This is a genomic window from Microtetraspora fusca (genome assembly GCF_001570365.1).
In the GTDB taxonomy this organism is placed as follows: domain Bacteria; phylum Actinomycetota; class Actinomycetes; order Streptosporangiales; family Streptosporangiaceae; genus Microtetraspora; species Microtetraspora fusca.
This window is the reverse complement of sequence record NZ_BBYK01000061.1, coordinates 57,672-115,342: the sequence shown is the minus strand read 5'-3', so window position 1 is coordinate 115,342 and position 57,671 is coordinate 57,672. Positions and strand designations below refer to the sequence as shown.

General features: G+C 71.0%; 44 protein-coding genes, 1 tRNA gene and 3 pseudogenes (1 of these 48 only partly in view). 27 read left to right on the top strand and 21 right to left on the bottom strand.

Going from position 1 to position 57,671, the window contains the following annotated elements; all coding sequences use genetic code 11:
* Positions 1-218 precede the first annotated feature (218 nt).
* Positions 219-1,655, bottom strand: coding sequence for an aldehyde dehydrogenase (locus tag AWQ68_RS28930; RefSeq protein WP_066946061.1), 1,437 nt, complete (start codon positions 1,653-1,655; stop codon positions 219-221).
* Between the two features lie 254 nt (positions 1,656-1,909).
* On the opposite strand from AWQ68_RS28930, the gene AWQ68_RS28925 reads away from it, so the two are divergent.
* Positions 1,910-2,794, top strand: coding sequence for a coiled-coil domain-containing protein (locus tag AWQ68_RS28925; RefSeq protein ID WP_157545855.1), 885 nt, complete (start codon positions 1,910-1,912; stop codon positions 2,792-2,794).
* 87 nt (positions 2,795-2,881) lie between these two features.
* On the opposite strand, the gene AWQ68_RS28920 is transcribed toward AWQ68_RS28925, so the two are convergent.
* A complete protein-coding gene (locus tag AWQ68_RS28920; RefSeq protein ID WP_066946058.1) occupies positions 2,882-4,162 on the bottom strand; it encodes a GH1 family beta-glucosidase in 1,281 nt (426 codons plus the stop codon).
* A 70-nt stretch (positions 4,163-4,232) separates the two neighbouring features.
* On the opposite strand from AWQ68_RS28920, the gene AWQ68_RS28915 reads away from it, so the two are divergent.
* A complete protein-coding gene (locus AWQ68_RS28915; RefSeq protein ID WP_066946055.1) occupies positions 4,233-4,934 on the top strand; it encodes a TetR/AcrR family transcriptional regulator in 702 nt (233 codons plus the stop codon).
* A gap of 140 nt (positions 4,935-5,074) precedes the next feature.
* On the opposite strand, the gene AWQ68_RS28910 is transcribed toward AWQ68_RS28915, so the two are convergent.
* Positions 5,075-5,986, bottom strand: coding sequence for an aldo/keto reductase (locus AWQ68_RS28910; RefSeq protein WP_066946052.1), 912 nt, complete (start codon positions 5,984-5,986; stop codon positions 5,075-5,077).
* Positions 5,987-6,213: 227 nt separating this feature from the next.
* Here AWQ68_RS28910 and AWQ68_RS28905 point away from each other — a divergent pair, with 227 nt between their 5' ends.
* Positions 6,214-6,618 carry a MerR family transcriptional regulator gene (locus AWQ68_RS28905; protein ID WP_066946145.1) on the top strand — a complete coding sequence of 135 codons (405 nt, stop codon included), beginning with the start codon at positions 6,214-6,216 and terminating at the stop codon, positions 6,616-6,618.
* A gap of 117 nt (positions 6,619-6,735) precedes the next feature.
* On the opposite strand, the gene AWQ68_RS28900 is transcribed toward AWQ68_RS28905, so the two are convergent.
* Positions 6,736-8,547 (bottom strand): ABC transporter ATP-binding protein, encoded by a 1,812-nt coding sequence (locus tag AWQ68_RS28900; protein ID WP_245656177.1) that lies wholly within the window; start codon positions 8,545-8,547, stop codon positions 6,736-6,738.
* 545 nt (positions 8,548-9,092) lie between these two features.
* Between AWQ68_RS28900 and AWQ68_RS28895 the strand changes: the two genes are divergently transcribed.
* The 3 genes from AWQ68_RS28895 (at position 9,093) to AWQ68_RS28885 (ending at position 12,321) form a co-directional block, all read left to right on the top strand.
* Positions 9,093-10,379, top strand: coding sequence for an ABC transporter substrate-binding protein (locus AWQ68_RS28895; protein WP_066946048.1), 1,287 nt, complete (start codon positions 9,093-9,095; stop codon positions 10,377-10,379).
* A gap of 138 nt (positions 10,380-10,517) precedes the next feature.
* Complete coding sequence (locus AWQ68_RS28890) at positions 10,518-11,396, top strand: carbohydrate ABC transporter permease (RefSeq protein ID WP_245656176.1); 879 nt, start codon at positions 10,518-10,520, stop codon at positions 11,394-11,396.
* A 34-nt stretch (positions 11,397-11,430) separates the two neighbouring features.
* Entirely contained in the window at positions 11,431-12,321 is an 891-nt protein-coding gene (locus tag AWQ68_RS28885) for a carbohydrate ABC transporter permease (RefSeq protein WP_066946042.1), read from the top strand.
* A gap of 15 nt (positions 12,322-12,336) precedes the next feature.
* Here AWQ68_RS28885 and AWQ68_RS28880 read toward each other — a convergent pair whose 3' ends face one another.
* The gene (locus AWQ68_RS28880) at positions 12,337-13,380 is read right to left on the bottom strand and encodes a LacI family DNA-binding transcriptional regulator (RefSeq protein ID WP_373281551.1); all 1,044 of its coding nucleotides are present in this window, start codon (positions 13,378-13,380) and stop codon (positions 12,337-12,339) included.
* 69 nt (positions 13,381-13,449) lie between these two features.
* The gene (locus AWQ68_RS28875; protein ID WP_066946037.1) at positions 13,450-14,439 is read right to left on the bottom strand and encodes a zinc-binding dehydrogenase; all 990 of its coding nucleotides are present in this window, start codon (positions 14,437-14,439) and stop codon (positions 13,450-13,452) included.
* Positions 14,440-14,576: 137 nt separating this feature from the next.
* Between AWQ68_RS28875 and AWQ68_RS28870 the strand changes: the two genes are divergently transcribed.
* Positions 14,577-15,761: an RNA-guided endonuclease InsQ/TnpB family protein gene (locus AWQ68_RS28870; RefSeq protein ID WP_245656174.1), complete on the top strand. Its 1,185-nt coding sequence runs from the start codon at positions 14,577-14,579 to the stop codon at positions 15,759-15,761.
* 47 nt (positions 15,762-15,808) lie between these two features.
* On the opposite strand, the gene AWQ68_RS28865 is transcribed toward AWQ68_RS28870, so the two are convergent.
* The 6 genes from AWQ68_RS28865 to AWQ68_RS28840 form a co-directional block, all read right to left on the bottom strand.
* On the bottom strand, positions 15,809-17,176 hold the full coding sequence (locus tag AWQ68_RS28865) for an MFS transporter (RefSeq protein WP_066946031.1): 1,368 nt from the start codon (positions 17,174-17,176) through the stop codon (positions 15,809-15,811).
* A 48-nt stretch (positions 17,177-17,224) separates the two neighbouring features.
* Positions 17,225-18,010, bottom strand: coding sequence for an acetoacetate decarboxylase family protein (locus tag AWQ68_RS28860; RefSeq protein ID WP_066946028.1), 786 nt, complete (start codon positions 18,008-18,010; stop codon positions 17,225-17,227).
* Complete coding sequence (locus tag AWQ68_RS28855; RefSeq protein WP_066946026.1) at positions 18,007-19,038, bottom strand: alpha-ketoacid dehydrogenase subunit beta; 1,032 nt, start codon at positions 19,036-19,038, stop codon at positions 18,007-18,009. Before AWQ68_RS28855 ends, AWQ68_RS28860 begins: the two co-directional genes overlap by 4 nt.
* Positions 19,031-19,990 (bottom strand): thiamine pyrophosphate-dependent dehydrogenase E1 component subunit alpha, encoded by a 960-nt coding sequence (locus AWQ68_RS28850; protein ID WP_066946023.1) that lies wholly within the window; start codon positions 19,988-19,990, stop codon positions 19,031-19,033. The genes AWQ68_RS28855 and AWQ68_RS28850 overlap by 8 nt, the downstream gene beginning before the upstream one ends.
* A 74-nt stretch (positions 19,991-20,064) precedes the next feature.
* On the bottom strand, positions 20,065-21,342 hold the full coding sequence (locus tag AWQ68_RS28845) for a M20 family metallopeptidase (protein WP_066946020.1): 1,278 nt from the start codon (positions 21,340-21,342) through the stop codon (positions 20,065-20,067).
* A 77-nt stretch (positions 21,343-21,419) separates the two neighbouring features.
* A complete protein-coding gene (locus tag AWQ68_RS28840) occupies positions 21,420-22,247 on the bottom strand; it encodes an IclR family transcriptional regulator (RefSeq protein ID WP_066946017.1) in 828 nt (275 codons plus the stop codon).
* A 135-nt stretch (positions 22,248-22,382) separates the two neighbouring features.
* On the opposite strand from AWQ68_RS28840, the gene AWQ68_RS28835 reads away from it, so the two are divergent.
* From AWQ68_RS28835 to AWQ68_RS28810, 6 genes are read left to right on the top strand one after another with little or no spacing between them, the layout of a single operon-like run.
* The gene (locus AWQ68_RS28835; protein WP_066946014.1) at positions 22,383-23,684 is read left to right on the top strand and encodes an aspartate aminotransferase family protein; all 1,302 of its coding nucleotides are present in this window, start codon (positions 22,383-22,385) and stop codon (positions 23,682-23,684) included.
* The gene (locus tag AWQ68_RS28830; protein ID WP_084464504.1) at positions 23,681-24,136 is read left to right on the top strand and encodes a RidA family protein; all 456 of its coding nucleotides are present in this window, start codon (positions 23,681-23,683) and stop codon (positions 24,134-24,136) included. Before AWQ68_RS28835 ends, AWQ68_RS28830 begins: the two co-directional genes overlap by 4 nt.
* Complete coding sequence (locus AWQ68_RS28825) at positions 24,133-25,269, top strand: aminotransferase class V-fold PLP-dependent enzyme (protein ID WP_066946011.1); 1,137 nt, start codon at positions 24,133-24,135, stop codon at positions 25,267-25,269. Before AWQ68_RS28830 ends, AWQ68_RS28825 begins: the two co-directional genes overlap by 4 nt.
* Positions 25,270-25,295: 26 nt before the next feature.
* A complete protein-coding gene (locus AWQ68_RS28820; protein ID WP_066946008.1) occupies positions 25,296-26,906 on the top strand; it encodes a thiamine pyrophosphate-dependent enzyme in 1,611 nt (536 codons plus the stop codon).
* 10 nt (positions 26,907-26,916) lie between these two features.
* Positions 26,917-28,377: a benzaldehyde dehydrogenase gene (locus AWQ68_RS28815; protein WP_066946005.1), complete on the top strand. Its 1,461-nt coding sequence runs from the start codon at positions 26,917-26,919 to the stop codon at positions 28,375-28,377.
* A gap of 10 nt (positions 28,378-28,387) precedes the next feature.
* On the top strand, positions 28,388-29,602 hold the full coding sequence (locus tag AWQ68_RS28810) for an MFS transporter (RefSeq protein ID WP_066946136.1): 1,215 nt from the start codon (positions 28,388-28,390) through the stop codon (positions 29,600-29,602).
* Here the strand turns inward: AWQ68_RS28810 and AWQ68_RS28805 are convergent.
* From AWQ68_RS28805 to AWQ68_RS28795, 3 genes are all read right to left on the bottom strand, one after another.
* On the bottom strand, positions 29,566-30,105 hold the full coding sequence (locus AWQ68_RS28805) for a cysteine dioxygenase (protein WP_066946003.1): 540 nt from the start codon (positions 30,103-30,105) through the stop codon (positions 29,566-29,568). The two genes, AWQ68_RS28810 and AWQ68_RS28805, sit on opposite strands and share 37 nt — an antisense overlap.
* Entirely contained in the window at positions 30,102-31,106 is a 1,005-nt protein-coding gene (locus tag AWQ68_RS28800; protein WP_157545851.1) for an amidohydrolase family protein, read from the bottom strand. Before AWQ68_RS28800 ends, AWQ68_RS28805 begins: the two co-directional genes overlap by 4 nt.
* 181 nt (positions 31,107-31,287) lie before the next feature.
* On the bottom strand, positions 31,288-31,662 hold the full coding sequence (locus AWQ68_RS28795) for a phage holin family protein (RefSeq protein ID WP_066946001.1): 375 nt from the start codon (positions 31,660-31,662) through the stop codon (positions 31,288-31,290).
* A gap of 213 nt (positions 31,663-31,875) precedes the next feature.
* Here AWQ68_RS28795 and AWQ68_RS28790 point away from each other — a divergent pair, with 213 nt between their 5' ends.
* The 5 genes from AWQ68_RS28790 to AWQ68_RS28770 all read left to right on the top strand — a co-directional run bounded on the left by AWQ68_RS28790 (position 31,876) and on the right by AWQ68_RS28770 (position 36,193).
* Complete coding sequence (locus AWQ68_RS28790) at positions 31,876-32,151, top strand: hypothetical protein (protein ID WP_066945998.1); 276 nt, start codon at positions 31,876-31,878, stop codon at positions 32,149-32,151.
* 39 nt (positions 32,152-32,190) lie between these two features.
* A complete protein-coding gene (locus AWQ68_RS28785; RefSeq protein ID WP_066945995.1) occupies positions 32,191-32,871 on the top strand; it encodes a response regulator transcription factor in 681 nt (226 codons plus the stop codon).
* Positions 32,868-33,992, top strand: a complete 1,125-nt coding sequence (locus AWQ68_RS28780; RefSeq protein WP_066945992.1) for a HAMP domain-containing sensor histidine kinase — start codon at positions 32,868-32,870, stop codon at positions 33,990-33,992. The genes AWQ68_RS28785 and AWQ68_RS28780 overlap by 4 nt, the downstream gene beginning before the upstream one ends.
* A 1,407-nt stretch (positions 33,993-35,399) precedes the next feature.
* Positions 35,400-36,002, top strand: coding sequence for a hypothetical protein (locus AWQ68_RS28775; protein WP_066945990.1), 603 nt, complete (start codon positions 35,400-35,402; stop codon positions 36,000-36,002).
* Positions 36,003-36,119: 117 nt separating this feature from the next.
* A tRNA-Lys gene (locus AWQ68_RS28770) sits at positions 36,120-36,193 on the top strand.
* 142 nt (positions 36,194-36,335) lie between these two features.
* Here the strand turns inward: AWQ68_RS28770 and AWQ68_RS46460 are convergent.
* The 3 genes and pseudogenes from AWQ68_RS46460 to AWQ68_RS28760 all read right to left on the bottom strand — a co-directional run bounded on the left by AWQ68_RS46460 (position 36,336) and on the right by AWQ68_RS28760 (position 38,297).
* Positions 36,336-36,536, bottom strand: a complete 201-nt coding sequence (locus AWQ68_RS46460; RefSeq protein ID WP_505782075.1) for a carbohydrate-binding protein — start codon at positions 36,534-36,536, stop codon at positions 36,336-36,338.
* A 36-nt stretch (positions 36,537-36,572) separates the two neighbouring features.
* Positions 36,573-37,079 (bottom strand): annotated as a pseudogene (locus AWQ68_RS28765) (lytic polysaccharide monooxygenase auxiliary activity family 9 protein); the annotation flags it as partial.
* A gap of 201 nt (positions 37,080-37,280) precedes the next feature.
* Positions 37,281-38,297: a YeiH family protein gene (locus AWQ68_RS28760; protein ID WP_066945985.1), complete on the bottom strand. Its 1,017-nt coding sequence runs from the start codon at positions 38,295-38,297 to the stop codon at positions 37,281-37,283.
* A gap of 91 nt (positions 38,298-38,388) precedes the next feature.
* Between AWQ68_RS28760 and AWQ68_RS28755 the strand changes: the two genes are divergently transcribed.
* The 4 genes and pseudogenes from AWQ68_RS28755 to AWQ68_RS28740 all read left to right on the top strand — a co-directional run bounded on the left by AWQ68_RS28755 (position 38,389) and on the right by AWQ68_RS28740 (position 45,605).
* Entirely contained in the window at positions 38,389-39,315 is a 927-nt protein-coding gene (locus AWQ68_RS28755) for a LysR family transcriptional regulator (RefSeq protein ID WP_066945982.1), read from the top strand.
* 447 nt (positions 39,316-39,762) lie between these two features.
* On the top strand, positions 39,763-41,634 hold the full coding sequence (locus AWQ68_RS28750) for an APC family permease (RefSeq protein WP_066945979.1): 1,872 nt from the start codon (positions 39,763-39,765) through the stop codon (positions 41,632-41,634).
* A 243-nt stretch (positions 41,635-41,877) separates the two neighbouring features.
* Positions 41,878-44,403 (top strand): annotated as a pseudogene (locus AWQ68_RS28745) (DUF4118 domain-containing protein); the annotation flags it as partial.
* A 533-nt stretch (positions 44,404-44,936) separates the two neighbouring features.
* Positions 44,937-45,605 (top strand): response regulator, encoded by a 669-nt coding sequence (locus tag AWQ68_RS28740; RefSeq protein WP_066945976.1) that lies wholly within the window; start codon positions 44,937-44,939, stop codon positions 45,603-45,605.
* Between the two features lie 334 nt (positions 45,606-45,939).
* On the opposite strand, the gene AWQ68_RS28735 is transcribed toward AWQ68_RS28740, so the two are convergent.
* The gene (locus tag AWQ68_RS28735; protein WP_066945973.1) at positions 45,940-46,671 is read right to left on the bottom strand and encodes a PP2C family protein-serine/threonine phosphatase; all 732 of its coding nucleotides are present in this window, start codon (positions 46,669-46,671) and stop codon (positions 45,940-45,942) included.
* Positions 46,672-46,728: 57 nt separating this feature from the next.
* Between AWQ68_RS28735 and AWQ68_RS45310 the strand changes: the two genes are divergently transcribed.
* Both AWQ68_RS45310 and AWQ68_RS28725 read left to right on the top strand, forming a co-directional pair.
* Complete coding sequence (locus AWQ68_RS45310) at positions 46,729-49,113, top strand: N-6 DNA methylase (protein WP_066945970.1); 2,385 nt, start codon at positions 46,729-46,731, stop codon at positions 49,111-49,113.
* A gap of 38 nt (positions 49,114-49,151) precedes the next feature.
* Positions 49,152-50,042, top strand: coding sequence for a serine/threonine-protein kinase (locus AWQ68_RS28725; protein WP_066945967.1), 891 nt, complete (start codon positions 49,152-49,154; stop codon positions 50,040-50,042).
* Positions 50,043-50,381: 339 nt separating this feature from the next.
* Here AWQ68_RS28725 and AWQ68_RS45305 read toward each other — a convergent pair whose 3' ends face one another.
* On the bottom strand, positions 50,382-50,831 hold the full coding sequence (locus AWQ68_RS45305; protein ID WP_245656172.1) for an HNH endonuclease signature motif containing protein: 450 nt from the start codon (positions 50,829-50,831) through the stop codon (positions 50,382-50,384).
* Between the two features lie 885 nt (positions 50,832-51,716).
* Positions 51,717-52,352, bottom strand: a pseudogene (locus AWQ68_RS46255) (DUF222 domain-containing protein); the annotation flags it as partial.
* A 1,448-nt stretch (positions 52,353-53,800) separates the two neighbouring features.
* Here AWQ68_RS46255 and AWQ68_RS28705 point away from each other — a divergent pair.
* The 3 genes from AWQ68_RS28705 to AWQ68_RS28695 form a co-directional block, all read left to right on the top strand.
* A complete protein-coding gene (locus tag AWQ68_RS28705; protein WP_066945956.1) occupies positions 53,801-54,361 on the top strand; it encodes a hypothetical protein in 561 nt (186 codons plus the stop codon).
* Between the two features lie 14 nt (positions 54,362-54,375).
* On the top strand, positions 54,376-56,511 hold the full coding sequence (locus AWQ68_RS28700; RefSeq protein WP_066945953.1) for a flotillin family protein: 2,136 nt from the start codon (positions 54,376-54,378) through the stop codon (positions 56,509-56,511).
* Positions 56,512-56,583: 72 nt separating this feature from the next.
* A protein-coding gene (locus AWQ68_RS28695) for a DNA repair ATPase (protein WP_084464501.1) crosses the window boundary here: on the top strand, positions 56,584-57,671 show its beginning. 4,216 nt of this gene lie beyond the right edge of the window; only the first 1,088 of its 5,304 coding nucleotides appear in the window; its start codon is at positions 56,584-56,586; its stop codon lies beyond the right edge, outside the window.

Here is a 57,671-nt window from a genome sequence, read left to right as displayed (position 1 = left end):
TCAGTTGTGCGGATCAAACCCCTCGGGAGTGGTCCAATCCACCGATTAGGGGTGATCGGTGCGCACCATTGTGTAGTCATGGTGTGGCCCAGCGTCGCGGGGGCGCGCTGGGCGGCCTCCCGGTCCCGTACGGGCCGCGCGAGGCGCGAGGGAACCGCCTCGCGCGCCGCGTCGCCGTGCGGGACCGGTGGGGTGTTTCCCGGGCCCGGAAGGCCGGTTCAGCCGAGACGGGCGATCGACTTGTACTCCAGGTAGGCCGACAGGCCCTCGGGGCCGAGCTCCCGGCCGAGGCCGCTCGCCTTGTAGCCGCCGAAGGGCGAGGACGGCTCCAGCGTGTTCATCATGTTGACGCCGTAGGTGCCGGTGCGCACCTGGCGGGCGACGTCCATGCCGCGCTCGACGTCCGCCGTCCAGACCGAGCCGGACAGGCCGTAGTCGCTGTCGTTGGCGATCCGGATCGCGTCCGCCTCGCCGTCGTACGGGATCACCGCCAGGACCGGGCCGAAGATCTCCTCGCGGGCGATGCGCATGTCGTTGGTGACCCCGGCGAACACGGTCGGGGCGACGTACCAGCCGCGGTCGAACGGCCGGTCGAGGCCGCCGACGACGGCCTTGGCACCCTCGTCGAGGCCGGCCCTGATGTATCCCTCGACCCGCTCCTGCTGCCGCTTGGCCACCAGCGGACCGATGCCGGTGGCGGGGTCGGCCGGGTCGCCGACCGGCTGGCCGGAGACCATGTCGGCCACCGCCTGGACGACCTCGTCGTACCGGTTGCGTGAGGCGAGGATGCGGGTCTGCGCGACGCACGCCTGGCCGTTGTTCATGAGCGAGGCGATCGACAGGAAGCCCATCGCGGAGGGCAGGTCGCAGTCGTCCAGGATGATGGCGGCGGACTTGCCGCCCAGTTCCAGGCTGCACCGCTTGAGCTGCTCGCCGCAGATGGCGCCGATGCGGCGGCCCGCCCCGGTGGAGCCGGTGAAGGCGACCTTGTCCACGCCGGGGTGGGAGACCAGGTGCTCGCCCGCCTCGCGTCCGGCGGCCACGATGTTGACGACGCCGTCCGGGATCCCGGCCTCCTTGACCATCTCGGCGAGGAGGTAGGAGTCGAGCGGTGTCTCGGGGGCGGGCTTGATGACGATCGTGCAGCCCGCGACGAGCGCGGGGGCGAGCTTGGTCATGATGACGAACTGCGGGACGTTCCACGGCACGACGGCGGCGACGACGCCGACCGGCTCGCGGCGCACCGTGACGGGCCCGAACATGCCGGGCCGCTCGTCCTCGACGGCGTAGGTCGCGCCCAGCTCGGCGAAGTACTGGAGCATCCCGAGCGGCTGCGGGGCCTGGGCGAGCTGGGAGAAGGTGATCGGCGACCCCATCTCCAGGGTGATCACATCGGCGATCTCGTTCTGCCGCGCCGCGTAGACCTCGGCCAGCCTCGCGACGACCGCGGCGCGCTCGGCCATGCTCATGCGAGGCCACGGCCCGCTGTCGAACGCCTCCCGCGCGGCGGCGACGGCCCGGTCCATGTCGGCCGCGGTGCCGTCGGGGACCCGCCCGACCACCTCCTCGGTGTGCGGGGACACGACGTCGATGGTCCCGGTGCCCGCGGGGGCCACCCAGTCGCCCCCGATGAAGAGTTTGTCGTGCTGAAGCATGGTGGTCCGCCTCCCGGTCGGGCGTGCCTCATTTGAGCGAATGCTTGGTTGGTACACAGTGTGTGTGCCGTGGCGTCACGGGACAAGTACCCGGCCGCCATTGGGACCGAATCATGTTCTGTCGGAGCTGGCAAGCCGCTCCATATCCGGTCAAATCCGGCAAACGCCGTAAAAGCCGGACAGGATCCCCCGTTCAGGTGGCAACCATCTTGATCACCTTCTATAGTTTCGGACCGTCTGCAGGGGAGGATCACGTGCAACCGGGGCGCTGGGTCGGCCTGGCGGTGGTGTTCACCGCGCTCCTCGGCACGCTCGCCACCCCCGGCGCGCAGGCCGCGCCGGACGAGCAGGCCAAGCTCAAGAAGCTCCGCGAGGAGGCCGCCGAGCTCACCAAGGCATACCGCGGCGAGATCATCAGCCTTGAGGACACCAAGAAGCTCGCGGAGAACTCCTCCGGCCGGGTGAGGCAGCTCAAGCGCTCTCTGGCCGCCGCCGAGCGCAAGCTGACGATGTTCGCCCAGACCGCGTACATGGGTGGAGTGCTCGACGACTCCCAGTTGCTGATGCCGCAGGCCGACCTCGGCGCCTACTCGATCGTCTCGTACCTCTCCAGCGAGAAGACCGAGCGGGTCACCTCGATCAAGACGCTGATCGCCGAGCAGAAGAAGGCGGCGAAGGACGCCGACGGGAAGATCGCCCAGCTGGAAAAGCACATCAAGGAGCTGAAGGCCAAGCAGGGCGAGGTCGAGCAGAAGCTGGCCAAGTTCGGCTTCCAGACCCCCGGCTCGTCGTCCGGCCTCACCCAGCGCCTGATCGACGTGCGAGCCGCGGTCATGCAGAACTTCCCGATGCCGTTCGGCGTGGGGTGCCTGCGCGTCGGCGACCCGGGGGAGCACGGCAAGGGCCGGGCCTGCGACTTCATGATGAGCAACGGCCGGATGCCCGACCCCGCGGCCAAGGCGCGCGGCGACGCCCTGGCGGCATGGTGCATCGCCAATGCCGACAAGTACGGGATCATGTACATCATCTGGCAGCAGCGCTTCTACGACATGCGTACCGGCGCGGGCTGGCGGATGATGTCCGACCGCGGGGGCATCACCGCCAACCACTACGACCACGTCCACGTCTCCGTGCTCTGACCCCGCGTACGGCCCGTGCCGTGCGGGCGGGCCCGCCGAGCATCCGAGGACGGCCACGTGGAAGCGCGGCTTCGGACGCCGTGCGGGTCACCCGGCGATCAGCCGCTTCAGCCAGTGGTAGCTGGCCTTCGGGGTGCGCTCCTGGGTGGCGAAGTCGACGTGAACCAGGCCGAACCGCTGGTGGTATCCCTCGGCCCACTCGAAGTTGTCGAGCAGGGACCAGACGAAGTAGCCGCGGACGTCAACACCCTCGGCCTGGGCCTGCCTGACCGCCGCGATGTGGCCGTCGAGGTAGTCGATCCGCTCCTGGTCGTCGATGCCCTCGTACGAGCAGCCGTTCTCGGTGATGTAGACGGGCGGGAGGGCCGCGCCGTACCTCGTCTTGAGGGAGACGAGCAGTTCGCGCAGGCTGTCGGGGACGACCGGCCAGCCGAACGCCGTGGTCGGGTAGCCGGTGATGCCGGCGTCGTCGAACGGCAGCGCGTCGGTGGAGGGGGCGGAGATGCGGGTGGGGTTGTAGTAGTTGATCCCCAGACCGTCGAGCGGCTGCCCGATCGTCTCCAGGTCCCCGTCGCGGACGAAATCCAGCTCTTCCACCCCGAACGCCGAAAAATCGGGATATGAGCCGACGAAGAGCGGGTCGTTGAACAGGCGGTTGTGCAGGGCGTCGTACGCCTCGGCGGCGGCGAGGTCCTCGGGGGCGTCCGAGGCGGGCCACACCGGCGTGCAGTTGTTCGTGATCAGCACCTGCTCCGCGCCGTTCGCCCGCAGCGCGGACACGGCGAGGCCGTGGCCGAGGAGCTGGTGATGCGCCACGGGGAGGGCGTCGAGGAACAGCGTCCGGCCCGGCGCGTGGGCGCCGAGGGCATACCCGAACGTCATGTGGACGAACGGTTCGTTGAGCGTGATCCACATCGGAACCCGGTCGGCCAACCGCTCCGCCACGATGGCCGCGTAATCCGCGAAATATCGGGGTGTGTCGCGGTTGAGCCAGCCGCCCTCGTCCTCCAGCGCCTGGGGGAGGTCCCAGTGGAACAGCGTCAGCGCGGGGGTGATCCCCTTCTCGCACAGGCCGTCCACCAGCCGGTCGTAGAAGTCGAGCCCGGCCTGGTTGACCGCGCCGCGCCCGGCGGGCTGGATCCGCGGCCACGCGACGGAGAAGCGGTACGCGTTGAGCCCCGCGTCGGCCATCAGCGCGACGTCCTCGGGCCAGCGATGGTAGTGGTCGCAGGCCACGTCGCCGGTGTGCCCGTCCCGGACCCGGCCGGGTTCGTGAGAGAACGTGTCCCAGATCGAGACGCCGCGTCCGTCCTCGGAGACCGCGCCCTCGATCTGATAGGAGGCGGTAGCCGTACCCCAGAGGAACATTGTCACCCTTTCGGATATGAGTGACGCTCAGGTTAACGCGCAGGACATCCGGGCGGTAGAGAATGGGCGAATGACGAACGCCGCGGGTGGAACGCTGCGCCGCCGCCCCTCCCAGCGCCGCAGCCTCGAACGGGTCGAGCGGATGCTGGACGAGTGCGCCCTGTTGCTCGACGAGGTCGGCTACGAGCAGCTCACGACCAAGGAGGTCGCCCGCCGGGCAGAGGTGCCCATCGGGACCTTCTACCAGTTCTTCCCTGACAAGCAGGGACTTGTCCGGGCACTCGCCCTGCGCAACCTCGACGCCTTCCTCGACCGGTTGGCCGCCAGGGTGGCGGGGGTCGCCCTGCGGGACTGGACCGAGGCCGTGGATCTGTTCATCGACGAGTTCGTCGAGATGAAACGGACGACGCCGGGCTTCGCCGTGGTCGACTTCGGCGAGATACTGACGACGCCCGGCGGCCCCCCGCTGCCCGAAACGCGGCGGATGCTCGACCGGGCGCTGGAGAACAACGTCATCGTGGCCGACCGGCTGCGCTCGCTCACCATCGAACTGCTCGGCGCCCCCAGGAGCGAGGGGCTCGGCCGGGTGTTCATCGTCGCGGTCGAGGCGGCCGACGCCGTGCTCAAGCTCGCTTTCCGCGCCCACCCGCAGGGCGACCCGGACCTGATCGCCGAGTGCAAGCGCCTGGTCCGCCGCTACCTGTCCGAGCACCTCTCCGGGTCGGCCGAGCCCGCGCCCGCCGACCGCGAGTCCGAGGCCGAGCCGTCCTAGGGCAGGACCCGCGAGCCATGGGCGGTAGTCGCCACGCGTTGCCGACCCGGACGAGGGCTGACCGGGGTCGGCCGTACGTGCCGGGCGGGGGGCTGACCGCGTGCCGACCGCCCGGCGTTCGCCACGCTGCCGCGCGGAGGTCAGGCGGCCTCGTCCAGCCGGGCGCGCAACGCCGGGTCCAGGTCCACCTCGACCAGCAGCTCGTCGAGCTGGGCCACCGAGCTGGCCCCCACGATCGGCAGGATGCCCTGGGCACGCAGCCAGGCCAGGACGACCTGGTTGCGGGTCGCACCCAGCTCGCGCGCCACGCCGTCCAGCGCGGCGAGCCGCCGGGCCGTCCCGGGGTGGTCGTACGGCTCCGGCAGCGGCTTGGCGGCGTACGCGCCCGAGAGCAGCGACGAGTAGACCCAGAGCGTCAGGTCCGGCTCCGAGCGCACGTAGTCCAGGGTCTCCTCGGTCACCTGGACGTGGCCGCCTTCCGGCAGTCGAACGCCCGGACGCGGGCGCAGGTAGGAATGGCGCAGTTGGAGGCAGGTGTACGGCGTTTGGCCGAGGTCGGCGGCGATCCGCCGGGCCCGCTCGACCCGCCAGACGAAATGGTTGCTCGCGCCGAGCATGCCGACCTTGCCCGATGCCGCCAGCTCGCCGAACGCCTCGACGGTCTCCTCCAACGGGACGGAACGGTCCTCGATGTGCGCCCAGTAGACGCCGAGGCGGTCGAGGCCGAGCCGGCGCAGGCTGCCCTCGGCCGCCTCGCGGATGACGGCCGCGGAGAGGCCCTCGGCTGAGTCGAGCGTCATGTCGCCGGGGACGGTGGGACGCGCCCCGCACTTGGTGCTCACCGTGATCCGGTCGCGTAGGCGGCGCGAGGCGAGCCACCGGCCGACCGTGCGCTCGCTCTCGTCCCCGGTCGCTCCCGGGATCCAGAAGGGGTAGTTGTTCGAGGTGTCCACGATCGTGCCGCCGCTCTCGGCGAACCGGTCCAGGATCGCGAACGAGGTGGCCTCGTCCACGGTGGTGCCGAACGGGATGGTGCCCAACGCGAGTTTCATGGCGTACACGCTGCACGGTGGAGTGCACTCCAGCGCAACCTGCCACCGTCGGTGTACAGGTCGCCGGCCGCCGAACCGACACTCGGCGGCCACCCTCCACGGCGCCGCGCCCCGGCCGGAGCATGGCAACGATGGACGGGAAACCCGCGACGGAAGGCGTTACGCGGATCGTGACGCCGCCCGGTCGGCTTGACCTGGAGCACGCTCCACGTGTCACGATCGGAGGCGTGACCGCCTACACACCGGGACAGGCCGCCGAGGAGACCGGATTCAGCCTGGACACGCTCCGCTATTACGAGCGCATCGGGCTGCTGGAGCCGATCGAGCGCAACGCCGCGGGGCAGCGCCGCTTCAGCGACGGCGACATCGGCTGGCTCGGCATGGTCCGCTGCCTGCGGGACACCGGGATGCCGATCGCCGAGATGCTGCGCTTCGCCGAGCTCACCCGCGCGGGCGAGCACACGATCAGCGACCGGATCGCCCTGCTTGAGGCGCACGACCAGGCCGTCGAGGACAAGATCGCCGACCTGCGACGGCAGCAGGGGGCGATCAAGCGCAAGGTCCAGTTCTACAAGGACGTGCTGGCCATCCCCGACGGGCTCTGCGAGCGCGAGGGCGAGCACGTCTCCTGACCGGCCCCCGACAGGCCCTGCTGTCGGGACGATCCGATGGCGACTTGATCACCAGGACGCCCGGCCCGGGGACGGCGTCCGCCGTCCCCGGGCCGGGCCTTGTCTCGGTCTACATGGTCAGGCGGTGGTGGTCACGCGGTACGCCTCGGCTTGGAGGTTGTACAGCTCGGCGTAGATGCCGGAGAGCGTCATGAGCTCGTCGTGCGTGCCGTGCTCGGCGACCTGCCCGTGGTCGAGCACGTAGATCCGGTCGGCGTAGCGGACGCTCGCCAGCCGGTGCGTGATGAGGAGCACCGTGCGCCCGTCGGCGTGCTGCCTGATCCGTTCGAAGAGCGCGTGCTCGGCGCGCGCGTCGAGCGCGGCCGTGGGCTCGTCGCAGATCAGCAGCGGCGCGTCCCGGTAGAAGCCGCGCGCGACCGCGATCCGCTGCCACTGGCCCCCCGACAGCTCCTGGCCGTCCTTGAACCGCTTGTCGAGCAGCGTTTGGTAGCCCTGCGGCAGCTCGGCGATGACCTCGTCGGCCCCGGCCACCTCTGCCGCCCGGCGTAGTGCCTCCTCGCCCTTCTCGGTGCCCATCGTGATGTTGTGCCGCGCGTTGAGCGGCCAGTGGCTGTGGTCCTGGGCGATCACCGCGATCCGCCCGCGCAGCAGGTGCGGGTCCACGCGGCTCAGGTCGGTGTCGTCCCACAGGACCCGGCCCCCCTCCGGGAGGTACAGGCCGGCCAGGATCCGGGACAGGGTGGTCTTGCCCGAGCCGTTCTCGCCGACGAGCGCGACGACCTCGCCGCGGTCGATCCGGATCGACACGCCGCGCAGGGCCGGCTTCTCCGCCCCGGGATAGCGGAACGTGGCGTCCTCGACGGTGATCCGCTCGAATGTCTCCGGCGGCGCCTCCTGCCGCTCCGGCGCCTGCTCCGTCTCGGCCGCCGCGCAGAAGTCGATGAAGTCGGTGAAGTAGAGCCCGTTCTCGTAGAGCCGGTTCACCGCGTACAGCAGGTTCGCGAGCGAGTTCTGCCCCGACCGGATCGTCAGTACGGCGGTGCCGGCCACGGCGAGCGGCACCGCGCCGAACGCGAGGAGCAGCCCGAGCGCGATGTAGATCAGGGCGGTGCCGAGGCCGCCCAGCGCCTCGCCGAAGAGGCGGGCGAACGTCTGCCGCCGGGCCAGCGCGACCAGGACCGCCTGCTCGGCCCGGGCCACCCGGTCGTAGACCCGGAGCAGGAAGCCCCGCATGGTGAAGGAGCGGACCTCCGCCGCGGTGTGCCGCACGGCGAGCAACTCGCTGACGATCCACTTGCGGCGGTAGGTGGGGACGAGCGACAGCATGGTGGTGTAGCGCATCCGGGCGGAGCGGATCGCCGACCACGCGTCGGGCAGGACGGCGAGGACGAGCAGCGGCAGCAGCGCCGGGTGGAGGACACCGAGGACGCCGACCGCCGCACCGAGGCCGATCGTCGCGGTGAGCACGTCGATCGCCGAGTCGACGACCGCGTCGGAGGAGTCGACGCCGCGGGCGCGGGCCCGCTGCAGGCTGTCGTGGAAGTCGGAGTCGTCGAAGCGGACCAGCGGGACGTCGCTGGTCACGCCGTAGAGACGTTTCTCGGCGATGCGGCTGACCTGGGGTTCGAGGCGGCTCTGCGCCCAGTTGGCCCCCGCCTGAAGGCTGGTGCGTATCGTGGCCGCCGCGCCGACGGCGAGCAGCGCGGGCAGCGCCGCGCGCACCCGCTCGGGCGTCGGCCCGGCGGCCAGGAGTGCCTGGAGCACGCCGGTGGTGGCCAGCAGCCCGAACGCGGTGAAGACGCCGGCGAGGAGGCTGAGGCCGATGGTGGCGACCGTGTCCCGGCGGCTCGCCTCCCAGGCCATGCGTACGGCCTGGACGATCAGCGCGGGCAACCTGCGGGCGATGGTGAAGAAGCCGATGTTCCGCATCGTTTCGTCGTGCGCGTGCCAGATATTGGCGCTGAGATCGGAGAAGTCCGGAAGGTCGTCCGGCTCCGGCTGCCCGTCCGGCCCCGTGTCCGGTGCTTTCCCGTCGGGCTCCGCGTCCGCTGTCTCGGTTGCTTCGGCGCTGTGTGGCGTGTCGGCCGTTCTCCCTCCGTGCTCTGTCTCCTCGGACCGGGCGCGCGGCGGCGCTTCGGCCGACCGCTCGCCGGGCTCCGAGGAGGACCCTGATCCTGATGTGGGGCGTGTCTCCGGGCTCGCCCCTGCGCCCGCCCCCCGCGGCGTCACAGACATGGCAGTCAGTGTGACGTGCATCACTGACATTTCCCATCGGCGGTGAGTCGCCAGGAACACGACCCCGGAGACAGGCGATTCCCTCCGTCGCGCTGTATACGGAGACGTTATCCGCGCGTAGCCGCCGATCCCTTGACGCCCGACGGTGCGAGATGGGTTGATAAAGGTTCTTGCTGACAACGTTGTCAGTGCTCGGGGGTAAGGATTTTCGACGACCACACACCCCGAAGGGATGTGCGATGAGGCGACGGTGGTTGGCGGCCGTGGCGGTCTCGATGGCGGGTCTGCTCACCCTCACGGCCTGTGGAGGCGGTGACGACAAGGCGGCCGGTGACGGGAAGTCCGGGCAGAAGAAGGTCGAGGTCTTCTCCTGGTGGACCGGCCCCGGCGAGGCCGACGGGCTGAAGGCCATGCGGGAGATCTTCGAGAAGGACAATTCCGGCTTCACGTTCTATGACGCCGCCGTCGCGGGCGGTTCCGGTGACCAGGCCCGCGCGCTGCTGGCCAGCAAGCTGCAGGCCAACCAGCCCCCGGACACCTTCCAGGGCCACGCCGGCGCCGAGCTGCAGGGATACATCAAGGCGGGCAAGCTGGAGCCGCTGAACTTCCTCTATGACGAGCTCAAGCTGAAGGACGTGCTGCCGCAGGAGCTGATCGACCAGATCTCGGTCCAGGGGCAGGTCTACTCGGTGCCGGTGAACATCCACCGGTCCAACATCCTCTGGCTCAACCCGTCGGTCCTCAAGGAGGCCGGGGTCTCCGCGGCGCCCGCGACGATCGACGAGTTCATCGCCGATCTGGACAAGGTGAAGAAGACCGGCAAGATCCCGCTCTCCATCGGCTCCCAGTGGACCGCCGTCCACCTGCTGGAGAGCGTCCTGCTCGGCTCGCTCGGCACCGACGCGTACAACCAGTTGTGGACGGCGAACGCCGACTGGTCCGGCGCGAACGTGACGAAGGCGCTGGAGAACTTCAAGACGATCCTGTCGTACGCCGGGACGCCCCAGGAGGACTGGCAGCCGGCGGCCAAGCAGGTCGCCGACGGCGCGGCCGCGTTCAACATCATGGGCGACTGGGCCTACGGCTACTTCCACAACCCGGCCCCCGGCGGCCTCGGCAAGACGTCCAAGACCGACTTCGACTGGGCCGCCTCTCCCGGCACGGACGGCACCTTCATGTGGCTGTCGGACAGCTTCACCCTGCCCAAGGGCGCTCCCAACCGGGACGGCGCGGTGGCGTGGCTGAAGGTCGCCGCCAGCAAGGAGGGCCAGGACGCCTTCAACCCCAAGAAGGGCTCGATCCCGGCCCGCAAGGACGCCGACAAGTCGCTCTACCAGGACTATCTCGCCTGGGACCTGGAGCAGTGGTCGAACGACAAGCTGGCCGGCTCCATCCAGCACGGCGTCGTCGCGAACGACGCCTGGCGCGCCGCGATCAACGACGCCGTCGGCCTCTTCCAGCAGGACCACGACGTCGCCAAGTTCCAGCAGGCGCTGGCCGCCGCCGCCAAGAACAGCGGGCAGTGACCTGACCTCCGTACGGCGCGCGCCGACTCCGGCCCCGGACCGGCGCGCGCCGCGGTCTCGTCGCTCGCGGAGCACATCGGACGCGCCGCGGCCCCCGGGCGGGCGCGTCCTCGACGTTGAGAGGTGCAATTGAGACGGGTGCGCAGGTGGCTGCCCGGCCTGCTCCTGGTGTCGCCGTCGATCGTCGCCATCGCGGTCTTCGTGTACGGCCTGCTCGGCTGGAACTTCAAGGTCGCGATGAGCGACCGGCACGACGAGATCTCGGAGGGGAGCTTCGTCGGGCTGGAGAACTTCACCGGCATCTGGGACCAGGAGCGGTGGGGGATCTCGGTCCGGCACGCGATCGTCTTCACGGTCGTCTTCGTCGGCGGGGCGCTCGTCCTCGGCTGGTTCCTGGCCTTCCTGATGGAGAAGGGCATCCGCGGGGAGGGCGGGTTCCGGGCGATCTACCTGTTCCCCATGGCCATCTCGTTCATCGCCACCGGCGTGGTCTGGCGGTGGCTGATGAACAGCGGCACGGGGGAGCAGGCGGTCGGGCTGAACAGCCTGTTCAGCCATCTCGGGCTGGACTTCCTGCAGTGGCAGTGGTTCCGCGACCCGGACTGGGGGATGGCCGCTATGGCGGTCCCCGCGATCTGGCAGATGTCCGGATATGTCATGGCATTGTTCTTGGCGGGCTTCCGGGGCGTGCCGGACGAGCTGCGCGAGTCCGCCCGGGTGGACGGATGCGGCGAGTGGCAGGTCTACCGGTACATCGTGCTGCCGATGCTGCGCCCGGTGACCCTGTCGGCCCTGATCATCCTCGGGCACATCTCGCTGAAGGTCTTCGACCTGATCGTGGCGGTGTCCGGCAAGCAGATCATCACCGACGTGCCGGCGGTCTTCATGTGGACGGCCGTCTTCGACTCGCACGACCCGGCCAAGGGGGCCACGATCGCGGCGTACATCGTGCTCTCGGTCGCCGTCTTCGTCATTCCGTATCTGGTGTGGAACGCGCGCAAGGGAAACAGGTCATGAGCGAGCGACTCGACGCACCGCGTGGGGAGGAGCCATGAGCGTCGCGCAGGAGGCCGTACGGCGGGCGGACCCGGTGGCGCGGGCCCAGCGGCGGGCGGCGCTCGCCCGGTGGGTGCGGCCGGCGCTGCTGCTGGTCTTCGTCGTGGTGTTCCTGATCCCGGTCTACGTGCTGGTGGTGACCAGCTTCAAGCCGCTCTCGGAGGCCGACCCCTCCCAGGCGTGGAACCTGCCGAAGGTCTGGACGACCGAGGCGTGGAGCGTGGCGTGGGAGAAGCTCCAGCCCGGCATCGTCAACAGCGTGCTGCTCGCCGTGCCGGGGTCGGTGATCTCCGCCGTCCTCGGCTCGATGAACGGGTACGTGCTGTCGAAGTGGCGGTTCCCCGGCGCCGACCTGGTGTTCACCCTGTTCCTGTTCGGCATGTTCATCCCGTACCAGGGCGTGATGATCCCGCTGGTCCAGCTCATGGTGAATCTCGGCGACGCGCTCGGCGTCCAGCTCTACGGCGGGATCCCCGGGCTGACGCTCGCCCACGTGGTGTACGGCATCCCGATCTGCACGCTGATCTTCCGGAACTACTACGTGACGATCCCGGACGAGCTGGTCGAGGCGTCCAGGGTGGACGGCGCGGGCATGCTCCGGACGTTCCGGTCGATCATCCTGCCGGTCTCCGGCCCGGCGTTCGCCGTCGTGGTGATCTGGCAGTTCACGTCGATGTGGAACGACTTCCTGTTCGCCGTCTTCCTCACCGCGCCCAGCTCGTGGCCGACGACGGTCATGCTCAACAACATCGCGGGCGCCCAGACCGTGCCGTACAGCCAGCAGATGGCCGCCGCCATCCTGGCGTCGATCCCCACCATGGTCGTGTACGTGCTGCTCGGCCGGTTCTTCATGCGCGGCCTCATGGCGGGCGCGCTGAAGGGCTGAACTCTCGGGCCGGGGTCAGGCCGGGGGCCGCTCGCCCGATCCGCGTACGACGAGGCGGGTGGGCAGCTCCAGCCGCTGCGGCGGGCCGCTCTCGCCGGACAGGCGGCGGAAGAGCAGCTCCGCCGCGGCCCGGCCCATGCCGGCCGGGTCCTGCGCGATCACGGTGATGCCGAGCAGGTCGGCCGGCTCGAAGTCGTCGAAGCCGATGATGGCGACCGGCCCGGACGACGGCGCCTGGCGGACGGGCGCGGGCCCCGCGGTCCCGGCGAGGGCGCGCAGGGTGGCGACCGTGATCTGGCCGTTGCCGGTGAACAGCGCGGTCGGAGGGTCGGCGAGCCGGAGCAGGCGCCGCAGGTCGGCCAGCACCCGCGCCTGGTCGGGCCGGCCCATCGCGACCAGCCCCTCGTCGTACGGCAGGCCGGCCGTGGCGAGGGCCTCCCGGTAGCCGCGCAGTCGCTCTGCCGCCGTGAAGATCGACGGCGCGTCGGCGAGGAACGCGATGCGGCGGTGCCCGTGGGCGAGCAGATGCTCGGTGCCGGCGCGGGCGCCGCCCGCGTTGTCGCAGACGACCGTGTCCGCGTCCGGGCCCGCGCCGGGCGGCCGGTCGGCGAACACCGCCGCGATGCCGGCCTCGACCTCGGGGGTGAGGTAGTCGTGGTCGGTGCCCGCGGGCACGATGATCAGCCCGTCCACCCGCCGGGCGCAGAAGGCGAGCACCAGCTCGCGCTCGCGTGCCGGGTCCTCACCGGACGAACCGGTGAAGACCAGACAGCCCTCGGCGAGCGCGATGTCCTCGACCGCCCTGCTCAGGCCGGAGTAGAACGGGTCGGCGACGTCCTCGATCACCAGGCCGATGCTCGCGGTGCGGCCGCGGCGCAGCGTCCTGGCGCCGTCGTTGCGCCGGTAGCCGAGGCTCTCGATGGCGGCGTGGACCCGCTCCGCGGTGGAGGCGTTCACGCCGGGCTCGTTGTTGACGACCCTCGACACGGTCTTGAGCGCCACCCCCGCGGCGGCGGCGACGTCGTTCATGGTCGGGCGACCGCGTCTCGTCTCTGGCACATCCCGGATCATCCCGCATTTCAGAGGTGATGACAACGTTGTCAAACGCGCCGTGACAGTGGAGGGCGCTCAGTCCGAGATCCGGATGACGGACTTCCCGAAGTGGCCGCTCTCCCGCAGGTCGTGCAGGGCCTCGACGGCCTCGCCGAGCGGTCGTACGTCGTGAACCACCGGCCGCAGGTCGTGGCGCCGTACGAAGGCCATGGCCTGGGCGAACTCCTCGGAGCTGCCCACCGAGGTGCCGATGACGCTGATCTGCCGGAAGAACAGCTCCCGCAATGACACAGACACGTCGGGACCGGTCGTCGCGCCGAGGGTCACCAGCCGCCCGCCGGAGCGCAGGGCCGCCAGATGCGAGGAGAAGTACGCCGCCCCCACGGAGTCGATCACCAGATCGACGGGGGTGTCCGGCGCGGCGTAGCCGCCGTCGCCCCCGACGATCACCTCGTGGACGCCCAGGGCTCGCGCCGCCTCGGCCTTCGCGGCGCTCCGGGTGACGGCGGTCACCCGGGCTCCCGCCGCGAGGGCCATCCGCACGCACATCGTGCCCACCCCGCTGGACACGGCCGGAATGAGCACGTGCTGTCCGGAACGCAGCGCGCCCCGGGTGAAGAGGGCGCGGAACGACGTGACCGCCACGAGCGGCATGGCCGCCGCCTCCGCCCAGTCCAGCCCCTCGGGCCGGGCATGGACGTTCGCCGCCGGAACCGCGACGTACTCGGCGAGGGTCCCGTCCGGAGGGCCGCCGAGCAGGCCCGGAACGACGGGCACATCGTCGGCGGTCGGCCAGCCGAGGGTGGGATCGATGACGACCTCGTCGCCCACCGCGACTCCGCCGGCGCCGGGACCCAGCGCGACCACCTCGCCGGCGCCGTCCGAGCCCATCACCAGCGGGGGCTCGGTGCCGTCGCGCCCCAACGCCACGAACAGGTCGTGCCGGTTCAGGGCCGCGTAGCGGAGCCGTACCAGCACCTGGCCGGGACCGGGCTCCGGCCGGGGGAGCGCCGCCAGCCGGAACCCGGCGACGCCGGGCGCTCCCGCGTGGACCACGGCGCGCATCGTCGGTCGATCCATCAGGTCCGCGCGGAGGGGACCGCCTGCTTCAGCTGGCGGGGGAATCCGCGCTCCCTCCCTTCGGGTTTTGTCGGTGGCTGCCGATAGCGTGGCGATCTCGTTACTGAGCGTGGGAGGTGGGGGTGCGCAGGTCGTACAGGTTCTTGCTGCGCCCTACCGGCAAGCAGGCCGCCACGCTCGCGCAGTGCCTGGAAGATCACCGGGTGTTGTACAACGCGGCGTTGGAGCACCGCCGTACCGCCTACCGCAAGGCGGGCGTGACCGTGCGCTACGGCGACCAGTCCGGCGAGCTGAAGCACATCCGCTCCGATGACCCCGCAGGTCAGGGCCGGTGGTCGTTCTCCTCCCAGCAGGCCACCCTGCGCCGCCTGGACAAGGCGTTCGCCGCGTTCTTCCGCCGTGTCAAAGTCGGGCAGAAGCCGGGCTTCCCGCGCTTCAAAGGACGCGGCTGGTTCGACACCGTCGAGTGGCCCAAGGACGGCGACGGCTGCCGGTGGGACTCCCAGCCCGAACACCCCACCGCCACGTTCGTCCGTTTGCAGGGCATCGGGCATGTGCGTGTGCACCAGCACCGCTCGATACGCGGCCGGGTGAAGACGATCAGTATCAAGCGGGAGGGCAACCGCTGGTATGTGGTTCTTTCCTGCGATGACGTGTCCGTGCACGCCCTGCCTGCGACCGGTGCGGTCGTCGGCCTGGACATGGGCGTGGCCTCGCTCGTCACCACCAGCGACGGGGAACACCTGGCCAACCCGCGCCACCTGGCCGCGTCCGCCGGACGTCTCGCGGCGGCACAGCAGGCTCTCGCCCGCAAGAGGCGGGGCTCCAAGCGCCGCCGCAAGGCGGCCGCGCGTGTCGCTGCCCTGCACGCCAAGGTCCGCCGCCGGCGCCTGGACGGCGCGCACAAGGCCGCGCTCGCGTTGGTCCGCGACTACGACGTGATCGTGCATGAGGACCTGCGGATCGCGAACATGACCCGCTCGGCGTCCGGCACGATCGAAGCCCCTGGCCGGAACGTCGCACAGAAGTCCGGGTTGAACCGGAGCATCGTGGACGCGGGTTGGGGGGTGTTCCTGACGGTCCTCGCGCACAAGGCTGAAAGCGCCGGTCGAGAGCTGATCGCAGTGAACCCCGCCAATACCTCTCGTACGTGCGCCCGCTGCGGGCACTGCGCGAAGGAGAACCGCGTCACCCAGGCCGAGTTCATCTGTATGGCGTGCGGGCATACCGCGCACGCCGACGTGAACGCGGCGCTCAACATCCTCAGGGCAGGGCTTGCCCTTCGTGAGGCTGCGGAAGCGGCTTAGCGAGAAGCCGCTCCCTTCAGGGAGCGGAGGAGTCACGGACTTCTTCCTCAGGCTTCCGCGATCTCGTGCACCGACAGGTTCGCCGGGTCGTTTCCTCGCCGGCCGATGAGGCCGGTCACGCCGTCGCGCAGCGACGTGCGCAGCGTCTCGGGCGTCATCGTCGCGGCGATCAGGCTGAGCGTCGCGCCGCCCATGAGGTACCACCCGGGGGCGTAGGTGGACGCGGTGACCTCGACGAGCGTGCCGGCGATGTACGGCCCGGCACCGCCGAAGAGGATCACGCCGAGGTTGTATCCGATGCTCACCCCGCTGGTGCGGCGGCTGGTCGGGAACAGCTCGCAGAACAGGGCCGGTTGCGGGGCCAGCATCATGACGTCGCCGATGAGCGTGAGGATCAGCCCGGCCACGACCAGGTACCAGCGGCCCGTGTGCATCAGGGAGAGCGTCAGCAGGGACGAGACCGCCACCCAGATCGCGCCGGCGATCAGGAACGGCCGGCGGCCGAAGCGGTCGCTGAGCATCGACGCGGGGACGACCGCGACGGCCATGAAGGCGAAGCCCGCGACGCCGGCGAGGCGGGCCTGCTGCGGGTCCATCCCCAGGTCGGTCATCAGGAACGTCGGGCCGTAGACGAGCAGGACGTAGGTGCACATGGTCGGCGCGGCGGTGAGCCCGGCGATCAGCAGGATCGAGCGCCAGTCGCGGCTGAGCGTCGCGCGCAGCGGCCGCCTCTCGGCCTCGCCGGGATCGACCTTCTCGAACTCCGGGCTCTCCCCGAGGCGCAGCCGCAGGTAGAGGCCGACCAGTCCCAGCGGGAGGCTGACCAGGAATGGCACCCGCCACCCCCACGACGCGGCGGCCTCGGCGCCCATCGACAGCGAGACGGCGACGGCCGACAGGGCGGCCGTCAGCATGCCGAGGGCGATCGTGCTCGTCTGCCAGCTCCCCGCGAAGGCCCGGCGTCCGGGCGGCGCGTGCTCGACGACGTACGACGCGGAGCTGGCCCACTCGCCGCCGGCCGAGATCCCCTGGACGCAGCGGAGCGCGAAGATCAGGATCGGCGCGGCGATGCCGATCGCGTCGTAACCCGGCACGAAGGCCATGGCCGCGGAGGCGACCGAGATGAGGATGACGATCAGCGACAGGCTGGCCCGCCGGCCGATCCTGTCGCCCATGTAACCGAAGACCAGCCCGCCGAGGGGCCGGACGACGAAGCTCATGCCGAAGACGGCGAACGTCAGCAGCAGCGAGGCGCGCGCGTCGCCGGAGGGGAAGAAGGTGTCCGCTATGGCTTTGGCGAAGAAGCCGTAGAGGGCGAAGTCGTACCACTCGATGAAGTTGCCGATGGCGGCGGCGGCGACGGCCTTCCGGAACGGCCTGGGGGCGGCGTCCGGCGGCTGGGGGTGTCCGCTCATGTCATGTCCTTCCTGACCGGGGCATTGCCGGGGGCTTGTCGAGGGGCCCTACCACGAGGGCCGCCCGAGGACGGGGAACCGGTCGCAGTGTTCGAGGTAGGTGCCGTAGCGGATGGCGAGGTGGACCGAGCCCCAGGAGAGCCTCGGCGTCGAGACGGGCCGTAGCAGGTGCACGGGATCGGAATCCCGGGGGTGGAAGGTGAGTTCCGCCTCCCCGCGACTCGCCGGGGAGAGGGGCGTGACCTCGAACGGGATGCGTACCAGCCGGCTGATGTCGTAGCCGGGGCCGTCCGCGCGGGGGACGAGCTTGAGGGTGAAGTGCGGCGAGATCCAGGACGGCACGGCCGACCCGGGCTCCGGATCTCCGACCCGTCCGGCCACGTCGAGCAGCGGCGCGCCGTCGGCCATGACGACGCCCGCCGTCACCGCGTCGCCGTCGCGCTCGACGAGGACCTGTCGCACCTGCTTCTTCGGCAGCCCGAACGCCTCCCGCCCGAAGATCCCGTAGTTCAGGCCCGGGATGAACGTCTCGACCGCGTACGCGCCGAGCTCGCCGTGGTGCTCGCAGGTCACGCACACCCCGGCCTGGGTGTACGACGGGCGCCGCTCGCTCGTGCCGTCGGCGCGCGAGAAGGTGGGGTCCTTGAACCGGGCGAACCACAACATCACCGCCGGGCTCGCCGGTGCCCGCAGCGGCGGGGGCAGGACGCCGCCGACGATCTCGGGCGAGGTCGCGTACTCCACTGTCAGCCAGTCGAGGGTCACCTGCTCCTCGCCCGCTCCGTAGAGCGGCGCGAAGGCGGGCATCCCCCAGGTGACGTCGGGCCCGGTCATCGGAGCGCTCCGGCGTCGCCGGCCTTCTCCCCGCGGACGAGGCGGCGCAGGCCGTCCGCGATCTTCTCCCGGGTGGGGAGGATGCCCGGCACCAGAGAGAGGGCCGAGGGGATGCGGGCCGGGGCGGCGCCGATGCGCAGCGGCGGGGCGAGCAGGTCGGCCCCGGACTCCGCGACGAGGCCGACCACCTCGGCCCCGAAACCGCCGAAGGTGTGCGCCTCGTGGACGACCGCCAGCCGCCGCGTCCTGCCCACGGCGTCCCGGACGGCGGCCAGGTCGAGGGGGTTCAGCCAGCGCAGGTCGAGAACCTCGGCCTCGATGCCTTCGGCGGCCAACTCCTCGGCCGCCTCAAGCACGAGGTTCTGCACGGCTCCCCAGGTCACCACCGTCACGTCGGAGCCGCCGCGCCGGACCCGCGCGCCGCCGATCGGCTCGACCTCGCCGCCGAGACGGACATCGGACTTGGCGCCGTGGTAGAGCGTCCGGTTCTCGATGACGATGACCGGGTCGTCGCACCAGACGGCGCTCAGCAGCATGTCGTACGCGTCCTGGGCGGTGCTCGGCATGCCGACCCGCAGGCCGGGGACGTGGGCGAAGAAGGCTTCGAGGTTCTGGGAGTGCTGCGCGCACGCCCCCGGGCCGTTTCCCGCCTGGGTGCGGACGGTGATGGGCGCGGTGACGGCGCCGCGCGAGACGTACCGCACGTTGGGGGCCTGGTTGACGAGCTGGTCCAGCGCCACGAGCGAGAAGTCGATCCACATGATCTCGGCGATCGGGCGGCGCCCGAACATGGCCGCGCCGATGGCCCCGCCGAGGATCGCCGACTCCGAGATGGGGGTGTCGAAGACGCGGTCGCCGAACTCGCGGTGCAGGCCCTTCGTGACGCCGAACACACCGCCGGGCTTGGCCACGTCCTCTCCGAAGAGCAGGGTCTCCGGGCGCTCGTACAGGGCGCGGCGCAGGGCGTGGTTGACGGCCTCGGCGTAGCTCAGCCGCTTCGTCTCAGTGGAAAGGGTGATTTCAGGCATAGAGGTGCTCCAGTGCGGTCGCCGGGTCGGCCGGCGGTGAGTCGAGGGCGAGGCGGGACGCGGCCTGGACCCGGTCGGCGACGCGCGCCCGGATCGCGTCGAGCTCGTCGGCCGCGACCCCTTCGGCGGTCAGGCGCTCGGCGAGCCGCCCGATGGGCTCGGCGGCGACGGCCCGGTCCAGCTCCCCGGCGGGCCGGTAGTGCTGCGCGTCGCCGATGTAGTGGCCGACGATGCGCTGCGTCATGCACTCCAGCAGCGCCGGACCGCCGCCGCCGCGGGCGCGCTCAACGCACGTCTCCATCGCCCGCGCCACCGCGTCGGGGTCGTTGCCGTCCACCCGCCCGCCGGGCATCCCGTACGCCGAGGCGCGGCGGAACAGCTCGGGGTTGCGGGTCATGTCGGCGATCGGGGTGAGCTCGGAGTAGGCGTTGTTCTCGACGACGAAGACGACCGGGAGGCCGCGGACGGCGGCGAAGTTCATCGCCTCGTGGACCGCGCCCTGGTTGAGCGCTCCGTCGCCGAAGGCGGCGACGGCGACGCGGCCGCTGCCGTCGAAGGAGGCCGCGAGGGCCGCTCCGGCGGCGATCGGGGCGCCTGCCCCGACGATCGAGTTCTCTCCGTACATGCCGTACTCGGGCGCGGTGAAGTAGGCGGATCCGCCTCTGCCGCCGTTGATGCCGGCGACGCGGCCGAGGATCTCGGCGAACAGGGCCTCGGGCGGCACGCCGCAGGCGAGCGCCCAGCCGTGGCCGCGGTACGTCGGGAAGACCGCGTCCCGGCTCAGGTCGAGGGCGGCGACGGCTCCCACGTACACGGCCTCCTGGCCGCTGCACAGGTGGATCGAGCCGACCATGTCGCCGGCCGTGCGCAGCCGGGCGATCTCGTCCTCGACGCCGCGGATGAGCAGCATCCTTTCGAAGTGGCCGAGCAGTGTCGGGGTGTCGGAGCGCATGCGAAGGAGACCTCCTGGCGTTCGGTGGTTCCAGAGGGATGGAAAAGATCGGGACGGGGGCGCCCCGCCGGAGGTCAGGCCGCGGTGGCCCGCCGGGCGTAGTCCGCCAGCGCCACGGCGAGCACCGCGGCGCATTCGACGACGTCGGCCTCGATGACGTGCTCGTCGTCGGCGTGGGCCAGCGCCGTACGGCCGGGGCCGTAGATCACGGTGGGGACGCCGCGCCCGCCGTAGTACGCGGCGTCGGAGCCGGCCGTGAAGGCGAGCGGCTCGCGGGCGGCCGCGCCGATTTCCTCCTGGCCCGCCGCGAGCGACGCGACCAGGGGGTGCTCGCGCGGCGTCTCCCAGCCGAGGAGTTCGTGCCCCCACTCGACCTCGACGGGATGCTCGGCGAGCCACGGGTCCCCGGCGGAGACGCGGGCGACGGCGGCCTCGAACTCGTCCCGCACCCGCTGCGCGGACTCTCCGGGGGCGAGCCCGATCCGTCCGGCCATCGTGGCCAGGTCCGGTACGGCGGCCCGCCACGCGCCCGCGGAGACGGTGCCGATCGCGAACGGGATGGCGGAGGGCAGATGGGCGAACAGCGGATGCCGGTAGGCGGCCGTCCGCTTCTCGGCCAGCTCGATCCACGCCTGGCGCACGCGCATCAGGCGCTCGAAGGCGTCCTCTCCGGCCCACGGCGCGGAGGTGTGGGCGGTCCGGCCGTGCACCGTGACCGAGAAGAAGAGCAGTCCGGAGGAGATCGGCACGATCCGGCTCTCCGTGGGTTCGAGGACGACCACCGCGTCGGGGACGGGGCCCTCGCGCAGCGCCACCCGCGTCCCGATGCCGGTGGTCTCCTCGCCGACGACCAGGTGCCAGACCAGGTCGAGCGGCGGCCGGATCCCGGCCCGGTCGAGCGCCGCGACGGCCAGCAGCCCGGCCGCGATGCCGCCCTTCATGTCGCAGGCGCCCCGGCCGTGGACCTTGCCGTCCATGCGCCGGCCGGCGAACGGGGGATGGGTCCAGGCGTCCGCGTTCGCGACCGGAACCACGTCCATGTGGCCGTTGAGCGCCACGCGCGGGCCGGAGGCCCCGGGCCGGGAGGCGATGACGTTGAAGCGCTCGCCCGGCCGGGCGTCGGCGTCCCGCACCTCGTCGTCGATCATGGACTGGCGTCGGACGTCCCAGCCGCGGTCGCGCAGATACTCCTCGTAGAGGGACGCCACCCGGTCCTCGTGGCCGCCCGAGGTGTCGCGGCGCAGGGATTCGGCCAGCAGTTCCAGGTGCTCGTCGGCGAGATCCTCGACCGCCTGGCGCACCGAGTCGGCGAGCCGCGACGAGAGCGTGGCCGGTCCGTGAGTGTCGTTCACGGGTACCTCCTAGGTCTTAGCCGAGGAGTATGGGCGGCCATGCCCCATTTGCCGCGCCGTCACTGGCGGGTTTTCGACTATTTGAAATCTGGAGCCGAGTCGGGGGGAAGGGTGAGCCGTCCCTCCCGCAGCAGGGTGCCCGCCGTCTGGGCGGCCAGGATGACCTCGCGGATGAACGTCTGCTCGTTCCGGGCGAACCGCTCCGCGGGGACGGAGATCGTGAATGCGCCCGCGGGCAGCCCGTCCCTGTCGGCGAACGCCGCCGCGACGCACTTGATCCCCCGGGCGAACTCTTCATCGTCCAGGGCGTAGCCCGATCGGCGTACGCGCCCGAGCTCGACGTGGAACGCCTCCGGATCGGTGATGGTGTTCGGGGTGAGCGGCTCGAACGGGAGCCGGTCCACGATCTCGGCGCAGCGCTCCTTGGGCAGGTGTGCCAGCACCGCCTTGGCCGAGGCCCGCGCGTGCAGGGACTGCCGGAACCCGACCTCCAGCCTGCCGACCGTGATGGCCTGGGGGCCGGCCAGATAGTGCAGGAGGGTCAGCTCCCCCCTCCGCCAGCCCGAGACGTAGGCGGTTTCCCTGGTCCGGCTGTGCAGCCTCTTCAGGATGATCGACAGTTCCGGCTCCGGGCCTGAGCGCCGCTGCACGTGCCAGCTCAGCACGGCCGCCCGCGTCCCGACGTCGTACCGGCCGCCGGGGCGGCGAACGAGGTACTCCTCGGCGATCAACGTCCGGAGCAGGTGGTAGGTCGTGCCCAGGCTCAGGCCGACGCGCTCGCTGATGTCGCGGGCGTTCAGCTCTCCGCCCTGTTCGGAGACCAGCGCGAAGACGGCCAGTCCCCTCGTCAGTGTGGACAGGGTGCTGGGGGACTTCTCGCCGAGCTGATCGGACGAACGGGACATCACGGACTTTGATTATCTGAAATCCCGCCCGACGGCAAGGATGCCGGGCGACGCGGCCACCTACGCTCCACCGGACAGCACCTTTCCTTCCGTTCCTCCCGATTTCCTCCCGTTCCCGCAGAAGGAGGCTGCCCGATGGGCACACGACCACTCCTCGAACGCCACCGCGCGGTGATGCCGTCCTGGATGAACCTCTACTACGAGGACCCCATCGAGCTCGTACGCGGAGAGGGGCGCCACGTCTTCGACAGCGAGGGGCGGCGCTACCTCGACTTCTTCGGCGGCCTGCTCGCCACGATGGTGGGGCACGACATCCCCGAGATCACGGAGGCGATCCGGGAGCAGGCCGGCCGCATCCTGCACACCTCGACGCTCTACCTCGTGCGGCGGCAGGTGGAACTCGCGGAGCGGATCGCGGCGGCGAGCGGCATCCCGGACGCGAAGGTCTTCTTCGTCAACTCCGGCACGGAGGCGGTCGAGACCGCCCTGCTGCTCGCCACGCAGTACCGCCGCTCGAACCAGGTCCTCGCCCTGCGCGGCAGCTACCACGGCCGTTCCTTCGGCACCGTCGCCGCGACCGGAATCAGGGGCTGGTCGGCCACCTCGCTGAGCCCGCTGAACGTCACGTACGTGCACAGCGGCTACCGGCTGCGCAGCCCGTTCCGCGGCCTGGACGACGCCGCGTACGTCGCCGCGTGCAAGGAGGAGCTGCGCACGATCATCGAGACCGCCACGGCCGGCGACGTGGCCTGTCTCATCGCCGAGCCCGTGCAGGGCGCCGGTGGTTTCGCCACGCCGCCGCCGAGCTTCTTCGCCGAGATGAAGTCGGTGCTCGACGAGTACGGGATCCTGTTCGTGTCGGACGAGGTCCAGACCGGCTTCGGACGGACGGGCGCGGCCTACTTCGGCATCCAGGCGTTCGGCGTGCGGCCGGACGCGATGGCCTTCGCCAAGGGCATCGCCAACGGCGTGGCGATGGGCGGCGTGGTCGCCAGGGGCGACCTCATGGACTGCCTGGGCGCCAACTCCATCTCCACGGCCGGGGGCAATCCTCTGGCCTGCGCGGCCGCCGTGGCCACGCTCGACGTCATCAGGGACCGCGACCTCCAGGCGAACGCCGACCACGTCGGCGCCCGGCTGCGGGCCGGCCTGGACCGCATCGCGGCGGACCACGCCTGCGTCGCCGAGGTCCGCGGCATGGGATTGATGATCGGGGTCGAGATCGTCACACCCGGCACGACTCGGCCGGACACGGCTCTCGTGACGCGCATCCTTGAGGAGTGCCGTTCCCGCGGCCTGCTCATCGGCCGCGGCGGGCTGCTCGGCAACGTCCTGCGGGTCACGCCGCCGATGACGGTGACCGAGGAGGAGGCCGACGAGGCGTTGCGTATCTTGACCGACGTCATGGACAAGGTCGCCGCCGGGGCGGCGGCATGAGCGGAAGCGAGCGAGTCGTGGAGGAAGCCGTGGGAAAGCCGGTGCTGGTCGAGCGGCGCAGTACGGACAGGGTCGCCCCGCCCCTCGGCGCGTACAGCCACGCGGCGCGCGTTTCGGCGGACGGCGCCGTCCTGCACATCGCCGGGCAGGTCGGCAACGCCCCCGACGGAACGGTCGCGCCCGACGCGTACGGGCAGACGGTCCAGGCGCTGCGCAACATCGCCGCCGTCATCGAGGACGCCGGAGGGACCCCGGCGGAGGGGTTGGCCTCGCTGTTCACGATGGTCGCGAGCCGGGAGGCGCTTCCCGGCGTGCGCCGCGGCATCGGCGAGGTCTTCGCCGAGTGGTTCCCGGCGGGGGACTATCCGATCAACTCCCTGTGCGTGGTGGCCGGGCTGGCCCGCGAGGACCTGCTGGTCGAGATCGCCTCGGTGGCGGTGGTGCCGGGATGACGCCGGAGGACTTCCGCGCGCTCTTCCCCGCTCTGCGTCAGGTCATCTGGGCCGACACCCCCGGCGCCGCGCTCGGCTGCCTCCCGGTGGTACGCAGCCTGTCGGCGGCGCTGGACTCCTGGCTGGACGGCTCGTTCGACTGGACCGCCTGGGACGCGGCGGCCGGGCTGGCCCGCGAGCGGTTCGCCGACTGGCTGGGGATCGACCCCGGCGGCGTGGCCACCCTGGGATCCGCGTCGGAGGCCGTCGCCACGGTGGCGGCCTCGCTGCCGCGGGGCCGGGTGGTGGTGTCCGCCGAGGACTTCCGCAGCACCCGTTATCCCTGGGCCCCGTTCCACGACGTGGTCGAGGTGGCGCACGGGTCCGACGGCCTGCGGGTGGACGATCTGCTCGCCGCGATCACTCCGGGCACGACCGCCGTCTCGGTCAGCCATGTGACCAGCCACGAGGGGCTGCGGCTGCCGTTGCCGGCCCTGCGTGACCGTTGCGACGAGGTCGGCGCCCTGCTGCTGGTCAACGCCACCCAGAGTCTCGGCGTCCTCGACCTGGAACCGGCCCGAAGCCGGCCGGACTTCCTCGTCGCGCACGCCTACAAGTGGATGCTCGCGCCGCGCGGCTCGGCGTTCCTCGCGGTCCGGCCCGATCGCCTCGACCTGGTCCGGCCGCTGGTGGAGAGCTGGCGCACCACCGGCGCGCCGCTGGGGTATTTCGGCGGCGACCTCGTGCCCGCCGCCGACGCGAGCCGGCTGGACACCTCGCCGGCCTGGCTGACCTGGATGGGCACCCTGGCCGCCCTCGACGTGCTGGCCCGGCTCGACCCCGCGACGGTCGATCGGCACGCCACGGGGCTCGCGGCGCGACTGCGCGAGCGGGTGGGCACGGCCGGTTACCGGCCCTTCGCCGCCGACGGGCCCTCGCACATCGCCGTGCTGCGTCCCCCCGCGGGGGTCGATCCGCGGGCGCTGTTGGAGCGGCTCCGGAGCCGGGGCGTACGGGCCACCGCGGGGGCCGACCGGATCCGCTTCGGCTTCCACTACTACAACACCGCCGATGAGGTCGACGCGATCTCTTGCTTCTTGATCGAGGAGGCCGGGATAGTTCCTGTGTCGGGCGATCGGCCGGTGTATGGGTAGACCCACCGGGCAAGAGGTGAAATGTCATGACAACAGGCACCGTGCGGGACGCGACCTTCGACGTGCTCCGCCGTACAGGCATGACGACGATCTTCAGTAACCCCGGGTCCACCGAGGTCCCGCTGCTGGCCGGGTTGCCGGAGGACCTGGAGTTCGTGCTCGCCCTGCACGAGGGGTCCGTCGTCGGCATGGCGACCGGCTGGGCGCTGGCGCGGGAGCGTCCGGCGCTCGCGCTGCTGCACACCACCGCCGGGCTGGGCAACGCGGTCGGTGCGATCGCGACCGCCCGGGTGAACCGCGCGCCGGTCGTGGTCGTGGTGGGCCAGCAGGACCGCAGGCACCTCGCCCTCGAACCCTTTCTGACCGGGCGGCTGCACGGCCTGGCGGGGGACTACCCGGTCTGGGTGGACCAGCCGGCCCGTGCCCAGGACGTGCCGGGCGCGATCGCCCGGGCGGCGCACGAGGCGGTCACCGGGCGCGGCCCCGCGCTGGTCGTCGTGCCGATGGACGACTGGACGGCCGACTGGGACGGCACGGTCGTGGCGGCGCCCCAGGTCGTGGCGCGGCCGACGGCGGTGGACGACGCCGACCTCGCGCCGCTCGTCGCCCTGATCGAGGCCGCCGAGTCGCCGGTCATCGTCTCGGGCGCGGGCGCGGACTCGCCGCGAACCTGGGAGGGGTTGGTCGCGCTCGCCGAGCGGCTCGGCTGTCCGGTGTGGCAGGAGTCGTTCGGAGCCAGGGCGGGCTTCCCTCAGGACCACCCGCTGTTCGCCGGGATCCTGCCCGCCGGACGGGCCGGGCTGCGCGCCGCGCTCCGGCGGCACGACGCCGTCCTCGCGGTCGGAGCTCCCGTCTTCCGCCAGTACCCGTACGAGCCGGGGCCGCTGGTCGAGCCCGGCACCCGCGTCGCGATCGTCAGCGACGACCCGGCCGAGGTCCACCGCAGCCCCGCCGAGCTGGCCTTCCTGGCCGACCCCGGCGTGGTCGCGGCCCGGCTCGCCGCGCTGCTGCCGGCCCGGCCCCACCCGCCGGAGGGCGTCGTACGGGCGGTCGCGGCGCCGTCCCGGCCGACGGCGGGGGAGCCGCTCCGGGCGGCCCACGTCATGCACGAGCTGGCCCTGCGGCTCCCGCCGGAGGCGGTCGTGGTGGAGGAGACCCCGTCGTCCCGGCCGGACCTGCACCGGCTGATGCCCGCGCGGCGGCCACTCGGGTTCCTCTCGGCGGCCATGGGCGGGCTCGGGTTCGCCCTTCCGGCGGCGGTGGGGCTGCGCATGGCCGCGCCGTACCGGCCGGTCGTGGCGGTGATGGGGGACGGCTCGGCGATCTACGGGATCCAGGCGCTGTGGAGCGCCGCGCACTACGGCGTCGGCGCACTCTTCGTCGTGCTGGCGAACGGCCGGTACGCGGTGATGGACCGGCTGGCGGAGAAGAACGGTGCGGGGAAGGCACCCTGGCCGGCGTTCACCGAAGTCAGCCTGTCGGCGACGGCCCGCTCGTTCGGCTGCCCGGCGACCCGGGTGGACACCTACGACGACCTGGTGGCGGCCCTCGACGAGATCGTCCCCGACCTCGGTTCCCGTACGGAACCGCTGCTCCTAGAGATAACGGTCATCCCTGATACCGAATTCCATCCTTAGGAGGCTTTTCATGGCATTGATGGACTCGAAGGTCTGGGCGGGATCGGTATTCAGCGACGGCTGGACCGCCTCGCGCGCGGGGAACGCGCCGGTCATCGAACCGGCCACCGGGAGCGAGATGGCCCGGGTGGGCGTCGCCGGTCCCGAGGACGTCGCGGCGGCCGCCGTGTCGGCGAGCAAGGCCCAGCGCGACTGGGCCGCGGCGAGCTTCGAGGAGCGCGCCGCGGTCCTGCGCCGGGCCGGACAACTGTTCGAGGAGCACGCCGAGGAGATCCAGGGCTGGCTCATCCGCGAGTCCGGGGCGATCGCCGGCAAGGCGGGCTTCGAGACCCACGTGGCCGCCGGGGAGTGCTACGAGGCGGCCGCCCTGGCGTCGCAGTCGCCCGGAGAGATCCTCCCGACCGCCAAGAAGCGCCTCAGCCTCGCCCGGCGCGTCCCGGTCGGCGTGGTCGGCGTCATCGCGCCCTTCAACGCGCCGCTGATCCTCGGCATCAGGTCGGTGGCGCCCGCCCTCGCCCTCGGCAACGCCGTCGTCTTCAAACCGGACCCGCGTACGGCCGTCTGCGGCGGCGTCGCGATCGCCCGCGTCTTCGAGGAGGCCGGCCTGCCCTCCGGCGTCCTGCACATGCTGCCGGGCGGGCCGGAGGCGGGGGAGGCGCTCGTCGCCGACCCCAACATCCCGGTCATCTCGTTCACCGGCTCCACCGCCGCCGGGCGCAAGATCGGCGAGGTGTGCGGCCGGCTGCTCAAGCGGGTCCATCTGGAGCTGGGCGGCAACTCCGCCCTGGTCGTCCTCGACGACGTCGACCTGGACCGGGCCGTCTCGGCCGGGGCCTGGGGGTCGTTCTTCCACCAGGGGCAGATCTGCATGACCACCGGGCGGCACCTCGTCCACGCCTCGATCAAGGACGAGTACGTGGAACGGCTCGCCGCCAAGGCCGCCGCCATGCGGGTCGGCAACCCGGCCGTCGAGGATGTCGCGCTCGGTCCGCTGATCGACACCCACCAGCGGGACAAGGTCCACGGGCTGGTCGTCGAGAGCGTCGAGAGCGGCGCCCGGCTCGTGACCGGAGGCGCGTACGAGCACCTGTTCTACCGGCCCACCGTGCTCACCGACCTCACGCCGCAGGCTCCCGCGTACGCGCAGGAGGTCTTCGGCCCGGTCGCGCCGGTCGTGGCGTTCTCGACGCCGGAGGAGGCCGCCGCGCTCGCCCGCGCCAGTGAGTACGGCCTCTCGCTCGGCATCCTCACCCGGGACGTGATGAAGGGCCTCGCGCTCGCCGACCTGATCCCGACCGGCATCGTCCACATCAACGACCAGACCGTGGACGACGAGGCGGTCGCCCCCTTCGGCGGGCTCGGCGCGTCCGGCACGGGGGCGCGTTTCGGCGGAGGCAGGGCCAACACCGAGGCGTTCACGCACACCCAGTGGGTCACCATGCAGAGGGATGTCGCGGGATACCCGTTCTGACATGCCCGGCATGAACAGCGAACGTTCGGGCGAGCCGGGCCGGGTGCTGCTGATCGTGGGGTTCGTCCTCGCGGCGCTGAACCTCCGGCCCGCGCTCGCGGGCGTGTCACCGCTGCTCACGGACATCATGCGGGATCTCGGGCTCACCCCGGCCGCGGGCGGCGCCATCACCACGATCATGGTGGCCTGCCTCGGCCTGCTCGCGCCGCTGGCCCCCGCGCTCGCCGGGCGGGTCGGCCTGGACCGCACACTGCTCGCCGGCCTGATCCTCCTTGCCGCCGGAGTGGTCCTGCGCAGCGTGGACGGCCTCGCCGCCCTGTACGGCGGAGCCGCCCTCGCGGGGGCCGCCATCGCGATCATGAACGTCGCCATGCCGGCGATCGTCAAGCTGCACTTCCCGTCCCAGGTCGGGCTCTACACCGCGGTCTACGTCTCGTGCCTGGTGGCCGGAGCCGCCGGGGCCTCGGCCACGATGGTCCCGCTGGCCCGCGAGTACGGCTGGCGGACGGCGGCCGGATCGGCGGCGGCGCTCGCGGTCGTCGCCGCCGTGTTCTGGGCTCCGCAGGCGTTCCGCCGCCCGTCGATCAAGAGGGCGCCGGCCGGGCACCGGCCGTACCTGAGGCTGCTCCGCAGCCGGATGACGTGGTACGTGACGGCGTTCTTGGGCCTGCAGTCGCTGACGTTCTACGTCATGCTGGCCTGGCTGCCCACGATCTTCCAGGACGCGGGCCTCCCCGCGGACCAGGCCGGTTACCTGCTCGGCCTGACGAACCTGGCCCAGATCGCGGCGACGCTGACCGTGCCCGCGCACGCGGGCAACGCGCGGTCGCAGGTGCCGCACATCGTGGTCGCGGTGCTGCTCACCGCCGCCGGGTACGTCGGGGTGCTGGTGGCCCCCGCGACCGTCCCCTGGGTGTGGATGGTCATCCTCGGTCTCGGACAGGGCGCCGCCATCGCGCTGGCCCTGCTCATCATCGCGCTGCGCGCGCCGGATCCGGCCTCGGTGACCGCGCTCTCCGCCGTCGCCCAGTCCAGCGGGTACGTCCTGGCCGCGGTCGGCCCGATCCTGTTCGGCCTGCTGCACGAGCTGTCCGGGACCTGGTCGCTGCCGCTGCTCGCGGGCCTTGGCGCGTGCGCCGTCCAGCTCCTGTTCGGCTGCCTGGCCGGGCGGCCCGAGGGCCGCCGGGTTCAGGCCGGATCGAGCGGACGCAGCTCGTCGGCGTAGCTGACCGACAGCCGGCGCATCATCCCGTCGTCGCCGATGGAGTACTGCCCCAGGCGCCACAGGGGCGGCGAGTAGGCGTGGATCGACACGCTGCCATGCTCGACGCCGGTCAGCCGGTGGATGTGGTCCGGCCCGAAGGAGAACGAGTCGCCCGCCGCGACGGTCGTCTCCAGGTGCCGGCCGCCGATCCTGGGGTTGCTCTCCGTGAGGGTGCCGTTCACCACCCGGACCGCGCCGGAGGAGACGTCGTGGTCGTGCCACCCGGTGTCGTCCTCGGGCCGCCAGCACAGCAGCCACACGTCCACGTACGCGTCCCGATGGAGCGAGGCGTAGTGGCGGCCGCCGTCCTCGCTCCCCTCGAAGTTGAGGTGCTCCTTCCACAGCTCGGGCCGGGCGGCGAGGTCGTTGACGAGCGCCGCCAGCTCCCGGCGGTCCAGCGCGCGGGCCGGCAGCCGCTCGTAGGGCGTGTCGCTCCCGGCGACCTGGGCTGTGGGCGTGCTCATGGCTGCGGTTCCTTTCCTGTCGGCGCCGTCGGGGGCATCGGCGGTCGGGTGTGCTGTTCGGGGCGCTGATGGGCGCGCGGCAGCGGCTCCGGGCGCGACGCGGGCCGCGCCGCCGCGTCCCGTGGGCCGCCCAGCAGGCGGAGCGCGTTCGCCGTGCCGACGGCGTGGCGGGCCGCGGCGCCGAGGTCCGGCCACGCGGCCTCCGCGTACGGCTGGTCCGATCCGGTGACGACGACGTCGATGCCCAGCTCCCGGATCACCGCGTCGACGGCGCGCGGGCCGTAGGAGGAGGTCTCGACGAAGACGTCCGGATCCACCCGGCCGCGGCCGGGCGCCCCCCGGCTCATGGCACGTTCCGAGTGGAGCGGCGCCAGCCCCGCGAGCAGGGCGAAGCAGATCCGCAGGGTGGGATGCCGGGGTCGCCCCACGGCTCGGAACGCGTACCAGGCCGCGTGCATCTGCTGCACGTACGGCACGACCGGGGCCCACCAGGGCGGGCTCCCGTGCGGGACGGCGGCCGGCCCCGGATGGACGAACAGCGGGAGGTCGCGCTCGGCGAGCACGTCGAGCAGCGGGGCCGCGGCCGCGAAGCCCGCCGCGTCCAGCAGCGCGGTGGCCGGGAGCTGGAGCCCGACGAAACCCTCGTCCAGGGTGCGCGACAGCCGTACCGGATCGGGGTCGGTCACCGGGGCGGCGGCCCAGGCGCGGAACGGGGCGGGCAGCGCTCTCGCTCCCGCGTGGTAGGCGTCGATCAGCGGCCACGCCTCGTCCGGCGGCAGGATCTCGATCCCGAGCGGGCTGGACAGGGAGACCAGGGCGAGGTCCAGCCCCGCGGCCCGTCGAGCCCGGACGGCCGGGTCGTGGTCCTCGGGGTTCACCTCGTACGGCGGCTCGCCGTCCAGGAGGAGGGTCCAGCCGTCGAGGCGGGGCGGCGCGGTACGGCGGCGCAGGGCGTCGACGAACGGCGGCGTCCAAAGGTGCTGGTGGACGTCGATGCTCATCCTCACCCTCCTCTTCTCGCTATTCCCTACTCATAATAAGGGTTATTAGCCACTGGAAGGGCGGGTGCCGTGAGTGTGTCGAGGTGAGACGGCCGCGCCGCCCGGCGACCGAGGAGCGGTCGGGGCGGCGCGGGCCGGTGGTACGTGAGGGGCGGGAACGGGGAGGAGGTGAGTCGGGCCGTCAGTCGTTGACGCGGAGGATCAGCTCCAGGACCCAGCTGATCACGCCGATGAGGAGCGCGCCCCAGAAGGCGGCCATGAATCCCTCGACGTGGAACGGCAGCTTGAGCTGCTCGGACGCCCAGCTGGTGAGCAGGAGCAGGCCGGCGTTGACCACCAGTGCGAAGAGGCCGAACGTGAGCACGTAGAACGCGCAGCCCACGAACTTGATGACCGGCTTGATGACCGCGTTCACCAGGCCGAAGATCAGCGCCACCGCGAGCAGAGTGCCGATCTGTTTGGAGGTGGTGTCTGCGGTGAGCACGATGCCGTCCACCAGCTTGGTGGACGCCCACAGCGCCGCCGCGACGATCAGAATCTTGATGATGACCTTCACGTAAAGGAGTCTTCCACGCCAGGGCGCGCTGTGGGCATGCCGGGATTTCGGCAAAAGGCGGCCGGGCTTCGCCGTCGGGGGCCGAGGAGGCGTCCATCCCGCGCTCAAGAAGGTCGCTGCGTCGCGCTCGCGCGGAGAATGTCCGTTTCTCGCCGGACATCTAGCATTAATTGCCTCAAACCTGGGGAAATCACCTCGATGGGGGTGGGGAGGATGGACGTGGAAGACCTTGAGCGGCTGTCCGCCAGGGAACTGCACGACCGCGCCGTCCGCTATGCCGTACGGCACGGTGACCTCGGGTTCCTCTGGCGCCTGCTGAAGGCGATTCCGGCGGCGGAGGCGGCCAGCGGAGACCGCGAGGAGACGGCCAACGACCTCAGCAGAGTGTCCGCGCTGCTCAGCGATGCCATGGCGGCGGGCGAGGGGCGTCTCGGAGAGGCGTTGCGCCCGGTCTACATCGCGTACCTCGCCGAGCACCCTGACGCGTGACTATGGGCGAGGGGTCGGCCATCGGTGCATGATGGCGCCGTGGCCGACACACGTGTCCTCGTCGTGGACGACGAACCAGAGGTGCGCAACGCGGTCTCCCGCGCGCTGCGGCTGGAGGGATACCAGGTCGCCGGGGCGGCCGACGGCGTGACCGCGCTCGCCTCGATCATCGCGACCCGCCCTGACCTGGTCGTCCTCGACGTGATGATGCCGAACATGGACGGCCTGGAGGTCTGCCGGAGGCTCCGCCAGGGCGGCGATCGCACCCCCGTGCTCATGCTGACCGCCCTCGGCGGCGTCGGCGACCGGGTCGTCGGCCTGGACGCGGGGGCCGACGACTACCTGATCAAGCCGTTCGCGCTGGAGGAGCTGTTCGCGCGGGTGCGCGCCCTGCTCCGCCGTACGGCCCCGGCCGGGCCGGTCACGCGGTACGCGGACCTGGTGCTGCTGCCGGAGAGCAGGCAGGTCCGGCGGGGCGCGCGCGTCATCGACCTGACGAGGACCGAGTTCGCGCTGCTCGACCTGCTCATGTCCAACGGAGGCCAGGTGCTCACCCGCGAGATCATCCTTGAACGCATCTGGGGATACGAGTTCACTCCGGGTTCCAACTCCCTGGAGGTCTACATCCGCTATCTGCGCCGGAAGACCGAGGCGGCCGGGGAGCCGAGGCTGATCCAGACCGTGCACGGCCTCGGGTACACGCTCAGGGAGCAGTCGTGAAGATCCGCTGGCGGCTCGCCCTCGCCTCTGCGCTGGCTGCGGCGATCAGTGTGATCGTCGCCGTCGTCGCCGCGTATCTGATCACCTGCCGGAAGGTCGAGAGCGCGCTCGGGAGCTACGAGGCGTGGCCGGACCGGCCGCCGGCCGGGGCACTGGCCGCTTTGGGGGACGTCGACGATCTCGGCTGGCCGTTCCTCGCCGCCGCTCTCGGCGGGCTCGTGCTGTCGGGCGGCCTGGGCTGGATCGCCGCGTACACGGGCCTGCGGCCGGTCGGCACCCTGAAGGACGTCGCCGAGCGGGTCGCCACCACGCGCGACCTCACGACGCGCATCGAGGTCCGCAAGGACGACGAGCTGGGCAGCCTGGCGCGCAGCTTCAACACGATGCTCGACGCCCTGGAGCGTTCCGCCCGGGCGCAGAAACGCCTGGTCGCGGACGCGTCGCACGAGCTGCGCACCCCCTTGACCGCGCTCCGGACGAACGTCGAACTGCTGATCAGAGGCGGGCTCGCGCCGGAGGACCGCGACGAGATCAGCAGATCGGTGACCGTCGGTCTCGAGGAGCTGACCGTGCTGATCTCCGACGTGGTCGAGCTGGCCAGGGACGAGGAGCCGGCCGCGCTGGTCGAGGACGTGCGTATCGACGAGGTGATCGCCCGGGAGGTGTCACGGGCCTCCGCGCACTGGCCGTCCACGTCGTACCGGGTCTCGGTGCAGCCGGCGGTGGTGCGGGGCGTGTCCGATCGCCTGTCCCGGGCGGTGGCCAACCTGCTCGACAACGCGGGCAAGTACAGCCCGCCGGGTGGCGCCGTCGAGGTGCGCCAGGCCGGCGGCGTGGTGACCGTGCGCGACCACGGGTCGGGGATCGCCCCCGAGGATCTGCCGCATGTCTTCGACCGGTTCTACCGGGCACCGGACGCGCGGTCCAGGCCCGGGTCGGGGCTGGGGCTCGCCATCGTGCGCCAGGTCGTGGACAGCCACGGAGGGAGCGTGGCGGCGAGCGCCGCCCCCGGCGGCGGCACGCTCGTCCGGCTCGACCTGCCCTTGCACAAGGCCGGCGTCCCCCTGTACGAGCCCGACCTCCACCTGGCCGATCCGGGCCGAGTCAGCGGGAACCGCTGACGCATCTCCCCGAGCACGAGGCAGGCGTCCTTGGGGCGTCCTCGCATGGCGGGGCGCGGCGTCCCGCCCCGTGCCGGGCCGCGGCGGGACGTGCGCACGGCGCCTGGTGCCGCGTCTCCGGCGCCGTATGAGCGCCCGATCGCCGTTTCCAAGGGAAGGCGGTCGGTCTTGCGTGGCCTTGTCGAAGGCCGCGCGACCGAGGTGGAAACCCCACCGGGACATGACCCGTTCGTGGTGTGGCCGTCGGTACTGTAGAAGCAGGTCAAGGGGGCCATGGCTCCACAGATAAGGCTTTGCCGATAAGGACGCGGAGGGGGAACCGCGTCCGGATAGCGGGAACCGCCGGTGCCTTTGGGGAGGGTATCCCGGGCGGACCGCTTTCAGTCGGGGCCGGGCAGTTGGGGGACTGTCCGGCCCCGACGCATGTCTGCCATCGGGTCTCCTCCCGAACCGTCCCAAGCGGCAGCTCGACCGTGACCGCGCGGGCTGACGGCGCGCGGGATCCCGGCCTGCGGCTTCCATTCGACCAGCGTGCCGACGAGGGCCGATTGCGTACGGCACGACATGCCTGCCCTGGAAACTCGGCTTTCACAGGGGTATCTCCTGCCCCTTTTCTGTTATCTTTTCGCCCGCGCCGTTGGGCCTTTTCCTGTTTCGGTCTTCTGCTTTCACGAGGTCCGCGGGTGCGCGGCCTTTTCTCATTTTCTCCGGCCGATTCGCCGGCGCCCGGCGTGCGACTTTCGAGTCGCGATCTCGTACGGCGACGCCCTTGTCGGTCGCCTCTCGCCGACCGGCCGTCCTCGACGATGTCCCTCGTCACCGGCTTGATCGCTCTTCAGGGGACCGCGTTCCGATGCCCTCCGCTCTCGTGATCGCCTGCGCCGGCGCGGCGGGGCGCGGGACTGGGGTACGCTATGCCGCCGTTTTGCCTGGCGGCGCGGAACGCGCTGATCGGCGCTTTACCTTAACGAAGCGGCCTTTGCGATGCGTCCCCGCGGAAATCCCCTCATACGCGCGGCTTCCGGCATACGGGCGCGGCCCGCATTAGATCGTTTTTAGGCAAACCGGTAGATCTTTTGCCCTCTTTGCGTGATTTCGTTTGCTTTGTCATGTCTTGGTGTGTAGTGTCCATATTGCTGCCGACCGGTGGCTGGACTTTTCAGGAGAGGAGACCTTGCGGGAGACCCCCGCCTGACCTCCGGATCCGGGTCCTTACGGCCCGTCCGTTCAACGCGATCATCGGCCCTCTACCGATGGACGCGTGCAGCGCACGAATGTGCATCTCAGTGGCGATCGACATCACTCGACCCGCTCCGCGCCCCGTGCCTGGCCCGCCCTTGACCTCGCAGGCCTGATACACGACGCACGCGGCCGTCCCCGTCGTCTCACGAAAGATCTCAATCCTTCATGAACACGCTGTTTGGCCTGCGCAAGAACCGGAAGCTGACCGCTCTGACCGCCGTCGCCGGCGCCGCCTTCGTCGGTGTCAGCGCGCTCGGCGCCACTGCGGCCCACGCCGCCCCCGCGTCGGTTGCGCCGGTGAAGGCCGCACACACCTCCCACACCGCTCAGGCCGCGCAGGCTCCGGAGATGGAGCAGACGCTCTTCAGCGGTAGCACCAAGGGCTCGTACTTCTGGGACGACGCCTCCGGCCGCCAGGGTGACACGGGCATGCCGGCCATCGGCAAGCCGATGCAGAAGGGCCTGTTCTCCAGCCCGAGCTGGCCGCTCGGCACCGAGGGCTACGTCATGTACAAGGGCAAGAAGGCCAAGTTCTTCATCGGCGACCGCGGCCCCGGCGTCCCGTCCGAGAGCGGCGTCATGATCGACATCGACGGCAAGACCTTCGCCGAGCTGACCGGTGGCACGTGGAACACCAACACGCTGACCGTCGAGAACAACGGCGGCGAGGGCCACATCAAGATCGACTACGTCGTCACCAAGTGGGGCAGCGGTCCCGGCACCAAGGGCGCTCCCCAGCCCTTCTCCTCCGGCGCGTGGAGGGGCTGAGCCGGTCGGTTCGCCGGTGATCTCCTGAAACTTGGCGCTCCCCGGGCCGCGGCCCGGGGAGACGGCAACGAATGTGCGTGACGCCGCGGAGACTGCTAAGGTTACGAGCGTTCGCAGGCGCCGCTAGCTCAGTTGGTTAGAGCAGCTGACTCTTAATCAGCGGGTCCGGGGTTCGAGTCCCTGGCGGCGCACAGCAAAGAAAGCCCAGGTCGGCAGAGCCGACCTGGGCTTTCTTCGTCTGTCGGCCGACATGTCCGGCCGGGCGTCCGGTGTGGCCGGCTTCGGGGGAGACCGGTCCCCGTGTCGCGTCGGGACGCGGGGACCGGCGAGGGGTCAGCCCAGTCGCTGCCAGAGCGCCGGGGTGTTCGGCGGCTCCCACCCGGTGAGAGCGGTGTGCGCCTGGAGGCAGCGGTAGCTCGCGCCGCCGTAGGTGACCTGGTCACCCGCCTTGTACGCGGTGCCGGCCGCCCAGGTGCCCGCCGGGATGGACGGGCTCGTCGACGGGCTCGGGCTGGGGCTGGGGCTCTGGCTCACCGTGGGGCTGGGGCTGGGGCTGGGGTCGGGCCCGTCGCCCACCTGCAGGTCGATGCAGGAGTAGAAGGCGTTCGGGGTGTCGGCGATGTTCCAGATGGCGAGGACCTTCTGCCTGCCGGTACGGCCGCCGAGGTTCACGTTGTGGGTGACCGTGGCGCCCGGCTGGCGGCCCCCGTCGTCGAACACCGCGATGCGGGTGCCGCCGATGTAGTACTCCCACGTGCTCGTGGCGTGGCGGGCGGTCAGCACCCAGTTGAACTGAACGCTGTTCCCCACGCGGGTGGTCGGCCATGCCTTGCTCTCGTCGTCGAGCTGGGCGAAGCGGGCGTTTCCGCCGCTGCACGACCGCAGGCCCTTGGGGCCCTCCACACTCTGCGGCTCGTAGATGATCTCGCCGCAGTTCGCGACGCGACCTTCGGCGCACATGGCCTGCCTGCTGGCCGGCGACGACACGTAGCCGTGGGCCAGTGCGGGGGAGGCGAGGAACAGCGTGCTCCCGGCAGCGACGATCGCCGACGAGAGGAAGATGACCGCTTTGCGCATGTCACACTCCTTCATGCTGGGGGGTTACCCTAAACATAAAGGAAAGTTTCCTAACAGTAAACGGCTTCGTTACCTCATTTCGAGATCCTTGTCGAGGGGCGGAACGCCTTTCTTGATCCCGAAGTGAGCCGAACGGAGCTCTCCCACACTCCGACGCCGGTGGCCGACGGATGTCGGCCACCGGCGTCCGTGACGTCCCGTTCAGAGGGCGATCAGCACTCCGGCGTACGCGAGCACACCGATGAGCAGCCATGAGGCGAACCCGAGTGCGAGCGCGCGCAGTCCGGTGCGCCGCAGCGAGGCCAGGTGGACGCCGGTGCCCAGGCCGAACATCGCCGCCGCGAGCAGCCAGGTGTCGAGTGTCTTGATCGCGTCAAGGGCCGCCGGGGGCAGCAGGCCGGTGCTCCGTACGGCGACCATGGCGAGGAAGCCGACCACGAACAGCGGCACGATCGGCGGGCGCGCGCCACCCTCGACGGCGGTGCCCGCCCGGCGGCGTGCGATTCCCACACCCGCCAGGAGGGGGGCCAGCAGCGCGACCCTGGTCAGCTTGACGATCACGGCGGCGCCCATGGCGCCCGGTACGCTCGCGGCCGCCGCGACGACCTGGGAGACCTCGTGGACGCTCGCCCCGGCCCAGGCTCCGAACGCATGCGGATCGAGGCCGAGCGGGCCCCGGAGGAGGGGCAGCAGGAAGATCGAGAGCGTGCCGCAGATCGTCACCAGGCCGATGCCGGTCGCCACGTCCTCCTCGTCGCTGTCGGACACGCTGTTCATCGCGGCGATCGCCGACGCGCCGCAGACGGCCGTGCCCGTGGCGATGAGCAGCGACTGGCCGGGCGGCACGCCCATCCGGCGGCCCAGCCAGCGGGTGCCGAGGAACGTCGCGAGGGTGATGACGACGACCGCGCCGAGCATCGGCCCGCCCAGCCCGAGTACGTCCGAGACCGCCAGTTGGAGGCCGAGCAGGACAACCCCGGCGCGCAGGACCCGCTTGGTGACGAACCCCGTGCCGGCGCGGGCGCTCGGGCGGATCAGGCCGGTGTTGGCCGCGACCACTCCGAGCAGGATGGCGCCGGTGAGGGACCCGATCGCGGGGACGAGCCGGTTGATCAGTACGGCGAGGACGACTGCGGCGAGGGTGAGCGCGAGCCCCGGCAGTAGCGGGACAAGCCGCGAGCCGAGCGCCCGAGGCGCCGCCGGTTTATCGGTGAGCAACTTTCCTCCACTCTCGTTGTGCTCACCACGCTTCCGCTGCAGGTGGCCGCTCGCTAGCCGCGAGATGGCGACGGGTCCATAGGATGCTTCTATGAGGCTGAACAACTGGCCCGATCTTGAGGCGCTCGCCCTGCTGGTCACGGTGAGCGAGCTCGGAGGGGTCGGCCGCGCCGCCCGCCAGCTCGGCATCTCCCAGCCGTCGGCGAGCAGCCGCCTGCGGACCCTGGAACGGCGGCTCGGCGTGCCGGTGCTCCAGCGGCTGCCCATCGGCTCGCGGCTGACCGCCGAGGGCCAGATGGTGGTCGACTGGGCGCGCGAGGTGCTGGGCGCGGCCGACGCCTTGGTGACCGGGGTCACCGCGATGCGGCGCGAGCGCGGCGCCGCGCTCCCGGTGGCGGCGAGCATGACCGTCGCCGAATATCTCGTGCCGGGCTGGCTCATCGCCCTGCGCTCCACCGAGCCCGACGTCACCGTGGGCCTGCAGGTCGCGAACTCGGCCCGGGTCGCCGAGCTCGTGCTCGCCGGCGACGTCGAGGTCGGTTTCGTCGAGGGACCCTCGCTGCCGGTCGGCCTCGCCTCCCGGCTGGTGGGCCGGGACCGCCTGGTGGTCGTGGTCTCGCCCCGGCACCCGTGGGCCCGCCGCCGTACGCCGCTGCGCCCCCGCGAGCTGGCGGCCACACCTCTGATCGTCCGAGAGTCCGGATCGGGCACGCGGATCACGTTCGAGACGGTGATGGCGCGTTACGGACCGCTCGCCGAGCCGCTCCTGGAACTCGGGTCGAACTCCGCGGTGAAGGTGGCGCTCGCCTCCGGCGCGGGCCCGGCCGTGCTCAGCGAGCTCGCCGTCGGCGACGAACTGGCCGAGGGCAGGCTGGTGGCCGTCGCCCCCGAAGGCGTCGACCTCCAGCGGAAGCTGCGGGCCGTCTGGATCGAGGGGCGGCGGCTGGACGGTCCGGCGCGGTCGCTGCTCACCCTTGCCACGCGCGGCGCCGCCGCTCGTCGTCCACCCGGATCCTGACGCGCCATCGGCGGGCGTGATTCCGGTCTCCGTTTGCTCCGGTCTGGGCGGGACGGCCGTCGCGGTTCGACCGGCCGTCGCCGGGGTATGCGAGATCAGGCGTGTTGTCCACACGCGGCTTCCCGCGCGACGTCCGTCGCCCGCCGGCCGTCTGGACGTCTGGGCTGGATCCAGCGCCCGGCGGTCGTCTCATCGGCGCCGGTACGGTGCCCGGTCCGCGTAGACCTGTTCCGGGCGTGGACCTGGTTCCGGATCGGGGCGTCCATGCCGCACCGGCTCAGGACCGGCCGGCATCCGGATCCGGGACGGATCGACGTCTGATCGGCGCCGTCCCGGCCGGGCCGTACGGGCGCGTGTGGGTTCGATCGGCGGTGCTGCGGGGGTGACCGGTTGGCCGGTTCGGCACAGCGTGGGGCGGCGCATAGGGGGCCGCTCCACGCATGGCTGATGGAGGGCCTCCAGCAGGAGGATCTGCGGGCCCTGGGGCCGCACGGCTCGCAGTCCCCGGAGAAGCAGTACTCCTGGTGGCGCGTCATGTGCCTCACCGGGGTGGACTACTTCTCCAGCCTCGGTTACCAACCGGGCATCGCCGCGCTGGCGGCCGGGAGCGTCTCCCCGGTGGCCACCATCCTGCTCGTGCTGCTGACGCTGCTCGGCGCGCTGCCCGTCTACCGCCGGGTGGCCGTCGAGAGCCCGTACGGCCAGGGCTCCATCGCGATGCTGGAAGGGCTCGCGCCGCGCTGGTGGGGCAAGCTCGTCGTGCTGGTCCTGCTGGGGTTCGCGGCCACCGACTTCGTCATCACGATCACGCTGTCGGCGGCCGACGCGTCCGCGCACATCCTGGAGAACCCCTTCGTCCCGCGTGCGTTCTCCGGACAGCAGGTCGCGGTCACGCTCTTCCTGCTGGCCCTGCTCTCGGCCGTGTTCCTGATGGGCTTCACCGAGGCCATCGGCGTCGCCGTACTGGTGGTCGGCGTCTACCTGGTCCTGAACGCCGTCGTGGTCGTCCGGACGATCCAGTACATCCTGGCGCATCCCAACCTGATCGTGGACTGGGAGCGGATGCTCACCGTGCAGCACGCCAGTCCGCTGGGCCTGCTCGGCGTGTCGCTGCTGGTGATGCCCCGGCTGGCGCTCGGTCTGTCCGGATTCGAGACGGGCGTCGCGGTGATGCCGCTCATCAAGGGCAACCTGCCGGTACGCATCCGCGACGCCAAGCGGCTGCTGACCACTGCCGCGCTGATCATGAGCGCGTTCCTGATCTGCAGCAGCTTCGCCACGATCATCCTGATCCCGGAGAAGGAGTTCCAGCCGGACGGCAAGGCCAACGGGCGGGCCCTGGCCTACCTGGCGCACGCCTACCTCGGCAACGGCTTCGGCACGCTGTACGACATCAGCACCATCGGCATCCTGTGGTTCGCCGGCGCCTCCGCGCTGGCCGGCCTGATCAACCTCGTGCCGCGCTACCTGCCCAGGTACGGCATGGCGCCCGACTGGACCCGCGCCGTGCGCCCGCTCGTCCTCGTCTTCACGGTCGTCTCGTTCGCCATCACGCTCGTCTTCGACGCCAACGTGGACGCCCAGGGAGGCGCGTACGCCACCGGCGTGCTGGTGCTGTTCCTGTCCGCCGGCGTCGCCGTCACCGTGCACGCCCACCGGACCGGACGGCGCGGCCGCACCCGGGTCTTCGGGCTGATCACACTGGTCCTCGCCTACACGCTGGCGGACAACATCCGCTCGCGCCCGGAGGGCGTGAAGATCGCGTCGCTGTTCATCGCGGCGATCATCGTGATGTCCCTGATCTCGCGGGCCACCCGTTCCACCGAGCTGCGGGTGTCCGACGTACGTCTCGACACGCTCGCCCAGGAGTTCGTCTCCGAGTCGACCGGTGAGATCCATCTGATCGCGAACGACCCGCGCCGCCGCGACCAGGCGGAGTACAACGCCATGCTCCGCGAGCATTGGTACACGCACCGGCTGCGCAGTTCGGAGCCCGTCATGTTCGTCGAGGTCACCGTGCAGGACGCGTCGGAGTTCCGCAGCGAGCTGCGGGTCAGGGGAGACGTGCGCTACGGCCACCGGGTCCTCCGTGTCGAGAGCGCGACGGTGCCGAACGCCCTGGCCGCGCTCCTGCTGTACATCCGCGACCGCACCGGCGAGGTGCCGAACATCTACTTCCACTGGGGTGAGGGGAACCCGGTGCTCGCGATGCTGCGCTATCTGATCTTCGGCGGCGGTGACATTCCCGGGATGACCCGCGAGGTGCTGCGCGAAGCCGAACCGGATCCGGCGCGCCGCCCCCACGTCCACGTCGGTTGATCGGCCGTTTCACGGTCCGATGGCCGTAGGAAAGTCATCAACTTTCCGTCGAAAGACGTATATAAAGCATCAAGATCGCAGAAATGTCGCAAATATCGCGATTTCCTGGTAGGGGCAGTCGGTGGGGGTGGGGACCGTGCGGCGCTGCCCGCGACCGGCCGCGTCCGCCGCCGCACAGGGCGAACCAGGCGGTGACCTGCCGCGACCTAACCTGGTTCTGAACGGCGTGGGGAGATGAGGCACATGGCGCGTGGGCGGCTCCGGATCTACCTCGGCGCCGCTCCCGGGGTCGGCAAGACCTTCGCGATGCTCGGGGAGGGCCGCAGGGCGCAGGAGCGGGGCCGGGACGTGGTCGTCGGGCTCGTCGAGACGCACGGCCGCGCCCGCACGGCCGAACTGCTCGACGGCATGGAGATCATCCCCAGGAAGGCCATCGTCTACCGGGGGATGACCCTCACCGAACTCGACGTGGACGCCGTCATCGCCCGCCGTCCCCGCGTGGTCCTGGTCGACGAACTCGCCCACACCAACGTGCCCGGCTCGCGCACCGCCAAGCGCTGGCAGGACATCGACGAGATCCTCGACGCGGGGATCGACGTCGTCTCCACCGTCAACATCCAGCACCTGGAGTCACTCAACGACGTGGTCCAGGAGATCACCGGCGTCCCCCAGCGCGAGACCGTCCCCGACGAGGTCGTACGGCGGGCCGACCAGATCGAGCTGGTCGACATGTCGCCCGAGGCGCTGCGCCGCAGGATGGCGCACGGCAACGTCTATCCGCCGGAGAAGGTCGACGCCGCGCTGTCGAACTACTTCCGGGTGGGCAACCTGACCGCGCTGCGGGAGCTGGCCCTGCTCTGGGTCGCCGGAAAGGTCGACGAGCAACTCGACCGCTACCGCGCCGAGCACGGCATCGCCGGGACATGGGAGGCCCGCGAGCGCGTCGTCGTCGCGCTGACCGGCGGTCCCGAGGGCGACACCCTGGTGCGCCGGGCCACCCGCATCGCCGCCAGGAGCAAGGGCGCCGACCTGCTCGCCGTACACGTCACGAGGGCCGACGGGCTGGCCGGGCAGGACCCGGCGAGCCTGGCCAGGCAGCGGGCGCTGGTCGAGAGCGTCGGCGGCACCTACCACCAGGTGGTCGGCGACGACATCCCGCGCGCGCTGCTCGACTTCGCACGTGGCGTCAACGCCACCCAGCTCGTGCTCGGCGCGTCCCGGCGCGGACGGATGGCGCAGCTGTTCTCCCGCGGCGTCGGCGTCACCACCACCGCGATGTCCGGCTCCATCGACGTCCACATGGTGACGCACGAGGAGATCAGCAAGGGCAGGACCAGGGGCGCGCCGTCGCGGGCCGCGCTCACCCGCAGGCGGCGGGTGGCGGGCTGGGTCCTCGCCGGGCTCGGCATCCCCGGGCTGAGCGCCCTGCTGGTGCCGTTCCGCGCGGAGCTGACCCTCCCCAGCGAGATCCTGCTCTTCCTGCTCATGGTGGTCGTGGTGGCACTCGTCGGCGGCATGTGGCCGGCGATCACCGCGGCCGTGGTCGGGTTCGCCCTGCTCAACTGGTATTTCACGCCACCCATCTACACCTGGACGATCTCCAGTCCGGAGAACCTGCTCGCGCTGGCGATCTATGTGCTGGTCGCGGTCATGGTCAGCGCCGTCGTGGACGTCGCGGCCCGCCGTACGAGAGAGGCGGCCAGAGCGAGCGCGGACGCCGAGGTGCTCTCGACGCTCGCCGGGCACGTGCTGCGGGGAGAGGCGGCCCTGCCGTCCCTGCTCGGCCGGCTCAGGGAGACGTTCGGACTGGCCTCGGTCACCCTCCTCGAACGCCGCGGCGGCCGGCAGCCGGCCGCGGGGGACCAGTCGGACCCGGACGCCTGGGGCATCGTCGCCACCACCGGAGGCCCGCCGTGCGCCTGCCCCGGCACGGCCGACACCGACGTGGTCATCGATGAGGACCTGGTACTCGCCGCGCGCGGCCGGCTGCTGGACGCGTCCGACCGCAGGGTCCTGGAGGCGTTCGCGGCGGAGGCCGCCATCGCGCTGCGGCAGGAGCGGCTGGAGGAGGAGGCCGAGCAGGCCCGGCCACTCGCCGAGGCGGACAAGATGCGCACCGCCCTGCTCGCCGCCGTCAGCCACGACCTGCGCACCCCGCTCGCCTCGGCCAAGGCCGCGGTCGAGAGCCTGCGCAACACCGAGATCGACTGGACGGACGAGGACCGCGCCGAGTTGCTGGCCACCGCCGACGAGTCCCTGCTCAAGCTGGACCGGCTGGTGGCGAACCTGCTCGACATGAGCCGCCTCCAGGCGGGGGCGCTCGGCATCGCGCTGCGGCCGACCGCCCTGGAGGACATCGTGCCCCGGGCGATCGACGATCTCGGACCGCTCTGGGATCGCGTCGAAGCGGACATCTCGGTGGAGCTTCCCGAGATCACGGCCGACCCCGCCCTGCTGGAACGCGTACTGGCCAACCTGATCGCCAACGCCGCGCGCTACAGCCCGCCGGAGGAGAAGGTGCTGATCAACGCCAGCAGGCACGGTAGCCTCGTGGAGATCAGAGTCATCGATCGCGGCCCCGGCATCCCCCCGGAGGCGCACGACCGCGTCTTCCTGCCCTTCCAGCGCCTCGGCGACCGGGACAACCACACGGGTGTCGGGCTCGGGCTGGCCCTCTCACGCGGGCTGACCGAGGCCATGGGCGGCACGCTTGTGCCCGAGGAGACGCCCGGAGGAGGGCTCACCATGACCGTCACGCTGCCCATGGCCTGGACCACGGCCGCCGAGTACGCCTCCGAGCACGAACCTGTCCCCGGCTACGTCGCTCCCGCTCCCGATGGCACTTTGGTTCCTGACGGCATCGCGGCTCCCGAGCCCACGTGGGTTCCTGAAGGCAGTTCGGTTTCCGAGGGCGCTTCGGTTTCTGACGGCGCTTCGGTTTCTGACGGCGCTGCTGAGCCTGGGTACGACCCCCGTGCGGTCCTCGACGGCGCTGCGGGGTCCGAGCTTGATCCCGCCGCCACTGCTGACGGCACTCCCGTTCCCTCGGGTGCCGAGCGGTCCGATGTCGAAGCGCCCGACCGCGCTGCGAGCTTCGACGACCCTCCCGTTTCCGGCCGTCCTCCCGGTCCTGACCGAGATCAAGAGGCTGCCGGTGCCGAAGCCGTCGGCAGCGCTCAAGAGCGTGACAGCGCCCGCGGGCCCGGTGTTCGAGGGCCCCGGCCTCAGGGGGCGGACGGCTCTCCGGGGCCCGACGGCGGCGCCTCCTTCTCGTCCGGTGACGCGCCCGCGACGGAGCGCCGATGACCAAGATCCTCATCGTGGACGACGAGCCGCAGATCCTCCGCGCGCTGCGCATCAACTTCGCCGCCCGGCACTACGAGGTGGCGGTCGCCGCGGACGGTGGCTCCGCGCTCCGCCAGGCCGCCGACTGGCATCCCGACCTTGTCGTACTCGACCTGGGCCTGCCGGACATCGAGGGCATCGACGTGATCCACGGCCTGCGCGGGTGGAGCCAGGTGCCGATCATCGTGCTCACCGGCCGGGTCGGCAGCGCCGACGCGGTCAGCGCCCTCGACGCGGGAGCCGACGACTACGTCACCAAACCGTTCGGCCTCGACGAGTTGCTCGCCCGAGTCCGCGCCGCCACGCGCCGGGCGGCGGTGCAGCAGGCCGAGACCCCGGTGGTGCGGATCGGCGACCACACGATCAACCTGACCGACAAGACGATCTCGGGCGGCGTACGGCTCACACCGACGGAGTGGCACCTGCTGGAGCTCCTGCTGCGCAACCCCGAGAAGCTGGTCAGCCAGCGCCACATGCTCACCGAGGTGTGGGGGGCCACGTACGTGACGGCGACGCACTACCTCCGACAGTACATGGCGCAGCTCCGCCGCAAGCTGGAGCGGGATCCCGCCCACCCCGTGCACCTCATCACCGAGCCCGGCATGGGCTATCGCTTCCGCCCCTGACCGCGGTGACCGGTGACCGGTGCGGGGTCGGCGGGAGCCCGTCAGGTCAGCGGCAGAGCCGGTGTGAGGCCGTCCCTCATGGTGGGCGGAGCCGGCGGGAGTCCGTTCGCGACCGGAGGCCAGAGGCAGGGCCGGTGGGCGACTTCGTCCGTGTCCGAAGGCGGAGGCGGAGCCGACGTATGAGATCGTGACGCTTGTGCGTGCGCCCAGGGCGAGGACGGAGAGCGGTCAGGCCGCTCCACCCGCGACTGTGACGGCCGGCCGGACTCGGGCCGGATCTCGCCTCACGTCGTCCTCGGCGGATCTCCTGCCTCGCCCGGCCGGGCCGTACGAGTCAGGCGGGAACCGCTTCGACGTCGGCGACGATGACGCTGATGTTGTCGGGGCCGCCCCCCTCGTTGGCCAGCTCGATGAAGTGACGCACGGCCTCCTCACGATCGGCGATCGTGGTGAGCACGCGATGCAGGGCCTCGGGCTCGAGCACGGCGGTCAGCCCGTCGGAGCAGAGCAGGTAGCGATCGCCGGGGTGCGCCCCGCGGAGCGAGAGGTCGGGGTCGGCCAGGCCGCTCGTCTCCACCGCACGCAACAGGAGGGACCGGTTGGGATGCTTGGCCGCCTGATCGGGGCTCATCCGGCCGTCGTCCACCAGAGACTGGACAAGCGTGTGATCACGGGTGATCTGGTACAGAGCGCCATCACGCAGCATGTACGCCCGCGAGTCGCCCACGTGCGCGAGCGCGAAGCGGGAGCCGTCCCAGAGCATCGCGGTGATGGTGGTGCCCATCCGCTCAAGGGCCGGATCGCGGACCGCCAGATCTCGCAATCTGCGGCTGGCCTCCTGCACCGCCTCGTCAAGGGCGGCGACGGCGTCCTCAGGGAAGGGCCCTTCCTCCAGGCGGGCGAGGGCGGAGATCGCCGCCGCGCTGGCCACCTCTCCGTGACCGTGACCCCCCATCCCGTCGGCGATGGCGAGCAGTCGCTCGCCGGCGTGGAACGAGTCCTCGTTCTTCTTCCGGGAACGTCCGACGTCGGTTCCCGCGGCGTAGCGAAGTCGGTTGTGCGTCATGCTTTTGAGTAAAGCACTGGTTGAATGACTTCACAAGCTCCAGCTAAGCTGGCCGTCATGAGCCACGACGCCACAGTGAACGCGGGCGACATCGCCCGCCTAGCCGACGTCGGGAGGGCCGCGGTGAGCAACTGGCGCCGTCGGTATGAGGACTTTCCGCAGCCGGTGGGCGGCACCGCGTCCAGCCCGCTGTTCTCGCTGCCCGAGATCGAGGAGTGGCTGCGCAGGAACGGCAAGTCCTTCGAAGTGTCGCTGGGCGACCGTGTCTGGCAGGGGCTCAGGGCCGCCGTGGACGACCTCCGGCTGGGCGAGCTGAGCGGTTTCGCGGGGGCGTTCCTTCTTTACGTGCACCGGGATCCCGACGGCTGGCGCCGGCTCGCCGCCGCTCCCGACCTGGTCGAACGGCTGCCGCGTGAGGTCGCGGCGGCCACGGCCGACCTCCCGGTCCGGCCGGGCACCGGGCTGGAGGACGCGCAGCTCATCCGGTGGATCGCCGACCTGTCGGCGCTGCACGGACCCGCCACCGCGTTCGAGTTCGTCTGCGAGCGCTATGTCGAGGCGCACACCAGGCGGCTCGCGGTCACGCGGGGCGAGGTGGCGTCGCTCATGGGGCGGCTCGCGCGCCAGGCGTGCCCCGAAGGAGGCACGATCCTCGACCCCGCGGTCGGTGTGGGAACGCTGCTGCTCGCCGTTTCGGACACCGCCGTCCTCGACGGCGCGCCACCTGGTGCTCCGCCGGTCCGCATGCTCGGCCAGGAGATCAACGAGACCTCCGCTCTGCTCGCCTCGCTGCGGCTCCTCCTGCGCGACGCGAACGCGCGCATCGTGGCGGGCGACTCGTTGCGGCACGACGGATTCGAGGGCGAGCGGGCGGACGTGGTGCTGTGCGACCCGCCCTTCAACGAGCGGGCGTGGGGTCACGAGGAGCTGATCGGCGATCCGCGCTGGGACTACGGCGTGCCCCCGCGCGGCGAGCCGGAGCTGGCCTGGGTCCAGCACTGCCTGGCCCACGTGCGTCCGGGCGGCCTGGTGGCGATCCTGATGCCCGCCGCGGCCGCCGCCCGGCGTTCCGGCCGTCGGATCCGCGCGAACCTGCTCCGTGCCGGAGCCCTGCGCGCGGTCATCGGCCTGTCCGCCGCCGGGCCGGATCTCTGGCTGCTGCGGCGGCCGGAGGCGGGGGCGCCCTCCCCGGCGTCGATCCTGCTCGCCGACGCCTCCGACGACCTCTCGATCGTCGAGTCGGCCTGGCGGACCTACCTGGCCGACGCGGGTTACGACGGCACGAGTCTCACGGCCCGCGAACGTAGCGCCGACACGGACGCGGCCGGTCCTTCCACGCCGGAAGCTGCCCGGAGCGGCCTGTCCGCCGGTGCGGTGGCCGAAGGCCAGATGTCCGGCGGCGCGGTGGGTTCATCCGGTGCGGCGGATGCCGCGGGGCAGCGGTCGGCCAGTCCTGGGGCCGAAGGCCAGACGTCCGGCGGCGCGGTCCGTTCTTCCGATACGGCGGACGCCCGGGGGCAGTGGCTGGCCGGTTCCGGGGCCGAAGGTCAGGCCTACGGTGGCGCGGACGCTTTCGAGGCGGCGGGTGCCGGGAGAGGTCGGTCCGCCGGTTGGATCGGCGAAGGCCGGACCCACGGCGGCATCGACGCGGGGGATCCTTCCACGATGGACGGCCAGGCGAGGCAGGCCGAGGCGGTGGCGTCGGTAGGCGAGTTGCCGCGCTCCGCCCGGACCGTACGGATCATCGAGCTGCTCGACGACGAGGTGGACGTCAGTCCGGCTCGGCATGTTTCCTTGCGCGGTGACGCGCAGCGTTATCCCGGCGCCGGGCGCAGACTCCGCGACCTCGCCGAGGTGCTGGCCGAGGTGGCGGGGGCGCTACCTGACCTGGAAGTGCTGTCCGGGCGATCCGTCCTCCCTACGACCGCCATCACCGATCTGGCCAAGGCCGGGATGGTGTCGGTGCGGCATTCGGTGCTGAAAACCGCCGAAATGGGGGATCTCAGCGTATTGATGGCCGACGACCTCGCCCGGGGCGGAGCGCCGTCCGGTCGTACCGGCAACGAGCCCGGCCTTGTCACGGTGGCGGCCGGAGACGTGGTGGCCTCCACCACGACCGCACGCGTGATCGACCAGCCGGGCGCCGTTCTCGGCCCGCAGCTCTCGCTTTATCGGGTGGATCGGTCCCGGCTCGACGCGGACTTCCTCGCCGGTTTCCTGCGGTACGCGGCCGCCCGGGCTCATCCGGGAGCCAGCCGCGTCGACGTCCGCCGGGCTCGCGTCCCGCGGCTCTCGCTCGCCGAGCAGCGGGCGTACGGCGCGGCCTTCCGGCGGCTCGCCGAACTGGAAGACGCGATCAGGGACGTGGCAGAGGCGGGCGAGGCACTGATTCAGCTGGGGTTGGAGGGGCTGGTTGACGGCCGTCTACGACCGCGTGCGTGAAGGTGTAGCTTTTCCCGAAAGTTCGACGGGAGGGGCGGATGGTCATCGGTGACCGGTATGAGCTGGACGACCTTCCCCTCGGCCAGGGCGGCATGGGGGCTGTCTACGGCGGCCACGACAGGCGTCTCGACCGCAAGGTGGCGGTGAAGTTCCTCCGCTTCCCGGGAGGTCATGACGAGGAGCTGGAGCGCCGGTTCATCCGAGAGGCGCGCATCCTCGCCCGCCTGGAGCATCCGGGCGCGCCCGTCCTCTACGACTTCGGCACGTACGATCAGCGCCTCTTCCAGGTGATGCAGTTCATCGAGGGCGTCACGGTCGCCGACCTGGTCAGCGAGTACGGCCCGCTCCCGGTCCCGTGGGCCGCCGCGATCGCCGCGCAGGCGTGCGCGGTGCTGACCGCGGCGCACGCGCTGTCCATCTGCCACCGTGATCTCAAGCCGACGAACCTGATGCTCTGCCCCGACGGCAGCGTCAAGGTCCTCGATTTCGGCCTGGCGATGCTGCGCGAGTCGGACGGCGCCCAGTTCACCCGGGTCGGGCAGATCCTCGGCACCCCCGCGTACATGTCGCCCGAGCAGATCCAGCGCGGCGTCGCCGGCCCGAAGAGCGATCTTTACGCTCTCGGCTGTGTCCTGCACGAGATGCTGACCGGCAAGCCGCTGTTCACGGGGCCGACCGAGTACGCCGTGTTCGACAAGCAGGTGAAGGAACGCCCGCCGTCGGTGCCCGACGTCCCGGTCGAGCTCGACCGGCTGATCGCCGAGCTGCTGGAGAAGCAGCCGGAGAATCGCCCCGCCGACGCCGCCACCCTCTACGAGCGACTGCAGCCCTTCGCTGTCGACCTGCCCATGCTGCCGGGCTTCCTGCACCCGCCCTCGATGCCCAGCCCCGGCCGGATGTACGCGCGCATGGTCGGCCGCGTCTCCTGACCCAGGCCCTGCCGTATGTCCGCGCCTGCGGTCGGCAGTGTCCTCTGGCGCAGGTCTCGCCCGTATTTACAAGCGTGTGGTTGGCTGTGTGCTTTGACCCAGGTGTCGGTTGTACGTACGTGCGTATGGTCGGTCGTGTTCTCTGACCCGACGCCCCGGCGGTATGTCCGTGCGTATGGACGGCCGCGTCCGTGACCCAGGCCCCGGCCGTATGTGCCGACATGGTGGACCGTGTTCTTGGACCCAGGCCAGGTTGGCGTCGGTTCCCCCGATTGGGACGCTTTGATTGGTTGGGCGGAATCATGTGGCAGGAGCGAGGGGTGAGGGGCGAGGGCGAGATCAGGTGCGACGGGTCGGACGCGGGCCGAGGTAGGCGAACGCCCAGCGATCCTTTCCGGCCCGGTACAACCGATAGCGCTCCGGGCGTCGATAGCGGTCACGGTTGTGGAACTGGCAGGTGGGGCCGAGCCTGTCCAGGTCGGTGGCGCCGCCGTCGCTCCAGTTGTCGATGTGGTCGATCTGGCAGAGATGGGCGGGCAGTGGGCAGCCGTCCACCATGCACGACGTGTACCGGGCGAGGATGGTACGGCGTTGCGCAGCGGTGGCCCGCCGGACCTTGCGGCCCATGTCCAAGATCTCGCTGTCGGCGTCCATGACGAGACGGGCCACGCTGGAGGTGCGGGCCAGGCGGTGGATGTCCGAGACGGGTAGAAACTGTCCGGTGGCCAGCAGCAGCCCGGGCAGTCTGCGGCCGGACATCAGCCCAGCGGGCAGTGCCCATCCTGACATTCGCTCCCATGACCGGGAGTGATCGCTCTGAGATCCGTGCGGTGGAGATCCATTAAGGAATCCTTCGCCTCCGGAAGGATCGTTCCGGTGCTCCTTCCCGAGCGGTGTCGGGGCGGGCTTTCTCGACTGTGCGTACGCCGCTGATGCTGTACCCGCTGATGCTGTACCCGCTGATGCTGTACCTCGGGATGCCGTACCCGGGGATGCCGTGCCCGGTGGTGTCTGGGGCGGTGACGGGATCGCCGAATCCTTGGTTGGACGATGGCCGGAGCCTGCTGCGATGGATTGCAGACCGCCGGATGCGGCAACTCCTGACGGTGAATCGCCATGGTCGCCACGGTCGGAATGGTCGGCGCTGTCGGTCGTGGGCCCTGCAGTGCTTGGTGAGAAAGCGGCAGGCGAAGTGGTTGCTGGGGGAGCGGTGGCAGGGGGAGCGGGCGCGGAGGAACCGGTGGTGGGAGAAGCGGCCGTGGGCGAAATAGTGGTGAGGGAGGCGGCGGTAGTAGCAGCAGCAAAAGACGTGGTGGCAGGGCCGTGATCGGCAGGGGGGGGCACCGACTCCCTCCGCTGGCTGGGAACCGCCGCACTCCTTGGGGGGCTGAGGGCCGTCGTAGCCCTCGGTTGGCTGGGGGTGGTCGCATTTCTCGGTTGGCTGGGGGCGCGCGGTTCGTTGGGGGTTTCGTATTCGTCGGTTGGCTGGGGAGCGTCGGACTCCTCGGTTGGCTGGGGGCACCCCGTTCGTTGGAGGCCGTCGCACTCCTCAGGCGGCTGAGGGGCGTCGCACTCCTCGGTTGGTTGGGGGCCGTCGTCCCCCTCCGTTCGCTGGGGGTCGTCGGGCAGGGACGCGGTGTTCACCAGCACGAGGAGTTCGGTGGTGACCTGCTGCTCCAGGATGGCGATCAGAGCGTCCGCGTTGCGCACCCGTAGCGGCCGGTCGTCGCCCTCGGCCTTGGGCTTGGCATAGACGTCCAGCAGTGCCCGCAGCCGGGCGCCTGCCTCTCGCGGAAGGCGGAACTCACCCTCCAGTCCGCCGGACGAGCTCTCCCGTACCAGCAGAAACCGCTGCTGATAGTCGGCATCCGCCTCATCTTCCGCACTGTCGGGGTTGAGCACCTCGTGCAGATAGCGACCGGCCCGTGCCACTTCGGCGGGCGTCGCCTGGTCAGCCAGCGTGACCAAGATCGGCTCGGCCAGTGCCGCCTGTGCGTCGGTCAAGCGGCCTGTGGCGGCGCAGATCGCGGTGACCTGCCCCTCAGAGAGGCTCCCCTGGGCGAACCGATCACGTACCGTCGGCAGCCTGTCGAGCTCCGCGGCCAGCCCAACGAGCCGCCCGGCGCCGGCGGTCGTCATGCCCGCCGCGCCTCGCAGCCATGTCTTGGTCGAGGCGTGGCCGAACGCCTTGGCCTCGCCCGCCGCATGCACTCGCCGTACGCGCGCTGCGATGGCGGAGGTCAGCCGGTCGCGCGCGAAGAGAAGGTCCTGGGCCTCGGCGAGGCACACCGCCGCCGACTCCGGGGGCATCATCGTCGCGAGCGCGGAGGCGGACTCCCGGATCGAGGTCACGAACGGCCATGACGCCCGGTGCCCCGCTGTCGTATCACCATCGGTCGGGATGCCGCGTTCGGCGGCGCTGCGGGCATGGCTACGGAGATCGTCTCGGGAATCAGCTGTGCAGGCCGTGTCCTCATCCGAGTCCTCGCAGTGGCTGACGCCGCCTGGAATGCCGACGTCGTCGGCTGCGCGCAGTGTCGTTCTGGCTGCGCCATCCGTGGCACTGGCGGGTGCCTCAGGGAAGCCGTTGGCGATGCCGGAGACACCAGGGACGGCGCCGCCGGGGACGCGAGCGGAGAGGTTGTCGAGGGCGTCATCGAGAGCGAGCGCCGAGGTGCCGCGTGTGGCGTGTGTGGCGCGGGCGGCGTGAGCGGCACTCAGTGTGGCCACGTGGGCCCACCACTGGTCGTCACACGGCCCCTCAGGTGTGCGGTGTGACGGCTTTTCGGTCGAGAACTCGAATGACCCGAATGTTCGGTTCACGTTCACCCCCTCGACTGGCTATCCGAACTCTTGCACGAATTATTGCATCTTGAGTCAAGAAGGTGGCGAGTTATCCACAGGGGTTCGATCATGATATCGGGCTATTTGTCTCTTTTGCTCTGCTATTTGTTTGCAGTCGGCTTCGCCGGCCGGCGTGGACCCATTGGAGGGCTCCGATGAATCGGCGCCGCTCTGGACTGTTTTGGCGTGACCGTAATGCCGGAAATCTGAGGATTCGGGATCCCTGTAGTTTTTGTCGCCCATCTCGCAGAAGTCTTCCGGTGGCGGGCGCTCGGGGGGCCGACGGCCGCGTGTGCAGGAAGAGGAGAGGCCGCACGCCGCGGTCCTGCGGCGCAGACGCCGGCCATTCCGCCCGCACGGCCCGGCGGGGGGCGCGGACGGCGACAGACACCTCCTCGCCGGGGCGAGGAGGTGGGGGAGAGGCGGCGAGCTGAGGGCTCGGCTGGAAAGTGAGGAGTTAAAGGGGCCGGGGCCAGGCGAAGAGGCAGCCGGAGGGGTCAGGCGCAGAACGGTCAGGGCGGGGGTTGAAGGCAGGGGGCCGCAGAAGGGCGCGTGGAGGGTGTGGGGGTGACGTGGGGCAGCGAGGCTCGCTGACGAGCTCGGGGTGAAGGAGGGCGAGGAGGCGCGGGGCGCCGGACCTTATCGGCGCAGGCCCTTCGGGAGCGGAGCCTGTAGACATGGACCTTGGGGGCACTGTGGGGGCGGCCTGTGAGCGTGGACGCTGGGGGGCACTGTGGGCGGACCTATGGGCGCGGGTACTTCGGGCGCGGGTACTTCGGGCGCGGACCCTATGTATCAACGACGCGAACTCTCCAAAAGTGCCCATTATTCGTGTTGAATTCATGCTGACTTTTATTGCGACTTTACGCCATAATTGCGGTTGTCTCTGGGGGCCGGGATAACGGTGGGAGTCAATGGCGGGGTTCGTCGATGCGGTGCTGGAGTTCCCGGCGGTGCTGTTCAGCTTCATGCTGATGGTCGTCATCGTCTATTGGGCGCTCGTGCTGCTCGGCGGACTCGGGATGGATCTCCCCGATGATTTCCTCGCCGGTCTCGGCCTGCGGGGAGTGCCGGGAGCCGTGGCGCTGTCGCTCCTGGTCGTGGTCGCCTGGTTCGTCAGCCTGGTCGGCGTGGTGCTGGTCGAGGGGCATCCCGCTCGGTGGGCGGTGCTCGTGGTCGCGCTGCTGGCCGGATGGCTCTGCGCCCGCCTGGTCGCGCGGGCGAGCCGCGCCCTGTTCCCCGCGGTTGCTTCGCCGTCCCGGGTCGACTTCGTCGGCCGTATGTGCGTCATCCGTACGGGACGGGTCGGGCACGACTTCGGCCAGGCCGAGGTCACGGCCGATGACGGCTCCTCGGCCCTTGTTCAGGTGCGCCAGGCCGGAGACGACGATCTACGTGCCGGCAGCTCCGCTCTGATCTTCGATTACGACCCGGAGGGCGAGTTCTTCTGGGTCATGCCCTACGACCTTCAATAGCAGGGGTATCTCCGATGGATGTGATCAGCACCGGGACGGGTGTGCTTCTCGCCGTTCTCCTCCTCGTCGTCATCAGCGCGGTCGTCGTCGTGAGCCGTCTCTATCGCAAGGTCGAACAGGGTATGGCGCTGATCGTCTCCAAGATGCGGCGGGTCGACGTCACCTTCACGGGCGCCGTCGTGCTTCCCGTTCTCCACAAGGCGGAGGTGATGGACATCTCCGTGAAGACGATTGAGATCACGCGTACCGGACATGAAGGGCTGATCTGTCGCGACAATATCCGGGCCGACATCCGGATCACGTTCTTCGTACGGGTCAACAAGACGGTCGAAGACGTGATCAAGGTCGCGCAGGCGATCGGCACGGTACGCGCGAGCGATGAGGCGACTCTGCAGGAGTTGTTCAACGCCAAGTTCTCCGAGGCGCTCAAGACGGTCGGAAAGCAGCTCGATTTCGTCGATCTCTATACCAAGCGCGACGAATTCCGGGACCAGATCATCAGGGTGATCGGAACCGACCTGAACGGCTACAGCCTGGAGGACGCCGCGATCGACTTCCTGGAGCAGACCCCGCTCGCCCAGCTCGACCCGGCGAACATCCTCGACGCGCAGGGCATCCGGAAGATCACCGAGCTGACGGCGATCGAGCACGTGCGCACCAACGAGTACCAGCGCAACGAGGAGAAGGAGATCACCCGCCAGAACGTCGACGCACGGGAGGCCATCCTCGAACTGGAGCGGCGGCAGGCCGACGCCGAGGCCAAGCAGCGGCGCGAGATCGACACCGTACGGGCGCGGGAAGAGGCCGAGACGGCCCGGGTGCAGGCGGAGGAACTGCTCAAGTCCGAGACGGCCAACATCCGTACGGAGGAGCAGCTCGGCATCCAGCGCCAGAACCGCGAGCGGGAGATCCAGGTCGCGGAGAAGAACCGCGAGCGGGTCATCGCCATCGAGAGCGAGCGGATCGAGAAGGATCGCCTGCTGGAGGTGATCTCCCGCGAGCGGGAGACCGAGCTGTCGCGCATCGCCAAGGACAAGGAGCTCGAAGTCGAACGGCGTGCCATCGCCGAGGTGACCCGCGAGCGGATCGCCGTGGAGAAGACGGTCGCCGAGCAGGAGGAGAGCATCAAGCGCCTGCGCGTCGTGGAGGAGGCCGAGCGGGTCCGTCAGGCGCTGGTGATCCAGGCGGAGGCCGAGGCACAGGAGAACCTGGTCAAGGACATCAAGGCGGCCGAGGCCGCGGAGCAGGCCGCCGCGTTCAAGGCGCGCGAGGAACTCGTGCTGGCCGAGGCGCGGCAGCAGGCGGCCGAGCTCGACAGCCAGGCCAAGATCCGCCTCGCGGAAGGGCTGCGGGCCGAGGCGGCGGCCGCCGGGCTCGCCGAGGTGCAGGTACGCGAACGGGACGCCGAGGCGATCGAGAAGGTCGGGCGCGCGGAGGCCGCCGTGGAGCGGGAGAAGGGCCTGGCCGCGGCGCTCGCCGTCGGCGAGAGGCTCAAGGCGGAGGCCGAGGGCGAGCAGGCGAAGGCCCTCGCCGCTGCCGCCGCCGTGGGCGAGAAGCTGAAGGCGGAGGCGGAGGGCCTCAAGGAGAAGGCCGTGGCCATGGCGGCGCTCGACGAGGCGAGCCGGAGCCACGAGGAGTACCGGTTGCGGCTGGAGGCCGAGAAGGAGATCCGCCTCAAGGACATCGACGTCCAGCGGGAGATCGCGGACGCCCAGGCGACCGTGCTCGCCGCGGGTCTGGAGAAGGCCGACATCGACATCGTGGGCGGCGACACCGTCTTCTTCGATCGGCTGATGAACTCCATCACGTTCGGCAGGAGCGTGGACGGCTTCGTCGAGAACTCCGCCGTGACGCGGGCGCTGGCCGGGCCGTACCTGGACGGGACGGCGAGCCTGCCCGCGGACCTGCTGCGCCTCGTCGGCTCGGTGGACACCGCCGACGTACGGAACCTCACGCTGTCGGCCGCGCTGCTGAAGCTGATCGACGCGGGCGGTCCGGACGCGGGCAAGCTCCAGGACCTGCTGAGCACCGCCCGTAGCCTCGGCATCGCCGAGCGGCCGCTCTCGGCGGTCGCCACAGCGGCGGGTACGGCGGAGGTCGTCGCGGCCGTGGAGGCCGACTCGGCGCCGGCCAACTCGGTGAAGCACTGATCGTGCGACACGGCACCGAGGACCACGTGACGCGCCCACGACAGGGCCGATGAGCACACGATGAGCACGCCCATGAGTACGCCGACGAACACAACGACGAACACACCGACGAACACACCGACGAACACAACCGTGAACGCAGGCGGCGCACCGGCGGAAGCCGGGACCGGGCCGTCGGCCGCACCCGTCGAGCTGGACTCCAGCACGTACGAGGTGCTGCGGGACAGGCTGGCCGCGCAGGCGAAGGAGCTGCTGCGCCGGACCGAGGAGCTGAACGCACGGCGCCTGCAGGTCTTCGGCGGAGCGGATTTCCGCCTGCTCGGCACCGCTCGCGTCCGCACCGAGAACAACTGCGTGCCCCGCGACGTCGTCTCGCTCGGCGAGGTCATGCTGTTCGGCTACAACGTGTTCATCGGGCTGAAGTCGGGGACCACCGTCCGCGACGTCTTCTCGTTCCACCGGTTCACCCGGGACGGGGACGCGTTCCGGTTCGACGAGGTGCCGGGGCTGTTCGACGACCCGGGGTTCGAACGGGACTTCGCCGAGCTGTACCGCTACTACAGCGAGACCAGGCTGTTGCAGCTCCGGCGGCTGGAGGGGCGGCTGCTGGCCGTGTTCCAGACCGGGCCGCAGGACATCCGGGTCCTGCGGTGGAGCGTCGGGACCGACGGCACGGTCAGCTATATGGACAATCGGGGCGAACGCGACCACGTCTTCCCGCCGTCGCACGACTTCGAGTGGATCGAGACCACTCGGGACGACCACGTCCTCGGCCGCCACCCGCACATCTCGATCGAGGACGAGGTGTTCGTCGAGACCGTCGGCGGCGACCTCACGATCAAGATCGAGAACAACACGGAGACCGGTGAGGGCATCTACCGGGAACCGGTCGTGGAGCCGCTGCAGAGTCTCGCCGACGCCGACATCCACTACGCCAGGGTCGGGCCGCTGATCCTGCTGCGGGTGCGGCCGTACAACGAGAAGGAGTGGCGCCACCTGGTGTTCAACACCAGGACCAGGAAGGTCGAACGCCTCGACGGCATCGGGCAGGCCTGCCAGCGGCTCCCCGAGGACCAGGGGATCATCTTCCCCGGCGGATACCACCTCACCACCGGCGTCGTGAAGACCTTCGATCTCGACGTCGCCGAGCTGGAGTTCGA

Bases quoted from the DNA above. Each gene is read 5' to 3' on its own strand.
- AWQ68_RS28930 (WP_066946061.1), bottom strand. From the start codon at position 1,655: ATGCTTCAGCACGACAAACTCTTCATCGGGGGCGACTGGGTGGCCCCC.
- AWQ68_RS28920 (WP_066946058.1), bottom strand. From the start codon at position 4,162: ATGTTCCTCTGGGGTACGGCTACCGCCTCCTATCAGATCGAGGGCGCG.
- AWQ68_RS28915 (WP_066946055.1), top strand. From the start codon at position 4,233: ATGACGAACGCCGCGGGTGGAACGCTGCGCCGCCGCCCCTCCCAGCGC.
- AWQ68_RS28910 (WP_066946052.1), bottom strand. From the start codon at position 5,986: ATGAAACTCGCGTTGGGCACCATCCCGTTCGGCACCACCGTGGACGAG.
- AWQ68_RS28900 (WP_245656177.1), bottom strand. From the start codon at position 8,547: ATGCGGAACATCGGCTTCTTCACCATCGCCCGCAGGTTGCCCGCGCTG.
- AWQ68_RS28895 (WP_066946048.1), top strand. From the start codon at position 9,093: ATGAGGCGACGGTGGTTGGCGGCCGTGGCGGTCTCGATGGCGGGTCTG.
- AWQ68_RS28885 (WP_066946042.1), top strand. From the start codon at position 11,431: ATGAGCGTCGCGCAGGAGGCCGTACGGCGGGCGGACCCGGTGGCGCGG.
- AWQ68_RS28875 (WP_066946037.1), bottom strand. From the start codon at position 14,439: ATGCGCGCCGTGGTCCACGCGGGAGCGCCCGGCGTCGCCGGGTTCCGG.
- AWQ68_RS28865 (WP_066946031.1), bottom strand. From the start codon at position 17,176: ATGAGCGGACACCCCCAGCCGCCGGACGCCGCCCCCAGGCCGTTCCGG.
- AWQ68_RS28860 (WP_066946028.1), bottom strand. From the start codon at position 18,010: ATGACCGGGCCCGACGTCACCTGGGGGATGCCCGCCTTCGCGCCGCTC.
- AWQ68_RS28855 (WP_066946026.1), bottom strand. From the start codon at position 19,038: ATGCCTGAAATCACCCTTTCCACTGAGACGAAGCGGCTGAGCTACGCC.
- AWQ68_RS28850 (WP_066946023.1), bottom strand. From the start codon at position 19,990: ATGCGCTCCGACACCCCGACACTGCTCGGCCACTTCGAAAGGATGCTG.
- AWQ68_RS28840 (WP_066946017.1), bottom strand. From the start codon at position 22,247: ATGTCCCGTTCGTCCGATCAGCTCGGCGAGAAGTCCCCCAGCACCCTG.
- AWQ68_RS28835 (WP_066946014.1), top strand. From the start codon at position 22,383: ATGGGCACACGACCACTCCTCGAACGCCACCGCGCGGTGATGCCGTCC.
- AWQ68_RS28830 (WP_084464504.1), top strand. From the start codon at position 23,681: ATGAGCGGAAGCGAGCGAGTCGTGGAGGAAGCCGTGGGAAAGCCGGTG.
- AWQ68_RS28825 (WP_066946011.1), top strand. From the start codon at position 24,133: ATGACGCCGGAGGACTTCCGCGCGCTCTTCCCCGCTCTGCGTCAGGTC.
- AWQ68_RS28820 (WP_066946008.1), top strand. From the start codon at position 25,296: ATGACAACAGGCACCGTGCGGGACGCGACCTTCGACGTGCTCCGCCGT.
- AWQ68_RS28815 (WP_066946005.1), top strand. From the start codon at position 26,917: ATGGCATTGATGGACTCGAAGGTCTGGGCGGGATCGGTATTCAGCGAC.
- AWQ68_RS28810 (WP_066946136.1), top strand. From the start codon at position 28,388: ATGAACAGCGAACGTTCGGGCGAGCCGGGCCGGGTGCTGCTGATCGTG.
- AWQ68_RS28805 (WP_066946003.1), bottom strand. From the start codon at position 30,105: ATGAGCACGCCCACAGCCCAGGTCGCCGGGAGCGACACGCCCTACGAG.
- AWQ68_RS28800 (WP_157545851.1), bottom strand. From the start codon at position 31,106: ATGAGCATCGACGTCCACCAGCACCTTTGGACGCCGCCGTTCGTCGAC.
- AWQ68_RS28790 (WP_066945998.1), top strand. From the start codon at position 31,876: ATGGACGTGGAAGACCTTGAGCGGCTGTCCGCCAGGGAACTGCACGAC.
- AWQ68_RS28775 (WP_066945990.1), top strand. From the start codon at position 35,400: ATGAACACGCTGTTTGGCCTGCGCAAGAACCGGAAGCTGACCGCTCTG.
- AWQ68_RS28755 (WP_066945982.1), top strand. From the start codon at position 38,389: ATGAGGCTGAACAACTGGCCCGATCTTGAGGCGCTCGCCCTGCTGGTC.
- AWQ68_RS28750 (WP_066945979.1), top strand. From the start codon at position 39,763: ATGGAGGGCCTCCAGCAGGAGGATCTGCGGGCCCTGGGGCCGCACGGC.
- AWQ68_RS28740 (WP_066945976.1), top strand. From the start codon at position 44,937: ATGACCAAGATCCTCATCGTGGACGACGAGCCGCAGATCCTCCGCGCG.
- AWQ68_RS28735 (WP_066945973.1), bottom strand. From the start codon at position 46,671: ATGACGCACAACCGACTTCGCTACGCCGCGGGAACCGACGTCGGACGT.
- AWQ68_RS45310 (WP_066945970.1), top strand. From the start codon at position 46,729: ATGAGCCACGACGCCACAGTGAACGCGGGCGACATCGCCCGCCTAGCC.
- AWQ68_RS28725 (WP_066945967.1), top strand. From the start codon at position 49,152: ATGGTCATCGGTGACCGGTATGAGCTGGACGACCTTCCCCTCGGCCAG.
- AWQ68_RS45305 (WP_245656172.1), bottom strand. From the start codon at position 50,831: ATGTCAGGATGGGCACTGCCCGCTGGGCTGATGTCCGGCCGCAGACTG.
- AWQ68_RS28705 (WP_066945956.1), top strand. From the start codon at position 53,801: ATGGCGGGGTTCGTCGATGCGGTGCTGGAGTTCCCGGCGGTGCTGTTC.
- AWQ68_RS28700 (WP_066945953.1), top strand. From the start codon at position 54,376: ATGGATGTGATCAGCACCGGGACGGGTGTGCTTCTCGCCGTTCTCCTC.